Origin of the sequence: Kribbella sp. NPDC050124, from assembly GCF_044460355.1 — a bacterium.
Taxonomy (GTDB): Bacteria; Actinomycetota; Actinomycetes; order Propionibacteriales; family Kribbellaceae; genus Kribbella.
Window position 1 is genome coordinate 895021 of the sequence record NZ_JBITJU010000001.1, and the last position, 54508, is coordinate 949528.

Below are 54508 nucleotides of genomic sequence, written 5' to 3' on the forward strand. Positions count from 1 at the left end.
GTTCCTGGACCGCGACGAGATCATCGAGCAAACGCCGGACTACTTGGCACGAGTCAACATCTTCGTCCCTGCTCGCGACTTGGTGACCGCATGAGCGACCCCCGCAACGAATTCACGGCCGCCGAAATCATCGATCTCCTCTCAGAGCTCGACAAACGACTGAGAACACGTGGCATTTCTGCATCGGTCTTCGTCGTCGGAGGCGCTGCGATTGCAGTGACCTCGGGCGACAACCCTCGCCGTACCGAGGACATTGATGCCATCACGCGCGATGAGGCGGTGGTCGAGGAAGCTCGCGCGATGGCAAGCCAACGCAAGCTCCCCGAAGACTGGCTGAACACCCGCGCAAGCCCGTGGATGCCGCCACTTCCGGAAGGTGCGTTGCAACGCAGCGATACGCCCGGTCTGCACATCACGTACGCCACCGACGAGTTCCTGTTGGCCACCAAGTTGATCGCCCAACGTCGCAAGGACGCCGGCGACATCGTCGCCCTCTCCAGAGGTCTCGGAATGGAGAATGCATCGGCTGAGGACCTCGGGAGGCTGATCTACCGCTACTACACCGATGCGGATTCACTCGAGTTCATTGTCGACGGCAAGGATGTCGATCGCGAGATACACCTGCCGGCAACAAGGGCCGAGCGGCTCTTGGCGAATCATCGGTCTGACTTGCGACGCGCGACACCAACTGATGGTGGCCGGACTTCGGCCGTTGTCGTGACGACCGCCAAACCTCCCGCGAGCGCAGCTAACCGGAACAACCAGCGCACGGAGTCCGTCGATGTAGTACGCCAGCGGCCACCCAGCTCGGGTTCAGCATGTTGGCCCGGTCCGCAGCGGTTGACCGGGCGCGCTATCTCACGTGCGAGAACTCGACCGACACCGGCCGGCGAGTCCGTTAAGGACTCAGCTCGACGAGGCGACCGGGGCGCGCTGGCCGAGCCACTGTTCGGCGTTCCAGGCTTCGAATCGCTCGACTTCTGTGAACCCCAGTTTCGCTGCGAGGCGCATTGAGCTGAGGTTGGCGGTTTGGGTCGTGAGGACTACCGGCTCGCCGGGGAAGACGCCGTCGAACCAGGCGAGTGCAGCCGTGCAGGCCTCGGCGGCGTACCCGAATCCCCATGCTTGCGGCAGGAACAAGTAGCCGAGATCGGCCTTCCCCACGGCAGCCGGGCGATGGTCCGCCGTTGCTCTCCTGAGCAGGATCTGGCCGATCATCGTCCCGTCGAGCTCAACGACGAAACTCCCGGGCCACCGCTGCGGGACGTCTGGCATCTCGCGCTCGAGCTCGTCGCGCGTGCGGGGACCGCCGACGTAGGCGTTCACGTCTGGCGAGGCGAGCAGCTCGATGAACGCCGTACGGTCCCGCGCCTCGGACTCACGGAGCACGAGCCGCTCGGTCTTGATCGGCTCGGGCGGCCACGCCACGGGCCCCAGATCTTCCATCCGCGCACGCTAACAGAGCACTCGTAGGCACCGCTGATCAGTCCCGGCGACCTTTCAGCCGGCGGTTGACGGCACGCTCGACCTCACGGTTTGCCTCGCGTTCGGCGAGGGTGTGCCGCTTGTCCCAGGTCTTCTTGCCGCGGGCCAGGGCGATCTCCACCTTCGCGCGGCCGTCCTTGAAGTACAGGGTCAACGGGACGATCGACAGGCCGCTCTCGTTGACCTTGCGCTCGATCTTGTCGATCTGGGCACGATGCAGCAGCAGCTTCCGCTTGCGGCGTGAGCCGTCGTTGAACCAGCGGGCCTGGGAGTACTGCGGGATGTGCACGCCATGCAGCCAGATCTCCCGATCCTCGACCATCGCAAAACCGCCGACCAGCGACGCCCGCCCAGCACGGAGCGCCTTCACCTCCGGCCCCTGCAACACGATCCCCGCCTCCCACGACTCGCCCAGCTGGTAGTCATGCGCAGCCTTCCGGTTACGCGCAACCACGGGATCGACATTGGGCTTCTTCATACGATGATTCTGCCCCGACCATCCGCCCGACGAGCCAACCGATTCCCGAGTTGGCTCACTGTGACCCCAACCCGCACGCCGGCACCGCTGGGAACTGACGAACGCGAGGCAGCCGGGGGCTGCCAGGAGGGCGACCGATCCTGCGCCCGGCTCGCCAGCGCGGCGACCCTGGCCAGATGGCGCGCCGTGCCACCTCGGCCTGTGATTGGACGTCGATCGGATCGGCGTGCGGAACCAGGCGCAACACAAGACGAGTCGGTGCACACCGACCAGCGCTCCCGCGTGCTAGTTCGGTAGCAGGCCCGCTCACCGCCTGGCCGCGAGCTTGAAACTGATGCCGGCCAGCTGACCCCATCTACACCGGCTGATCCCTTCTGATCGCGTGCGCAGCACGCGCTGGCCGCGATCGGGCACAATGCCCCGGGTGAGCCGTCCCGCATTGACCTCACTGACGTTTGCCAGCACGGACGCATTGACGAGTGTTGCTGACCTGCTAGGTCGCACCCTGGGGCTGGTATTCGAGCCGCGCAGCAGCGACTGGCGCGGAGGCGACTATTTCCTCGCCGGCGACTGGCGTACCGCCTACGCCGAATTGGTCTACGTCCAGCGCAACGATGACCTCGGGGAGCCCGCGGAACCGGAGTATGCGGCCTATCCGACGCTCGTGTACGTCGAGTGCACGCGCCGCGCGGACCACCTGGAACAGGCAGTCGCGATCACCGATCTCGTCTTCGTGCGCCGGGAGGATTGGGACGATCCGCGCGACTCCGCCGCCACGTCTGCCCAGTCCCCATAATGACATCCGAACGGTCGCTGGCGCGGGAGTGGATCCTTGACACGTTTCGGGTCTGAGAGGCCTCTGGCAAGAGCGGGACCCTGGCCTGTGGCGGCCGTTCACCAAGCCACTATCACCCGCGCCTCCGGTCGCTCGACTCGATCGCCCATCGTCGGGTGAAGAATAACCGCCTCGCCGCGGCCGGGTTCGTCTGGGCCTTCGTCACCACCCCAGACCTGGGCCGGCCAAGGATCTGTTCAACGCGCGCCGGGCCGGCGGTGATCGCCACGCCGGCGCCCTGCGCGTCGTGTTGAGTCGGCTCCTCGGCCAACTCTGGCTCTGCCTCCATACCATCAGCCGTACGACGAAACCCGCGTCTTCCCCAACCCACGCCGAGCCGTCCGAGACCGCCGCTTGCGCCTCACCTGACCGGAGGTCTTAGCGACATCTGAACTAGCGCCGTGACCCTGGCGAATCCCCAGAATGCCGCATGGCCGGCAACGAGGATGTACGGATCAAAGACCACATCGACGACCAGCAGCTTGACGACCTGATGGAGCTGTTCGGGTCTGCCTGGTGGATGGCGAACCGAACAGTCGAGGAAACCCAGCGGATCCTTCGCGAGTCCGACGTTGTCTTGGCCTTGGTCGATTCGTCGCACGACCGGATCGTCGGCTTCTGTCGCGCCCTCACCGACTACGTCCACCTCGCGTTGGTGCTCGACGTCGTCATCGCGCCAGAGCACCGTGGCTCAGGCTACGGCGCGGTGCTGATGGACGCCATCGTGCACAACCCCCAGCTTGCACAGGTGCGGAGCATCGAACTGGTCTGCCAGCCAGAGCTCGTCCCCTTCTATCGTCGCTGGGGATTCACCGACCAGGTCGGCAACTCGCTCCTGATGCGCCGATCGACAGATCCGTTGTTGATTCGCTGACCTCGCCAGCCGTGACCGCAGGTGTCAGCAAATGCCGGCGCTATGCGCAGAACGTTCAAGTATTCGGTGGCGCGACCGGCGATCCTGACAGGTGGCGATCAGCCAATCGCCGTTGCGCGAATTGCCGGGTTTAGATGATCTGCTCATTGCGTGCGGACCGGAGCTCTTCAACCGGCTTTGTCGAGGCGTGTCCTCGGGCGGGCTCACTGAGCACGAGTCGGCGGGACCACGGGCTGGTCGAGTGAAGCGCAATAGCGCGTGCAGCCGGGTGGGTGGGAGCGGCTGGCGAGCGGGCGACGTAGGAGCTCGCGTAGCGGTCGCGTGGGTCGACCGCAGGTGGTGAGAGGTGGCGCGCTCGGAGGGATTCGAACCCCCAACCTTCTGATCCGTAGTCAGATGCTCTATCCGTTGAGCTACGAGCGCTGGACAACGTCGAGTAACGATACATGGCGGGGGGCGGTGTAGGCCAATCGGCTCTGGAGGGGGTGTTCGTCGGGTGGGTTGCGGGCGGTGCGGCGGGCGGGTGGGGAGGGTTTTGCGGTCCTACGATCCGGGGCATGGGAATCGAGGACTTGCTGGGTGGGCGCGATCTGGGGGACGTGCAGAAGGCGGTCGGGTTCGTGATGGAGAACTCGGACGACATCGAGAAGGTGCTGAAGCTGGTGCGGGGGCTGCCGGACGATGCGGTGGAGTTCCTCGGGAAGTTGCCGGAGTTGCTGAAGACGATCGGGTCGGGGCTGGCCGAGGCGGGGGAGCAGGCGGCGAAGGCGGCTGGGGCGCTGGTCGGGGACGACGGTGAAGGTGGGGCGCGGAAGGCGCTGGCCGGGAGCGCGACCACGATGACCGCGGCCAAGGACAAGCTGAAGGACGCGGCCGGGATGCTGTCGGGGCTGGCCGGTGAGCTGGACAAGATCCCGGGGATCGGGGACGCGGCGGCGAAGAAGCTGAACGACGGGAGCGGGCAGATCGGCGGGGTCGCGACCGAGATCGAGAGCCTGGCCGGGAACCTGCAGGACCTGTCCGGGATCCTCGCGACCGTTGGCGACGCGCTCAACGGCCTCGGGACGAAGCTGGCCGAGTCGGGCGGCTCGGTGAAGACCCTGCTGGACTGACCGGTTGTGTCACCGCTGGCCTGCTGCAACCCGCCAGAGGTGACATGAACCGCCAGCGGCGAAACCAGAGGAACCGGTTGCAGTCTGCACCCGTCTAACGACGCGTCGTTGATGGGTAAGGGAGGACCTCTGCGTGGCTAAGGTCGCGGGCATGGCGAGTCGACTGGTGCGGGGTACGGCGATCGCGTGCGGAGTCGCTGTGGTCGCGGGGGCGGGGATCGGGTTCGCGCTCGGCGACCCGGTGCAGCCGGAGGACATCCTGCCGGCCCGCACGCTGGCGACCGACGTGTGCGAACGCATCGGCGACGTGTCCGCGATGTTGCCTCAGGCATCCAAGGCCGAAGTCTCGCTGACCCAGGCGGGAACCTCGGTGATCACCTGCGCCGCGCAAGCCGACCCCCGCTCGCAGCGCACCTACGCCGCTGCCCAGGTGAAGCTGACCATCACGCCGTACGGCGGACGCGACTTCGGCGCCGGCCGGCCGCCGCTCGACCCGGCGCAGAACGCCAAGTGGACGTGGGACCGGAGCCCCCTGGACGCCGTCCCCGAGCGGCCGTACCCGACCAAGCTGAGCGCGACCGCGAAAGGCATCGCGGGCCAGTCGTGGTCGGTCCGTGCGGTCGTGCAGCGCGGAGATGTCGTCGTCAACGTGGAGTACACGGCCTACCCGGTCGAGCAGAAGAGCGCAGAGCAGGCGGCGCTGGTGCTGGCGGACCGCGCGATCTGGGAGTCGAAGTGAACAGCACGCCGCAGATCCCCGGCTACGAGTTCGACCAGCAGTTGCTGGCGCATCCGCTGGCGGAGTTGTGGCGCGGCCGCAGCTTCACCGGGATGGAGGTCGTCGCGCTGTTGCTGAGCGAGGTCGGCGCACGTGACGAGGTCGTGCGCGACCGCCTCGTGCAGGCCGGTCGTGGCGCCGCACTCGAGCCCGGGCAGCTGCAAACACCGCTGTGGGCCGCGAACTTCAGCGCCGACCGCCCGTACGCGATCACGCAGCTGGTCCCCGGCCAATCCGGCGCCGAGCGGCTGATCGACCCGCTCGACGGTGTCCTCGGCAACGACGAGGAGTCCCTGCAGGCGGTCCGCTCCCAGCTGAGCGGGTACGGCGCCATCCCGCCGGACGGCCCGCCTCAGCAGGACCAGCCCAAAGAGCCAGAGCACAAAGAGCAGACCCTGCAAAGCGCAATGGAAGCAGCGCTGCAGTCCGCGAAACCACAGCAGTCCAAGGTCGAACTCGCCCGCGAGTACCGGCACAAGATCGGCAGCTGGGTCTACGTCGTTGCCGTCGTCATCGTCCTGCTCGTCTTCACCGTCACGTACTCGGTCGGCTCCACGATCGGCAGTGCGGTCAAGGAAGAGCCGATCGAGGCCGTGCCGGCCGCGGTCACCCCGAGCCCACTCCCGCCGTCGGTCCTGCTCCCCGGCGTGCCGCGGATCACGACCGCGAAGTACAAGCCCGCGACCGGTGCCCCGGGCGTCCTCGGCGCGACGTACCCGGCCGGCGCGGACGTGCAGCCGGTCCTGACTGCCGGCCTCCCGTTCGCCTTCGGCTGGCCGCGTCCGCCGCAGGTCACCTCGCTCGGCGAGTCCGGTACGGCGATCTACCGCCGCGTCCAGACCGCCGCGATGAGGGACCGGCCACGCGGGACGCTCGACGCACGGGTCGCGCTGCACCCGTGCACTGACTTGGCCGCCTGCCTGGCCGACCGGCCCGCGTTCGACAAGGCGTGGACGGCCGCCTTCACGGCGCCCGCGCCGGAGACCGCGAAGGACGCGCGAACCTGGTTCACCGAGCAAGGTGACTCGCAGAAGACGAAGGTGTACGCGCTGACGATGACGCACGCGTTCATCAGCGGCGGTCAGTGGTGGTTGGTCGGTGTGATGGCCACCGGTGTCGCCGGAGAGGAAACGGACGTCCAGCGCATCGTGAACGACATCTGGCGGCAGACCAGCTGATCCGCCGAAAATTCTTCACCGACGGCCCGCGCGATGAGCGCGGGCCGTTCTCATTTTCACAAGGTTCACCGGAAAGCGATTGTCGCGAAAACTTTGTGAGCGGGCTCACATGCTCGTGGTTCTCAGCACGCGTTCGAGTCGCGTACCGTTAGTACCACTTGCACACTGGTATACGTCCACTGGACGCACTGGTATGCGACAGATCACACCGCCAGCCAGCTGGATCGCACCGCCGGAGACCCCGGCGGCCGGAGCCGTACCTCCCCTCAGCGTCGAGGGGCAGGTCGGCCGCCGGGTCCGACAGCCGAGAGGGAATGAGCCGCCGATGACGACCACCGCCAGCCCGACCCATACCGAAGCCGACGCCCCCGCCGACACGGAGCCCCTCAAAGCCGAGGCCTACGACCTGAGTGCTGCCCCGACGACGCACGCCGGACTGCTGGCCTGGGTCGCGGAGGTGGCCGCCCTGACGCAGCCGGACCGGATCCACTGGATGGACGGCTCCGACGAGGAGTACGCGAAGCTCACCGACGAGCTGATCGCGGCCGGCACCATGGTCCGGCTGAACGACGAGAAGAAGCCGAACTCGTTCTGGGCCCGCACCGACCCGTCGGACGTCGCCCGGGTCGAGCAGCGCACGTTCATCTGCTCGGTCAACGAGGATGACGCCGGTCCGACCAACAACTGGATGGACCCGGGCGAGATGAAGGCCCTGATGACCGGGCTGTACCGCGGCTCGATGCGCGGCCGGACGATGTACGTCGTCCCGTTCTGCATGGGCCCGTTGACCGCCGAGAAGCCGATGTTCGGGGTCGAGATCACCGACTCGGCGTACGTGGTCGCGTCGATGCGGATCATGGCCCGCACCGGTTCCGCCGTACTCGAGAAGATGGGCACCGACGCGCCGTACGTGCCCTGCCTGCACTCGGTCGGGGCGCCGCTGGAGCCGGGGCAGCAGGACGTGCCGTGGCCGTGCAACGACGAGAAGTACATCGTGCAGTTCCCCGAGGAGCGGGCGATCTGGTCCTACGGGTCCGGGTACGGCGGCAACTCGCTGCTGGGCAAGAAGTGCTACTCGCTGCGGATCGCGTCCGCGATGGCTCGGGACGAGGGCTGGCTCGCCGAGCACATGCTGATCCTGAAGCTGATCTCGCCGGAGAAGAAAGTCCACTACATCGCGGCCGCGTTCCCGAGCGCCTGCGGCAAGACCAACCTGGCGATGCTCGACCCGACCCTGGAGGGCTGGGAGGTCGAGACGCTCGGCGATGACATCGCCTGGATGCGGTTCGGGGCGGACGGCCGGCTGTACGCGGTGAACCCGGAGTTCGGCCTGTTCGGCGTGGCCCCGGGGACCGGCTGGAAGACGAACCCGAACGCGATGCGGACGATCGAGAAGGGCAACTCGGTCTTCACGAACGTGGCGCTCACCGACGACGGTGACGTCTGGTGGGAGGGCTACTCGCCGACCCCGCCGAACCACCTGACCGACTGGAAGGGCCGGGAGTGGACGCCGGAGTCGGGTGAGCTGTCCAGCCACCCGAACAGCCGGTTCTGCACCCCGATCAAGCAGTGCCCGATCATCGCTGACGAGTACGAGGACCCGAACGGCGTGCCGATCTCGGCGATCATCTTCGGCGGCCGGCGGGCAACCACGGTGCCGCTGGTGACCGAGTCGCGGGACTGGGACCACGGTGTGTTCATGGGCGCGACGCTGTCCTCGGAGACCACCGCGGCGGCGGTCGGCGAGGTGGGCGTCGTACGGCGGGACCCGATGGCGATGCTGCCGTTCCTCGGGTACAACGCGGGCGACTACTTCGACCACTGGCTGACCGTCGGCAAGGAGCACGACGCCTCCAAGCTGCCGCGGATCTTCTACGTGAACTGGTTCCGCAAGGACGAGGCCGGCAAGTTCGTCTGGCCGGGCTTCAGCGAGAACAGCCGGGTGCTGAAGTGGGTGATCGAGCGGATCGAGGGCCAGGCCGACGCGGTCGAGACCCCGATCGGCCGGGTGCCGGCCGCCGGCGCGCTGGACGTGTCCGGTCTCGACCTGACCGACGAGGAGCTGGCGATCGCGCTGAAGGTCGACGCCGACGAGTGGCGCGCCGAGCTCCCGCTGATCGAGGAGTGGTTCGGCAAGCTCGGTGACAAGGTTCCGGCCACGCTGAAGCTCGAGCTCGACAACCTGCGAGCGCGGCTCGGCTGACCCAGACTCCGACCTGCCGATTCGGAAGCCGGCACGTCGGACGGAAAGCGCGGCGCCCTGGCCCACCGGCCGGGGCGCCGCGCTCTTCTGATCACCGGCACGGTCACAGGCGAGGCGCCAGGCGCGGTCACGGGCGCTCGGCGAGGATGCGCCGTACCTCCTCGTCCTCGACCGGCGAGAAGTCGCGGTAGGCCTGGCCGACCGCGGTGTAGTACACCGGCGTCCACGCGCACACCACCTCGTCTGCCACCATGGCCAGTTGCCGGCAGCCTTCCGTGCCACCGACCGGTACGGCGACGATCACGCGGGCCGGCTGCTGTCGCCGTACCGCTGCCACCGCCGCGCGCATGGTCGAGCCGGTCGCCAGGCCGTCGTCGACCAGGATCACCACTTTCCCGCGGACGTCGATCGCCGGGCGGTCGCCGCGGTACTCCAGCTCGCGTCGCCGCAGCTCGCGAGTCTCCTCCTCGAGTACGTCGGCCAGCGCGTGCTCACCGGCTTCGGCCAGGACCGGCTCGTTGCGGACCGTCTGGGTCTCGCCGCCGACGCCCGCGATCGCGCCCATCGCGAGCTCGGGTTGCTGCGGCAGGCCGAGCTTGCGGACGATCAGCACGTCCAGTTTCGCTCCCAGGGCGTCCGCGACCGGCGCCGCCACGGGTACACCACCGCGTGCCAGCCCCAGGACCAGGACTGATCCGGCGACCTCGCCGAGCTCGTCGGCCAGAGCCCGGCCCGCAGCCGCCCGATCCGGGTACGGCCTCATACCCAGCATGATCCCTCGCCAGGGGTGGTCAGGCGTACTTTTGGTGGCATGCGGATTCCTGAGCACGCGCGGACGGTCCTCGAGTCGGACGCCCTTGGGCATCTGGTGACGATCAATCCGGACGGCAGCCCGCAGGTCTCGGTGATCTGGGTGGGGCTCGACGGCGACGAGATCATCGCGGCGCATGTGCCGAACAACCGGAAAGTGAAGAACATCCGGCGCGACGGCCGGGTGGTCCTGTCGATCGAGACCGATCGAATGAACGAGATGGGTCTGACCGAGTACCTGGTGATCACCGGCACCGCCCGGATCACCGAAGGCGGCGCGGTCGAGGTGCTGCGGAAGCTGGCCAAGACCTACATCGGGCCGGACGCCGACTTCCTGCCCGGCGACGACCTGCCGCCTGGCTATGTCACCCACATCACGGTGGACCGACTCAGCGGCGTTGGGCCGTGGGTGGGCTGACCGCTACCCGTGCGCCGGGCTGCGCCGCGGATAGGTTGGCGGCATGAAGATCGGAGTGATGCTGCCTGTCGGCGGTGAGGACGGACCTGGTGGAGCGGTGCCGGGGTGGAAGGACGTCCGGGCGGTGGCCGAGGCCGCCGACCGGACCGGGATGGACTCCGTCTGGCTGGCCGACCATTTCTTCTACAAGGCGCCGGACGGGCAGTTGTTCGGGATGCACGAGGCGTGGACGCTGCTGAGCGCGGTCGCCGCTGTCACCACCCGGGTCGAGCTCGGGAACCTCGTGCTGTGCGCGTCGTTCCGGGATCCGGGGCTGACCGCGAAGATGGCGGCGACCCTCGACGAGGTGTCGGGCGGGCGGCTGGTGCTCGGGGTCGGGGCCGGCTGGCACGATCCGGAGTACGAGGCGTTCGGGCTGCCGACGGACCATCGGGTCGGGCGGTTCGAGGAGTGGCTGGAGATCGTGGCGCGGCTGGTCCGCGGTGAGACGGTCAGCTTCGACGGGACCTACCACCAGGTCCGCGAGGCGGTGCTCGAGCCGCCACCCGCTCGGCCGATCCCGATCCTGGTTGCCGGGCACCGCCCCCGAATGATGCGCCTGACCGCCGAATGGGCCGACGCGTGGAACACGGCGTGGTACGGCGCCCCGACCGAGCAACTCGAAGACCGCCTGACCACCCTGAACAACGCGGCCCACAAGACCGGCCGCACAGTGGCGAAGACGGTCGGCATCATCGTCCGCGACCCCGACCAACCGCCAGTCCCGGACCCGGAGACCCGCGCCTTCGAAGGCACTGTCCAGGAGCTGGGCGAAGCCCTCACGGCATACCAGAACCTAGCCGTAGACCACCTGATCGTCTCCCTCGAGCCAATGACCCCCCGCTCGGTCGAACGCTTGGCCGAAGCCAGGCAGTTGATGAGCAAATAAGTAGAGGGCCGCCAGGTGGCGGCCCTCTCAATTGCTGCGGAGGCGGCGGGATTTGAACCCGCGAAAGGGGGTTACCCTCAACCCGCTTAGCAGGCGGGCGCCATCGACCGGACTAGGCGACGCCTCCTCCGACGGTTCCCGCAGGGGAACTCGACGACGGCCAAGACTATCCGCTCGACCGGGTCCGCAGCAAAGCGGGGCTGCTGCCACTCTGCGTGCCGGAGGTGCCACGTTGGGAGACTAGCCCGGTGCACCTGTAATCTGGCTCGCGTCGACGGGGGTCGCCAGCATCACGTCAACCGAGTGGGTGCCGTGGGCGTCTGAAGTACCGTGGGCCGCTGCACGCGGCCGACGGAGGGCCGCCACGTCGTCGATCAGGGAACGGAGCCATGTCGCGGAGTACTCGCGCTGCCGGACGGAGGTCCGCGCCTCGAGCCAACCGGTCCCGGCACCGCACGCCGCGGGCCCGTACGGCGTCGAAGGCGATCGGACTCACCCTGCTGAGCGCGCTGGTCCCCGGCTCCGGGCTGGTGATGGGCGGCCGCAAGAAGCTGGGCGCGTTCGTGCTGACGATCAGCATCGGCCTGCTGCTGCTCGCGGCGTACGTCGGCCTGACCCGGCGGGACTCGGTCCTCGCGTTCGCGGTCTCGCCCCGCCAACTGCTGATCGCGACGGCAGCCGTGGTCGGTCTCGGCGCCTGCTGGATCTGGATCGTGGTCGCCTCGCACAAGCTGCTCCGCCCGGTGAGCATGACCTACACCGGCCGGCTCGCGGGCTCGATGTTCGTCGGGTTGCTCTGCTTCGCGATCGCCGTACCGACGACTGTTGCGGCGCAGACCGTGATGGCGCAGCGCGACCTGGTCGGCAGCGTGTTCCAATCCGAGGGCGACTCCAAGAGCGCGACCCGGCCGAAGGTGGACAAGAAGGACCCGTGGGCGAAGACCCCCCGGCTGAACCTGCTGCTGCTCGGCGCCGACGACGGCGTCGGCCGGGAAGGAACCCGGACCGACACGGTGATCGTGGCCAGTATCGACACCAAGACCGGTGACACCTCGCTGATCTCGCTCAGCCGGAACTGGATGCGGATGCCGTTCCCGGCGGACTCGCCGCTGCACAAGGTGTACCCGGACGGTTTCTGGGACCCGAACATGGGCAACGTCGAGCAGCCCGAGTACTACCTGGACGCGATGTACGAGAACATCCCGAGGCAGCACCCTGGGATCCTCGGCCAGACCGACAACGAGGGCGCGGACGCGGTGAAGCTGGCCGCCGGCGCCGCGCTCGGCCTGGACATCGACTACTACATGCAGGTCAACCTGGCCGGCTTCCGGCAGATCATCGACGCGGTCGGCGGGATCACCGTCAACGTCAACTACCGGGTGCCGATCGGCGGCGACTACGGCGCCGGACCGGGCTCGAACAGCGAGAGGAAGCCGTCCGGCTACATCGAGCCGGGCCCGGACCAGAAGCTCGACGGCTACCACGCGCTGTGGTTCGCCCGCGGCCGCTACGGTCTGAGCGACCCGTCCCGGCAGGAGCGGCAGCGCTGCACCATCCACGCGCTCGTGAACAGCGTGCAGCCGGCCACCCTGGTGACGAAGTACCAGCAGATCGCGTCGGCCGGCAAGCAGTTGCTCCGCACCGACATCCCGCAGGAGATCCTGCCGGCGTTCATCGAGCTCGGTCTGAAGGTCAAGGGCGCGAACGTCACCAACGTCGACCTGGACAAGAGCAAGAACTTCCCGACCGGCAAGAACCCGGACTACGAGGCGATGCAGGCGCTCGTGCAGAAGGCGATCAACCCGAAGAGCAAGCCGGTTGCCTCCACCCCGTCGACCACCGCGACGAAGAAGCCCTCCAGTGGTACGACGACCACCAAGAAGCCGAAGTCGCCGAAGCCGACCGTCACCCCGGGCGCCACCGAGAACCTGAACGACGCCTGCGCCTACAACCCGAACGAGACCGGCGGCAACTGACAGCAACCGGACATCCGGCCCGCACCGTGGAGTTCGCCGGGAAGCATTGACCGCACGGAACGAGTCACTGGGGGTGACTGTGCGGCGGTGGACGGCAACGGCGATCGGGATCACACTTTTGGCGGCTGCGGCATGCAGCACCGAGCCGGAAGCCGGTGACGCCCCGGCACTACAGAGCAGTACGACGACCATGTCGAGCACCCCCGCCACCGAAACCGACTTCAAGTCCGGGACCGGCTGGGACGCCGCCAACCGGCGGTTCACCGAGGACTGCCAGTACAAGCGGTACGACGCCCGCTTCGACGGATCCTTCGACTGGTCGATCAGCCTGGCCCGCACCCCCTTCGGCAACGCCTCCACCTCGGAGACCGACGCGTTCTAGGTAATGAGAAACTGGCCCGATGCGTACGACGTACCGGATGCGGGCGGGCCGCTTTGTCGGCATCCCGGCCGCTGGGCTGATCCTCCTCGGGGTGGCCGCGATCCTGTGGGCGATCGGGTTGCCGGACGCGGTGGTCGTGGTCTTCCTGGTGCTGGGTGGGATGGTCCTGCTCGGCGGGCTGTCCGTGCTCGCCCGGCCGCCCGTCGTACTGAAGCTGCGGGACGACGGCATCGAGGTGCGCGGTCTACGCACGGCCTGGACCGATGTCACCGCGGTCGGACGCGTAGAGACGACGCACGGTGAGGCGATCGTGCTGCGGACCCAGGAGAAGGAGCACTCGGTCCTGGTCCCGATCGGCTGGCTCGCGCCCGGGCAGACCGAGTCGCTGGAGAACGCGTTGCGGGACCGGCTGAACAAGGCCCACGGGTACACGATCTGGGACGGCACCGCGCCGGACGACGCCGATCCCGCAGAATGAGTCACCCCGATCGTTTGGAGTTCCCGTGCTTTCGTTCGAGATGTCGTCCGAGGAACTGACCGGCTACCAGGGCACCAACCCGCGGCCGGCCGACTTCGACCAGTACTGGGACAAGGCGCTGCTCGAGCTCGACGCGGTCGACCCGGAGACCGAGTTCGTGGACGCGGCGGACTTCCCGCTGACCACGGCGACCGCCCAGCACCTCTACTTCACCGGCACCGGCGGCTACCGCGTGCACGCGAAGGTCGTCCGGCCCGCCGAGCCGACGGGTCCCGCGGTGCTGCTCTTCCACGGGTACGGCGGTGAGCAGCCGAAGTGGGTCGAGTTGCTGCCGTACGCCGCCCGCGGGTTCACCGTGGCCGCGCTGGATGTCCGTGAGCAGGTCGGGTTCCGGACCGAGTCGCAGGCGGCGAACAGCTTCTCCCTGCACAACCACCTGGTGCACGGTCTCGACGACGGGCCGGAGGGGCTGCTGTACCGGCACGTGTTCCTGGACACGCGGCGGCTCGCGCAGATCATCGGCGGGCTGCCCGACGTGGACGAGGCGCGGATCGCGACCACCGGCTGGAGCCAGGGTGGCGGGCTGTCGCTGGTGGCTGCCGCGCTGACGCCGTCGGTCAAGTACACGGCGAGCGTCTACCCGTTCCTCGTCGACTACCAGCGGGCCTGGGAGCTCAATCTCGAGAAGGCGCCGTACGACGAGATCGTCACCTGGTTCAAGAAGCGGGACCCGCGGCACCTGCGGCAGGACGAGGTGTTCACCACCCTCGGCTACATCGACGTCCAGCATCTGGCGTCGCGGATCCGGGGTGAGGTGACGCTGTTCGTCGGTCTCGAGGACCAGATCTGCCCGCCGTCGACGCAGTACGCCGCCTACAACAAGATCACCGCGCCGAAGTCGGTGCGGGTGTACCCGGACTTCGGGCACGACGACCTGCCGGGTGCGCACGACGACATCTACCAGTTGATCGGCGCGAAGCTCTGACCACGCTCACGGTCCTCGGCAACGCCGCGCCGTACCCGCAGCCGGATCGCCCGTGCTCGGGGTATCTGCTCCGGGCAGGCGGCGCTTCGGTGTGGGTAGATGCGGGCCCGGGGTCGCTGGCGGAACTGCTCCGGCATGCCGAGTTGGCCGAGTTGGATGCGGTGTGGTTGTCGCACTTGCACCTCGACCACATCGGGGACTTGCTGAATGCCTACTACGCCTTGGCGTACGGCGAATTGCCGGCTCGGGCTCCACTTCCGGTGTACGCGCCGGCCGGGTTGGCGGATCGGCTGGCCGGGTTCTTCGCCCAACCGGATGCCGGTTTCGTGGCCGACGTACTGGAGTTGCATGCGTTGTCCGACGGGCATCATGTGCAGCTGAAGGAGCTGACGTTGCTCAGCCGATCCGTGGATCACGGTGGCCCTGAGGCCTACGGGTTGCGCGCGACGGCGGACGGTCGGGTGCTGGCGTACTCCGGTGACTGCACGCCTTGCGCGGCGTTGGATGAGCTGGCGGCCGACGCCGACTTGTTGCTGTGCGAGGCCAATGACCCGGTCCCGAACGCGTTCCACCACACGCCCGCGCAGGCAGGCTCGTTGGCCGGGCGGTGCGGGGTCGGGGAGTTGGTGGTGACCCATGTCGGACCGTCGCTGACCCCAGAAGCGGCGAGTGCAGAAGCCGGTGCCGTCCATGCGGAGATAGGTGCCACCTACACCTTCTAAGGTGCGGTCATGCAGTTCTTCGTGTGGGGACGGGATCGGCCGGGCGGCTTCGAGATCAAGGTGCGTTTGAACGAAGTGCACTGGTCGTTCATGGACGGGTACGCCGACCAGCTGATCGCCCGCGGTCCGACGCTGACCGGCCACGACGACGATGCCGAGACGACCGGGAGCCTGCACATCGTCGATCTCCCCGACGAGGCCGCCGTACGGGCGTTCGCCTTCGACGAGCCGTACTACCTCGCCGGTGCCTTCGAACGCATCGACTTGTACCGCTTCCACAACCACACCGGCGCCACCATGTGGGACTTCACCAACGCAGTCCCCGACTACCACCGCTACCTGGTCGTCACCACCGACACGGCCCCGGCCGAGCCGACCGAACACTTCATCCTCCACGGCGAACTCCTCACTCTTGACGAGACGCCGGCTGGCCGGGCGGCGCTGGTAGAAGCCCCAACCCCAGAGGCTGCCGCCAGCGTCCTCTCCGGCGGCGAAGCGCACCCCTGGGAATTCGGCGGCCGCCGCTAGCCGACCTTGTAGCGCAGGTGGGTCGCGTCGCGGCCTTCGAGTGAGCGGACGAGTTGCAGTTCGGCCGGGTTGCCGTCGAAGAGGCGGCGGCCTGCGCCCAGGAGGACCGGGACGAGATGGATCTCCAGCTCGTCGAGCTCGCCCGCGGCGAGCAGCGACTGGGCCGCGCCGGCCCCGTGCACGAGGATGGCGCGATCGCCCGCACCGGCCCGGGCTTCGGCCACGCAGGTCGCGACGTCGGTGTGAAACTTCGCGGTGCCGGGCGGCACGTCGTCCTCGTCGACGTGGTGGGTGAGGATGTGGATCGGCACCCCGTCGTGGTGGTCGCCGTTCCACCGCCCGGCCAGCTCGAACGTACGGCGCCCCGCGATCACCGCCCCGGTCGCCAGCGCCTCCGCGTAGATCTCCCCGTTGATCCCCGGCTCGTTCCGATCGTCCAACCAGTTGAACAACCGCCCCCCACCCCGCCCCAACTCCTGTCCTGCCCGGTCATCCGGCCCAGCGATGAACCCGTCCAGCGACATCGACATGTACAACCGCGTCGGTCCACTCATGCCGTCCACCTCATCGCATCGGCCTTTCAAACCGCTTTCACGTCGGGATCCAGGCGGGCCACCAGGGTGGGACGTTGCCGGGGCAGATGCCGGGGGAGTCGGAGGGGGTGCCTTGCCAGGAGTAGAGGGCGAGGTCGGCGATGGCGATCGCGATCGAGGCGGCGACCAGGGAGAACAGGAAGGTCTTGCCGGCGTAGCGGAAGACGACGTTGAACAGGACCAGGTTCACGATCAGCGCGAGCGGCAGGCCGAGGAACAGCAGGGTCAGGCCGTTGGGGACGCTGCCCGCGACGTCGACCTGACAGGCCTTCCAGGATCGCGAGGTGATCACCACCAGCCCGAACGCCGCCCCACCGCCGACGACCACCGCCAGGAACGCCTCGCCTTTGCTCCCCTTCGCAGCCAATGCCATGAGGATTACCGTAAGTGATACTAGTAGCGCCACCGCAAGGCGCGCACGCGGTCTTCCAAGGACAGCCCACCGAGCGACTCGGCGTCATGCCGCCGTACGGCGAGGAACGGGTCGACGATCGCCTCGCCGAGCGCCTCCCGCAGGACCGCCGACCGCTCGAGCGCGCCGAGGGCATCCTCCAGCGTGAGCGGCAAGCGCCGTACGCCCATCCTCGACAGCTCGGCGTCCGAGTACGTCGCCGGGTCGTGGTCCAGTCCGGCCGGCAGCCTCGCCTTCCGCTCGAGCCCGGTCAACGCGCTCGCGAGTACGGCGGCGGCTGACAGATAAGCGTTGCCCGATGGATCGCCGATCTTGATCTCGCAGTTGGCCGAGTCCGGGCGGCTGGTGATGCTGCCGGGCACGTAGCGCAGCGCGGCCTCGCGGTTCTCCGGGCCCCAGCACGCGTACGCGCCCGCCCAGTTGCCCGGCACCCGGCGATCGGCGCTCACCACACTCGGCGCAAGCACCCCGGTGAGCCCGTCCAACTCGTTCAGCACGCCCGCGATCAGGTGTCGCGCGTGCTCCGACGGACCGCCGTCGTCCCCGAACGGCACGCCGTTCAACGCCGCCGAGAAGTGGATGTGCGCGCCGTTGCCGACGAACCCGGCCACCGTGATCGGCGCGAACGACACGAGCAGGTCGTGCTTGCGCGCCACCCGATGTACGACGAGACGCGCAAGCTGCGACTGGTCGGCCGCCTTCAACGGCGACGCCGGTGGCAACGCCACCTCGACCTGACCCTGCGCGTACTCCGGATGCAGCTGCTCCGCCGGCACCCCGGCCGCGTCGAGTGCTTCGAGGACGTCGACCGCGAAATCCTCCAGCTTGAGCGTCGCGAGGACGCCGTACGCCGGACCGAGCGTGCCGACCTTGGGATCGTCGGGATCGCCGCTGAACACCGTGAACTCCAGCTCGAACCCGAGCTTCACGTCGAGCCCGGCTGCGATCGCCCGCTCCTCCTGCCGGCGCAGGGCCGCACGCTGGCAGATGTCGACCGGCTGGTGGTCCTGCGACAGCTGGTCGGCCGGTGCCCAGTACACGGTTTTGTCCGGACCGAGCGGCGCGGCGGCGGCCAGGTCGGGCATCAGCCGGTTGTCGCCGACCGGTCCGTTCACCAGCGGCGACGAGGTGATCCCGTCGTCGGTGCACATGAGGGCGAACACCGGGGACAGGCCGATCCCGTCGCGGGCCGCCGTACGCAGCCGATGGGCCGGCACCGACTTGGCGCGGGTGAGACCGGCGTTGTCGACGATCGAGGTGATGAGCATCCGCAGACCGCTGTCGAGCAGCGCGTTGACGTGGTCCGCGGGCGGCAGGCTGTCGGTGATGGACACGCTCACCTTGGTACCACGTCAGCGGACGAGCAGACCGTTGGCGACGATCTCGGTGGCCGTGGTGAGCATGGCCCGAAGCTCGCTCGCATCCCGGCGGAGGCTGTCCGGGCGCCAGCCGAGGCTGATCACGCCGTTCCAGGCGGCCCACAGGATCGTCGCGACCTCCTCCGGGTCCACCGAGCGGATCACTCCGGACGCCATCCCCTGCCGGAGCGCCTCGACCAGGCGCCGGTTCTGCTCGTCGACAGCGCGGACCAGGCGCTCCGACAGCTCGTGGCCGGCCTGGTACTGGCCCGGCTGACCCGGGAAGGCGAGCATCCGGAAGTAGTCCGGGTGGTCGAGGTAGAAGTCGAGGTACTGCTCCGCCGCCGCGTACAGCTGCTCGACCGGCGACCGGTCTGCGGTGTACGCGCGATCCATGTAGTGCCGGTCGGCCTCCAGCGCGTGCTCGACCACCGCGGCCTGTAGCCCGGCCTTCGAGCCGAAGTGGTTGTAGATCGACCCGACCGCGACACCGGCCCGCTCGGCGATCTCCTCGACCGTCACGTCGTCAACGGACCGCTCGCTGAAGATCTCCTGGCCGGCCCGGACCAGTGCGTCCATCGTCCGTTGCTTCCGGGGATCCACGGACCCATGCTACGGTCTTGCAATCATTACAAGAACTCCCCGGAGGCTGTGATGCGCGATCCGAGACTGGGTACGACGCACGAGGTCGAGCTGTCCGAGGCGCAGAAGTACGCCGACCAGTTGGGCGCCACGCTGCACACGGTGCCTGATTCATACACGTACGTGTCCGAGGATCAGCCGGAGCTCACGGCCAAGGCGCTGCTCAGCTAGGACGGCCGAGGAGGCGTTCCAGCAGGCTCGGGTCGGTCGGCCACGCGTCGAGCAGAGTGTCGCGCGGGATCGATCGGGCGGCGTATCTCAGCAGCAGGACCACGGCGACGACGTCGTCGAGCGGCCCGATGACCGGGAGGAATTCGGGCAGCAGGTCGATCGGCGACAGCACCCAGAGGACGGCGACGAGCAGGGCGATCTTGGCCCGGCGGGGGACGTCGGGATGCTTGCGGAGCGTCCGGGCGGCGGTCACGCAGGACGGGAGGAACTCGGCGACCTGCCGGAGCAGGCCGTTCGGGAGCCGGTGGGCGAACAGGACCATCAGCAGGCAGCTGAGCGCCCACAGGCCGGCCACGATTCCGGCGATCACCAGCACCTTGACCACGGGTCAACCATAATCGGGCCTATGGACCGCTGGCCGGACGGCAAGTACCGAGTGGGGATCTCGGGCTGGCGGTACGCGCCCTGGCGGAAGGTGTACTACCCCGACGGCCTGCCGCAGCGGGCCGAGCTCGAGTACGCGTCCCGCCGGCTGAACTCGATCGAGCTGAACGGCTCGTTCTACTCGCTCCAGCGCCCGTCCTCCTACCAGCGCTGGTACGACGAGACGCCGGAAGGGTTCGTGTTCTCGGTCAAGGGTCCGCGCTTCGTCACGCACCTGAAGAAGCTGGTCGACGTGGACGCGCCGATGGCGAACTTCTTCGCCTCCGGTGTACTTGCGCTCGGCAACAAACTCGGCCCGGTGCTCTGGCAGCTGCCACCGAACCTCGGGTACCACGCCGACCGGTGCGGACCGTTCTTCGAGTCGCTGCCACGCACTACGGCGGCCGCCGCCGAGGTGGCGAAGGGCCATGACGAGCGGATGGAGGGGCGGGCGTTGCTGGAGTGCTCGGTCGACATCCCGCTCCGGCATGCGATCGAGGTGCGGCACGCCAGCTTTGAGAACAAGGAGTTCGTCGAGCTGTGCCGCGCGTACGACGTCGCGCTGGTCTGCGCGGACACCGCCGGCAAGTGGCCGATGTTCGGTGACGTCACCTCCGACTTCGCCTACGTCCGCCTGCACGGCGCGGAGGAACTCTACGTCAGCGGCTACGACGCCAAGTCCCTCGACCACTGGGCCCGCAAGATCAAAGCCTGGAAACGCGACACCTTCGTCTACTTCGACAACGACGTAAAAGTCCGCGCCCCCTTCGACGCAGAATCCCTCGCCAAGCGGCTGAAGATCACTTCGGGCTAGGCCGAAGCATCACGCGCTTAGCGTGAGCCGCATGACTGAGAACCCCGGAGCTTTGGTGGAGCAGGCGGTCGAGCGCTCGCTCCTGCTGATCGAGTCATGGCTCGCCTGGGACGGGCAGCCGCTGACGTCCGACGACGGCCGGATCTTCACGCCACACAAGGCAGTGCGTCGGATTGCCGACCACATCGTCGACCACCTCGCTGAGGTCGAGGCGTTGCTGGCGGGTGTGCCGACGCAGCCGGACGAGTGGCTCGCGTCGGCGCTCACCAACCAGGCTGATCTGGCGACGTTCACCGCTGAGGACGTGCAGGAAGCCCAGCAGCGGTTGCGGAGGCTCGGCCGGACCTTCGCGCTGCGGTACGCCGCGCTCGATCCGGCCGAGTGGGACAAGGACCGCAGCCCCAACTGGACGCTGCGCCAGATCGCCGAGCACCTGACCGAGTCTGAGTGGTACGCCGAGCAAGTGGGCGACCTCAGAAGAGCCGGGTAGCGACCGGCTCCTCGAGGTCCAGGAGGAACTGCTTCCGCTTGAGTCCTCCGGCGTACCCCGTCAGGGAGCCGTTCTTGCCGAGGACGCGGTGGCAGGGGATGACGATTGAGAGTGGGTTTTGGCCGACTGCCTTGCCTACTGCCTGGGCGGTCTCGCCGAGTCTTGCCGCGATCTCGCCGTACGTCGTGGTCTCGCCGTACTCGAGTTCCGTGAGGGCCGCCCAGACGCGCCGCTGGAAGGCGTCGCCGCGCAGGACGATCGGGAGGTCGAAGCCGGTCCGCTCACCGGCCAGGTACTCGTCGAGCTGACGGGCGGCCTCGGTGATGACCGGGCCGGTCGGCTCGACCTGCTCGCCGAGAGTCGACGGCGCCGGCTTCACCCAGTGGTGCGGGAAGTAGACGCCGGCCAGTGCGTTGCCTGCGGCGACCAGGGTGAGGTCACCGATCCGGGTGCTGACGATCGCGTGCCTGTTCATGCTGATGGAACGCGTCAGCACCCGGATGTGTGAGCCTCAGGAGCCGACGCGCTCCCGGGTCCGGCGGCGGAACTCCCGGCCGACCTGAGTCACGTCGGCATGGTGCAGATCGGTCAGCACCAGCGCTGGCGAACCATCGGCGGGAGCCTGGGCCACCCACTCGCCCCGCGGGTCGATCACGCCCGCCTCGAGCCCGCCGTCCGGGTTGGCCGACACGGCGAAGCTGATCCAGCAGGTGTTGTTGACCGCGCACCCGCGAGCCTGCACCGCCACGTGCTCGTGGTGCGCGACCCCGTTCGTCGCGTACGACACCAGTACGCCGTCAGCGCCGAGCTGGTCGTACTCCGTGAACAGCTCCGGGAACAGCACGTCCAGCCCGAGCGCGAGCCCGAAGCGGAAGCCGTCGACGTCGAAGGTCACCGGCTGCTTGCCGGGGCTGTACATCCAGGTGAGCTTCGTGGTCGACAGCGTGCGTTCGTCGTACCGGGCGGCCACTTTGCCCTGGTCGGAGACGACGTACATGCTGTTGTGCGGACGATCGGGTGCGGGCAGCTGGTGCACCGACGGGATGACGGCCCAGATCCCGAGCTCACCCGCGAGTACGGCGATCCGGTCGAGCTCCTCCTGCAGCACGGTCCAGTCGGCCTTGCTCCAGTCGGACGGGCCGACTTCGTCCGGGCCGAGCTCGGACATCACGTGCTTGCTCGGGAAGCAGATCGCGCCCTCGGTGAAGTGCACGAGGCGGGCGCCGGCCGCCGCTGCCTGCTTCAGGAAGGTGCGGATCTCGGCGCCGCTCTCTCCCGGAGCAGTGCGGCGTTCGTCGGGTCGTCGCGCATCGTCGACTGGACGACGGCGAGACGGAGGGTGTGGTTTTCCGGCATGTCTGGTTCTCCTGTGGGAGTCGGACGGAAGTGCCGGAGGGCAGCCGTGTAGGACTCACCCGTCTTGGCGGCGCGGGCTCGAACCCGGCGCTTGAGGTTCCTGTGCGCTGTCATCTGGCCTTCCACGCACTCGTCCGCGACCCCCCAGCGATCCCGTCCGAGGCGGCTGACCAGGACGTACAGCCCGAGACAGGAAGTCCCTTTGCCTTCTCAGCGAGACCAGGCTGGGGCCGGTCGACGAAGGTGAGGCGCGGGCCGCGCCGGACCCACATGGTTCCGCAGTGGCCGGGCCGTCGTCAAACGTCCACGCCGTACTGCGGACGTCGTACCCCGGCGGCATAAAGTCGGAGGCGGATGAGGTTGTCCTTGGGAGCAGGTCCAGACGACGTTGGGAGCAGAGGGTGAGCATTCGAGTCGGGTACAAGGCGTCGGCGGAGCAGTTCGGGCCGCGGGAGCTGGTGGAGTACTCGGTCCGGGCCGAGGAGCTCGGGCTCGACAGTGTGACCGTCTCGGACCACTTCCTGCCGTGGCGGCACGAGGGCGGCCACGCGCCGTTCGCGCTGGCCTGGCTGGCAGCGGTCGGCGAGCGGACGAACCGGGTGCTGCTGGGGACGTCGGTGCTGACGCCGACGTTCCGGTACAACCCGGCGGTGATCGCGCAGGCGTTCGCCACGATGGGCGAGCTGTACCCGGGCCGGGTGATGCTGGGTGTCGGCACCGGTGAGGCGCTGAACGAGATCGCGGTGTCGGGGATGGAGTGGCCGGAGTTCAAGGAGCGGTTCGCGCGGCTGCGGGAGGCGGTGCAGCTGATCCGCGACCTGTGGACGAAGGACGGCGTCAGCTCCGAGGGTCCGTACTACAAGACCGTCGACGCGTTCATCTACGACCGTCCGGAGACTCCCCTGAAGGTGTACGTCGCCGCCGGTGGACCGCTCGTGGCCAAGTACGCCGGTCGCGCGGGCGACGGGTTCATCGCGACCTCGGGCAAGGGCATGGAGCTTTACACCGAGAAGCTGATCCCTGCCGTCAAGGAAGGCGCGGAGAAGGCCGGGAAGAAGTTCGAGGACCTGGACCGGATGCTCGAGGTCAAGGTCTCCTACGACCGCGACCCCGCTGCCGCGCTGGAGAACACCCGGTTCTGGGCGCCGCTGTCGCTGACGCCGGAGCAGAAGCACAGCGTGACGAGCGCGACCGAGATGGAGCGGCTGGCCGACGAGTTGCCGATCGAGCAGGTCGCGCAGCGCTGGATCGTCGCCTCCGATCCCGAAGAGGTCGTCAAGCAGTTCCAGCCCTACCTCGACGCCGGCTTCAACCACTTCGTCGTCCACGGTCCCGGCAACGACCAGGAACGCTTCCTCACCCAGTTCACGTCAGACGTCCTCCCGCTGCTGCGGAAGCTCGGCTAACGCAGATCCTCCGAGAAGGCCTTGCCGGCTTGGGTGAGCAGGGGGACGGCTCGTTCGACGAGCTCCTCCGTCATCCGGCCGGCGGGCCCGGAGATCGAGATCGCGAGCCGGGACGGCGCATCCGGTACGGCGACCGCGACGCAGCGCACGCCTAGCTCCTGCTCACCTTCGTCGGTGGCGTAGCCCACCTTCTCGGCCTTGTGGAGCTGGGCGGTGAACGCCTCGGGGTCGGTAATGGTGTTGTCGGTGTGCTTCGGCATACCCGTGCGATGCAGTAGCTCGCGGACCTCGGCCTCGGGCAGCTTCGCGAGGATCGCCTTGCCGACGGCCGTGCAGTGCGGCAGCACCCGTCGCCCCACCTCGGTGAACATCCGCATCGAGTGCCGCGACTGGACCTGCGCGAGGTACACGATCTGGTCGCCGTCGAGCATCGCCATGTTCGCCGACTCGCCGAGCTCGTCGACCAGGCGGCTCAGATGCGGGCGGGCCCAGACGCTCAGCATGTTCGACGAGCTCTCGCCGAGCCGGATCAGGCGGGGGCCGAGCACGTACTGCCGGGACGGCTCCTGGCGCAGGTAGCCGAGGTCGACCAGCGTGCGGACCAGCCGGTGGATCGTCGGCAGCGGCAGACCGGACGCCGTTGCCAGCTGGGACAGGCCCATCATCCCGCCCGCGTCGGCCATCGTCTCGAGCAGCCCGAAGGCCCGCTCGATCGACTGCACACTCCCCGACCGGCCCTTGCCCTCGCTCTTCTCCGCCACCACGCACTCCCTTTCCGGATCATGGAAGTTTAGGTCGGGTCTGGTGACCCCGCGCCTACTGCGCGGCACTCGGCACGGCACCTCGCCGCACTGGAGCAAAGACCACGATGAACCACATCGAGGCCTTCACTCCAGCACGCCGATGCACCGCACCGAGCACCTGCTCGCTACGGCGCGGGATCACCAGACCCGACCTAGCGACAGATACCGGACATTGCGGCTTCCGCAAAGTAGATATTAGTATCCGCGATACGGAAACCGTCGTCAAGGTGAACGAGGTGTGCTGTCATGACTCACGTGGACGATCTCGCTGGGGAGTTGGATCGGCTGCTGGCCGCGGCCGACGCGAAGCTGGCCGCGCGGTACCCGGGTGATCGAGGGGTCCGGCAGCCCGTGCACACCGTCTACGTGCCGGCCGATCGGTACGACGCGGGCACCGTCGGTGACTGGGGTTCGCAGGCTCGGGCGGCACTCGGTGACGCGCCAGCCGGTTTGACCGAGGCGCTGGATCTGTCGGCGGACTTGGGGGCCGAGCTGTACGAGCGGGTGCGCGCCAAGCTGGAGCGCGAGCCGATCGAGGATCTGCGGATCGACTTCGAGGACGGCTACGGGACCAGGCCCGACGAGCAGGAAGACGCCGCCGCGGTCGACGCTGCCCGTGCCCTGGCGAAGACCGTGAAAGCCGGGTCGGCGACGCCGTACCACGGGCTGCGGATCAAGTCACTGGAGGCGCCGAGCCGGCGGCGTGGGCTGCGCACTCTGGATCTCTTCGTTCGCGAGCTGGCCGACGCCGACGCGATCACGGACGGCTTTGTGATCACGCAGCCGAAGGTGACGTCGGTCGAGCAGGTCGAGGCGATGGTCGTCGTATTGTCGACAATCGAACGAGCCTACGATCTGACCGCCGGTTCGTTGCCGTTCGAGATCCAGGTCGAGACCCCGCAGGCGATCCTCGGTCCCGACGGCACTGCGCTCATCGCCAGGATGATCAGCGCGGGAGCCGGTCGCGTCACCGGGCTGCACTACGGCACCTACGACTATTCGGCTTCGCTCGGTGTGGCAGCGGCGTACCAGAGCATGGATCACCCGGTCGCCGACCACGCCAAGGACGTGATGCAGCTGGCCGCGGCGGGCACTGGCGTCTTCGTGTCCGACGGGTCGACGAACGTTCTGCCGGTCGGCGATCGCGACGCCGTGCATGCCGCCTGGCGACTGCATTTCGGCCTGATCCGGCGATCGCTTGCCCGCGGCATCTATCAGGGCTGGGACATGCACCCGGCCCAGCTCCCGACTCGGTACGCGGCGACGTACCTCTTCTACCGTGAGGGTCTGGACACGGCCGGCGCTCGCCTGCGCGCGTACGTGACCGGCGGCAACTCCGGCTACCTCGACGAACCCGCGACCGCTGCGGCTCTGGCCGGCTACGTACTGCGTGGACTCGAGTGCGGCGCAGTGGATCCGGCAGAGGTCGACAAGCTGATCGGTGTGGACACCGCGGGCCTGGCGAAGCTCGCCCGGCGACCGGTGCGGTCGTGACCACTCCGGGCTAGCCTCGCGACATGCGACTGGTAGCGGAGTTCACCACCGAGCCCTTCGATGTCGAGGGCCAGCCGCCCGCCCACGCGACCAAGGCACTCGAGGCTGCCCGCGAGGCAGGTCTGGAGTGCGACTTCGGGCCCTTGGGTACGTCGGTCCGCGGCGAAGAGGAACTGTTGCTGCCGGCTGTGAGCCGGGTCCTGGAAGCCGCGTTCGCGAACGGCGCGAGCCAGGTGAGCCTGCAGGTGCGTCAGGACGGTGCCGTCCGGACGCCGCGCGAGGGCAGCGGTGTGAACGCGCTGCTCGCGGAGGTTGCGGCCGAGCTCGGTGGGTCGTTGAGTGGGTTGTCCCGGGGCGACAAGCAGCGGGCCGTGCTGCTGCTCGAGGCCAAGGGAGCATTCGAGTACCGCAAGTCGGCGGAGACCGTGGCCGAGGCTCTCGGCGTCACCCGCTTCACCGTCTACAACTACCTGAACCGGGCCCGCGACTGAGAAATTCAACAAACTGTTGACGCAGCCTCCGATCGCGTGCCACTCTCGTCATACGGAAATTCAGTTTCGTGATTCGAGAAGGTGTGACCTGTGGATCTGCCGGAGTTCAACGCCACGCCGACCGACCGGCTGCGCCCGTTGCTGGCGGCCTGTTGCGACGTCCCGCGCTGGGTCGACGCCGTCCTGGCCGGCCGCCCGTACGGCGACGTCGAGGCGCTGACCGGGACCGCTGACAAGGCCTTGCGTGAGCTCGACGCCGGTGATGTCGACCGGGCTCTCGCCGCGCACCCGCGGATTGGTGACCGCGCCGAGGGCGCCGGCACCGAGGCGGCCTGGTCACGCAACGAGCAGTCCGGGGTCGGCGACGACCCTGATGTCCGCGCTGCGCTGGCGGCGGGCAACCGGGAGTACGAGAAGCGGTTCGGCCGCGTGTTCCTGATCTGCGCGACCGGCCTGTCGGCGCAGCAGATGCTCACCAGCCTGCGCGAGCGGCTGACGCACGACGAGGTCGCCGAGGCTGCCGTCGTCCACGAGGAACTCCGGAAGATCGCACTCCTCCGACTGGCGAAGGTCGTCTCATGAACGAGCGAAGCGAGTTCATCATCAAGCACAGTGCGGTTCGTGCCTCATCCGCGCCCGGAGCGAAGCGAGGACGTGGATGAGCTCTGTCAGCACGCACGTTCTGGACACCGGACTTGGGCTGCCCGCCGAAGGGGTGCCGGTCCGGCTGACCCGGATCGCCGACGGCCAGGTCGCCGTACTCGGAGAAGGGTCGACGAACGCCGACGGGCGGTTCACTGACTTCGAGGCGGGGCTCGAGCCCGGCACGTACCAGCTGTGGTTCGACGTCGACGCCTACGCGGCGAAGTCCGGCCAGGCCATCTTCTTTCCCGAGGTCACCGTGACCTTCACGATCACCGACGAGCGGCACCACCACGTCCCGCTGCTGCTCAGTCCGTTCGCCTATTCCACCTATCGAGGGAGCTGACCCATGGCCATCCACCTGGGCGCCAACCAGTACGGCAAGGCCGAGAGCCGGGTCGTCCGCATCTACCGGGACACGCCGCGGCACCAGATCCGCGACCTGAACGTCTCGTCCGCGCTGCGCGGCACCTTCGAGGACGCGCACACCACCGGCGACCAGCGCGACGTGCTGCCGACGGACACGCAGAAGAACACCGCGTTCGCGTTCGCCAGGGAGAAGGGGATCGGCGCGATCGAGGACTACGCGCTCACCCTCGGCGCGCACTTCATCGACTCCGCCCCGGCCGCCGAGGGCGCCCGGGTCGAGGTCGAGGAGTACACCTGGGAGCGGATCCAGGTCGACGGCCAGGAGCACGACCACTCGTTCGTCCGGGCCGGCAGCGGCGTACGGACGACGGTCGTCAACGTCGACGGTCGCGGCGACCAGCGCAAGTCGTACGTCGTCTCCGGAATCAAGGATCTGGTCGTGCTGAAGTCCACCGGGTCGGAGTTTCACGGCTTCCTGAAGGACAAGTACACAACGCTGCAGGAGACCGACGACCGTATCCTCGCGACGTCGCTGGTCGCCCGCTGGCGCTACGACCACACCGAGGTCGACTGGGACAAGTCGTACGACGAGATCAAGGCGCTGCTGCTGGAGCAGTTCGCGAAGATCCACAGCCTGGCCCTGCAGCAGACGCTGTACGGAATGGGTGAAGCGGTGCTCGAGCGGCACCCGGAGGTCGCGGAGATCAAGTTCTCGGCGCCGAACAAGCACCACTTCGTGGTCGACCTGAGCCCGTTCGGCCTGGAGAACCCGAACGAGGTGTTCATCGCGGCGGACCGCCCGTACGGCCTGATCGAGGCGACCGTGGTCCGGGACGACGCGACCGACGCCGGCTCCGCGTGGCACGCCGTACCGGGCTTCGTGTAGGAACCTCCAACCGCGCGCCGCCGGCCGCGCCGAAGTTCGTGGTCCCTGCCGGTGACGCGCGATCGGGCTGATGGGTTGACTGGGCCGCATGAGCACAACGCGGATCGTCATCGACGGGGCGACGGTGGTCACTCTCGACCGCAGCCGCCGGGAATTCACCGGACATGTGGTTGCTGAGGGCAATCGAATGGTCGCCGTCGGGCCCGGGCCGGCGCCGGCGTACGACGAGGCCCGCGTGGTCGACGGGCGGGGCTGCCTGGTGACTCCGGGGTTCGTCAACACGCACCAGCACCTGTATCAGTGGGTGACTCGTGGCCTGGCTGCTGATGCGACGCTGTTTGGCTGGCTGACCAGGTTGTACCCGGTGTGGGCCGGCATCGACGACGAATCCGTCCACGTCGCCGCCCAGGCAGCGTTGGCCCGGCTTGCGCGGACCGGTTGTACGACTGCGTCCGACCATCACTACGTCTTCCCGCGCGACGGGAAGGACCTGCTCGAGGCGGAGATCCTTGCCGCTTCGCAGGTCGGGATGCGGTTCCACCCGTCGCGGGGATCGATGGACCTCAGTCAGAAGGACGGCGGGCTGCCGCCGGACTCGGTGCTCGAGGACCGCGACGAGATCCTGTCCGCGACCGAGGCCGCGATCAACCGCTGGCACGACCCGAGCCCGGACTCGATGCTGCAGGTTGTCGTCGCGCCTTGCTCGCCGTTCAGCGCCACTGGGGAGCTCATGCGGGAGGCCGCCGTACTCGCGCGTCGTCAGGGTGTGCGGATGCACACTCACCTGGCGGAGACCACCGACGAGTCCGCCTACTGCCGGGAGCACTTCGGGTCCACTCCGTTGGAGTACGCCGCTGAGCTCGGCTGGACCGGGTCGGACGTGTGGTTTGCCCACGGCATCCATTTCTCCGACACCGAGATCGCTTCCTTGGGGGCCTCCGGCACCGGTGTCGCGCACTGCCCGAGCTCCAACGCCCGGCTGGGTGCAGGCATCGCTCGGGCTGCCGATCTCCGCGCTGCGGGCAGTCCGGTCGGCCTAGGAGTAGATGGTGCCGCGAGCAACGAAGCCGGAAGCCTGATCGAAGAGCTGCGTCACGCCTTGCTGTTCGCCCGCGCCCGCGGCGGACCCGAGGCCCTCGACGTCCGCTCCGCGCTGGAAATGGCAACCCTCGACGGCGCCCGCATCCTCGGCCGCGAAAACGAGATCGGCTCCCTAGAGGTAGGCAAACTCGCCGACCTGGCCCTGTGGCGCCTCGACACCCTCGAACACGCCGGCATCGCCGACCCAGTAGCCGCCCTGGTCCTAGGCACCCCACCACCCCTGACCCTCCTCCTGATCAACGGCAAACCCGTCGTCGAACACGACAGAGTCACCACCGTGGACGAGGCAGATCTCGCCATACAGGTAGCAAAGGTCCAGAAACACCTACTCGCCAAGGCCGGCTGAAACCCCTCCAAGCCAGCAACGAGCTTGGTACGGGTGAAGTACGGGCAGCGTGGTGTTCCTGCTGATTCCTATTGTGCTGCGGGAAGGTCCCACAGTGGGCCGGTCCTAGGAGGATTGGAACTAGATGAGGAACATCCTGCGTCGACCTCGCACCGTCGTCGTCGCCACGGCGCTGGCAGGCAGTCTGGTGTTCGGCATTGCCGCAGCAGCTCACGCGGATTTCAACAGCTCCACTGAGCCGACGCCCGCGCCCTCCGTCGCGTCCGCTCCCGCCGCGACGGCAGCGACAGCCGCGGTGGACGCGGAGACCGCGGCGGCCGCGACCTGCTTCAGCACCTATCTGAGCTACGGCAGCCGTGGCACCTGCGTGCGGCTGCTCCAGAAGAATCTGGGCGGGCTCAGCGTGGACGGCGTGTACGGCGCGGGGACGCGGAGCCGCGTCCGGTCATTCCAGGACGATGCCGGTCTGACTGTCGACGGCAAGGTCGGGCCCCAGACCTGGCGGAAGCTGCGGACCTACGGCAAGGCGTTGGCCTGGGTGTCCGGAGTCACCCTGTACATGTGCAAGGCGAGCTCGGAGCGGTTCCGTGTCTCCGTGTGGAACAACTCAGGCAGTTGGGCCGACTGGGCGTACTACATGTGGGACCACGGTTACCCGATCGACGGTGAGGTCATCAGCGACGACCGGATCACCACCCAGTTCAACATCTACGCCGGTTCGTACGACGGCAAGCAGTTCACAGCCTGGGTCGGGAACTACGGCAACGCCCGCCACACCAAGAGCGTCCGCGACATCTCCCGCAACACCCTCCCCGCCTGCGCCTAGCCAGATACCCTCCGACCCGGACGCGGTGAAGTCGGCTGACCGCCTTCGGTCAGCCGACTGGAAGCCCTCGCAGTCAGTTACGCGAACTCCTTCATCTCCCGCTCGCCCCGCTGCTGCCCCACCCACCCCTTTTGCGCGGCTTGTCGCCGCTGGCTGCGGGCTGCCGCCCGCACTCGACTGCCCCTTGTGGCGCCACCCTGCAGGAGGTGCGACGACCGTGGTCACGGGGTAGCAGCTGCTCCGATCGGCCAGCGTTGGGCTGTCCACTGAGCTGGCTACGTGCGTCGCGTCCTCGCCCGGCTGACGCACGCACCCTCTGCGGCTTGTCGCCGCCGGCTTGCGGGCTGTCGCCCGCCTGCGAGCAACCCCGCTCCTGGCGCTGTCTCGTCTGGACACTCACTCAACCGACTGGTCTGTCACCTTGAAGTCGTCTCTGGTCAATGGCCGCATGAGACCCAGAACGGGCGGCGTCACCCTGATCTTCGTCGCCGCACTGTAGATAGCTTCGCGCAGGAATGGATACGCCGTCATCACGCCCAAGCGCGCAATGAACTCGCCTAGCACGTCATCTGGTATTTCGAGGTCTTCCGGGACCTCGTATGTCACGCCAACCGCTGCGACGAGTTTTGCGTCCCAAGTTTCCACAGGCATCTTCAGTCGAAGAAGCAGTTTGCCGTCTCGGCGAGACGCGGTGGCGTTCATCTCCGACGAATGGTGGACCCGTTTACCGCGAGGTTTCGGGTCGGGTGGAACTTTGCGCTCGGCGTGTATCTCGAACGGCAGAACGTCCGTCAATTCTGCAACGGCGATCAGGTCTTCAACGGTGCTGATGCTCGTTTCACTCATACAGTAACTCGGAAGCGCTTGCTCAGGGGAGCTTGGACTTCCTCTGCCTGAAGATCCTCGGCTGGTACAGCTTCCACCCAGGTCACAGTCGCCGAGGCTGTTCTAGTCCGCTGATCGTGCTCAGAATCAAGTCGCAGCCAGTCGAGCAAATCTGCATTGATGCAGATGATGTCTGCTCTGCTCGGGAACTCCCAGTCGTCGGAGTCTTTCCCGTTGTCGCGAAGCCACGAGTTGACCTCGCTCCACAGATACACGCCGCCCGCGACAGGATTGTAGGGAGCCGGGAAAGTGGCGCCCACAGCGCGGTCGCCGCGAATCCAATAGCCGACGGCTTGCGGAGTAACGCCTGCGCGTTCGGCGATGTCTTTCCGTGTCACGAGATCCTCGCGAAGGCGATGCACGGTGACTTCGAGCGAATGCAGGCTAGCAATCAACGAACGAGCGGCCTCGACCGCTGAGTCCGCCTCAATCGTTGCAGTGACGAATTCCGTGCCGTCATGGCTCACCCCAACCATGACATCGAAGTCCGCCGACAATGCCTCATCGACGGTTTCGTCCACGCCGCTGACCTCAAAGGTGAGTTCGAACTCGTTGCTCTGTGTAGCCATCACTGCCCCCTGCCTGTGAGCGATGTTCCGAGCATCATCGAATCAACTCTCGTGAGAAGTATTAGACGGTGGACCTAACGCTGTTGTCAACTTGAAACAGCTAGTTCTTGCGGACTGTTCCGGGGTGGTTGGGGCAGACGGCGAAGTAGCGGAGAAGCTGCCTCGCAGACCGCTCCGGTCTCGGCAGGGTTCCCCCGACCGACGTCCAGCCAAGGCATCCCTCGCCATAGCAGTAGACGTTGAACTTGTGTCCGGCGCGTCGGATCCGCGCGCCCTGCTTCTCAAGAGTCACGAGGGCGTCATAGACGGCGTCCGGGACCTCCCGCCGAACATCACTCGCCGATACCCAGTCTCCTTGGGCCATGCTCCCCCTCGTCCGTGCCAACCGATCACGCATTTCCGTCCAGCCCCCCGACGGCCTGCAGGGGCATGGTGTCACAGGTGGTACTCGCAGTGACGAGTGGCTACGACAAGTGATCGGATCGAGGTCTCAGGCGGTCGGGTATGCAGGTGTCGTCCCCCGCGACCACGGTCCTCTCAACCGGCCGCGAGACGGCGTGACCACGCGGCAGTCGCGTGCGGGCGGTCGCTCGCAGAGTGAGCGGCGGTGAGCTGCGCGAGAGAGTGGGTGGGGCAGGCCGGGCGAGCTCGCGACGTAGGAGCGGGCATAGCCGGCTGCGAGGGTGACGCGGCTGACCGGATGGGCTGTCAGCCGCGTGCAAGTGTTAGTGGTGGAGGAGGTTGCCGTCTATCCAGACTGCGTGGACGTCGGCGGGGGTGCCTAGGGTGAAGAGGCGAGCTAGGGCTTCTTCGGCGTCGTCGGCGTGGGCTACGCCTACTGCTAGGGGAGAGCCGTCGGCGGGGCGGAGGAGTTGGGCGTCGAAGCGTTTGCCGACGCTGAGGTGGCCTACCTCGTCCAGGCCGAGGGCGTCCGCGCCGGCCGCGGTTGCCAGGTGGAGGAGGTGTGCGGCGTTCAGCGGGTGGCCGTGGTCGCCGATCAGCTGCTGGCAGAAGTACGCCTGCAGTCCTTCCTTCAGCAGCGAGAAGCCGGTGCCGGCGCCGACGTCGGAGCCCAGGGCGACGCGGACGCCGTACTGGAGGTGGCGGGACAGTGGGAAGAGTCCGCTGCCGAGCGCGGCGTTGCTGGTTGGGCAGTGCGCGACCGCCGCGCCGCCTTCACCGAGGGTCTTCAACTCGACGTCCGTCGGGTGGACGTTGTGCGCGAGCACGCTCCGCCGATTGACCAGCCCGTGCTTGTCGTACGTGCTGACGTAGTCGCTGCCGCCGAACAGTTCGGCAACGGTCGCGATCTCCGCTTCGTTCTCGTTGACGTGCGAGGTGAACAGCGAGCCGGGGACCTCGTCCAGCACCCGGCGACAGGCGGCGAGGAGCTCGTCCGTGCACGAGAGCGAGAAGCGTGGTGTCACGGCGTACCGGTTGCGGCCGACGCCGTGCCAGCGTTCGGCCAGGGCCAGCGACTCGGCGTAGGCCCGCTCGGGTGTGGTGAGCAGGTCCTCCCGGAGGAGCCGGTCGCTGACGACGAGGCCGCTGGTGATCCGCAGTCCGACCTTGGAAGCGGAGGAGAACAGTACGTCGACAGCGTCCGCGTAATGTGCTCCGAAAACCAACGCGCTCGTGGTCCCGGCCGCCGCAAGCCCGCGGACGAACTCGGCCGCGACCCCCGCCGCGTAGCCGGTGTCGGCCATGCGAGCCTCCTCGGGCAACGCGTAGCGGTCGAGCCACTCCAGCAGCGGCAGGCCGAGACCGCCGACGGCCCGGATCTGCGGGAAGTGCACGTGGGTGTCGACGAACCCGGGCAGCACCAGGCCGCCGCTCAGGTCGACGATGTCCTCGGCCGGGTGCGCCCGCCGTACGTCGCTGAAGGCGCCTCGGGCAACGATCACACCGTCCGTCACCAGCAGCGCGGCGTCTGCGTCGACCCGCAGGCGGCCGCCGGTGAACGGGTTCTCCGGAGTGTCGAGGAACGTGCCTCGGTAGATGGTCATGCTTTCGCCTCACGGGGTGCAGGGTTGCGTTCGGCAACGAACAGGTGGAGCAGCCAGGCCGCGACGCTGACCGCGATGGTGGCCGGTTCCTTGCCGGCCAGATCGGGCCGGCCGATCGGGGTGGTGATCCGGTCGATCGCCGCGGCGGAGTTGCCGTCCTCGGCGAGTTTGCGGCGGAACCGCGCCCACTTCGCGCTGGATCCGATCAGCCCGATCGTGGCCAGGTCGTCCCGGCGGATCGCGGCGTCGCACAGGGCGGCGTCCTCCGCGTGGTCGTGGGTCATGATCAGGACGTGGGTGCCGGCCGGCAGCTCGCCGACGACGAGCTCGGGCAGCACCGGCACGTGGTGGACGTGCAGGTTGGCCACCGCGTCGTCGAGGACGACCATCCGCTCCGTCACCAGCTGGTCGGGCCGCGAGTCGATCAGGTGCAGCTCGATGTCGTGCCGGGCCAGGATCCGCGCCAGTTCGAGACCAACATGCCCGACGCCGAAGATCGCCACCGCCGGGACGACCGGCAGTGGCTCGAGCAGCAGCTTCACCTCACCGCCACAGCACTGAACACCATGCTGGTACGGCGCTTTGTCGGACAACGCGACCTCGATCACCTCAGGCTCCCCGACGCCCGCCGCGATCATCGCCCGGGAACGCTCGACCGCCAGCGCCTCCAGGTTGCCGCCGCCGACGGTCGCCCAGGTCCCGTCCGCGGCGACCACCATCTTGGCGCCCGCCTCGCGCGGGGAATGCCCACGCACGGAGATCAGGGTCACCAGGACGCCGGGCAACCGCTGCTCGCGGAGCCGTTCGACCGCCTTCATCCATTCCATCTCGGCCGTCACACCCCACTCGCAGCGAGCGAGTCGGCCGCGGACCGAGCGCGGTCCAGGGCCCAGTAGACGGCCTCCGGTGTCGCCGGCGAGGCCAGATCGACGCTCACACCAGAAGGCCCGAACGCCGCCGCGGCCTCCCGCAACGCCTCGCGTATCGCGAAGGCCAGCATCAGCGGCGGCTCGCCGACGGCCTTCGAGCCGTAGACCGCGCCTTCCTCATGAGCCTTCTCCAGCAGCTGCACGTTGAACACCTCGGGCATCTCCGAGAAGCTCGGCAGCTTGTAGGTGCTCGCAGCCTGTGTCGCCAGCCGGCCTCGCTGCGGCCCGTCGCTCTCGTCCCAGCGCAGGTCCTCGAGCGTCAGCCATCCAGTGCCCTGGACGAAGCCTCCCTCGATCTGGCCGACGTCGATCAACGGGCTGAGGCTGTCGCCGACGTCGTGGACGATGTCGACCCGGCGCAGCGTGTAGGCGCCGCTGAACCCGTCCACCTCGACCTCGGCCGCGGCAACGCCGTACGCGAAGTACTTGAACGGCTCGCCGCGCATGGCGTTGGCGTCCCAGTGCAGGCCCTCGGTGCGGTAGAAGCCGGCTGCCCAGAGCTGGACGCGCTCGTAGTACGCGCTGCGGACGATCTCCTCCCACGGAACGCTGTCGCCGGTCAGGCTGCTGACCTGACCGTCGATGAAGCGCACGTCATGCGGGCTGATCCCGAGCCGCCCGCCGGCGACCTGCGCGAGGCGGTCGCGGATCTGCTCGCACGCGTTCTTAATCGCCGCGCCGTTGAGGTCCGCGCCGGAGCTGGCCGCGGTGGCCGACGTGTTCGGCACCTTGTCGGTGCGGGTCGGGGCCAACCGGACGCGAGCCAGCGGGAGACCGAGGGTGGTGGCGGCGACCTGCAGCATCTTCGTGTGCAGGCCCTGCCCCATCTCCGTGCCGCCGTGGTTGATCAGCACCGAGCCGTCCTTGTAGACGTGCACGAGTGCGCCGGCCTGGTTGAACGCGGTCAGGTTGAACGAGATGCCGAACTTCACCGGCGTCATCGCCAGCGCTCGCTTCCGATGCGGGTGCTCGGCGTTGAACGCTGCGATCTCCGCCTGCCGCCGTACGACGTCGCCGTTGGACGCGACCTGGCTCCAGCATGACTCCAGTCGGTCGGCGTGCCGCACCGGCTGCCCGTACGGCGTGGTGTCGTTCACCCGGTAGAGATTGCGGCGACGTAGTTCGGTGCCGTCGTACCCGAGCAGCGGCGCGCACCGGCCGAGGATGTTCTCGACGACGATCATGCCCTGCGGGCCGCCGAACCCGCGGAACGCGGTCTGCGACGTCTTGTTCGTCTTGGCGATCCGGCCGTCCACCCGGACGTTCGGGATCCAGTAGGCGTTGTCGACGTGGCACATCGCCCGGGCGAGCACCGGCTCGGACAGGTCCAGGCTCCAGCCGCCGTCCGCGGTCAGGGTCGCGTCGAGAGCGACCAGGTGGCCGTCGTCGTCGAAACCGGCCCGCCACTCGCTGTGGAACCCGTGCCGCTTGCCGGACATCGTCAGGTCCTGCGTGCGGTTGAGGCGCAGCCGCACGGGCCGTCCGGTCAGCGTCGCCCCCAGTGCGGCGATCGCAGCCAACCCGTGCGGCTGCATCTCCTTGCCTCCGAAACCCCCTCCCATCCGGAGACACTGCACGGTCACCTCGTGGCTCGGGACGCCGAGAACGTGGGCGACGATCTCCTGCGTCTCGGACGGGTGCTGCGTGCTGCTCTGAACGAAGATCTGACCGCCTTCGTCGACGTGCGCCAGCGAGCAGTGGGTCTCGAGGTAGAAGTGCTCCTGCCCGGCGAACTCGAACTCGCCGTGGAACACGTGGGCCGCCGCCGCGAGCGCGCCCTCGACGTCACCCCGGGCCAGGTGCCGCCCGGTGCCCTGGAAGCTGCCCGCGGCGATGGCCTCCCGAACGGTCACCAGCGACTCGAGCGGCTCGTAGTCGACCTCGATCGCAGCCGCGCCGAGTCGCGCGGCCTCCAACGTGTCGGCCAGCACCCAGCAGATCGCGTGCCCGTGGAACATCGCCTCGGTCGGGAACAACGGCTCGTCGTGCTTCACGCCGGCGTCGTTCACGCCCGGTACGTCGTCACCCGTGAGCACACGGACCACGCCGGGGACGTCGTACGCCGGTTTCACTCGTAGATCCGTGATCCGGGCATGGGTGTGCGGCGACTGGACCGGCCAGGCGTGCAGGACATCACGGGTCCGCTGCACCAGGTCGTCGGTGTAGAGCGCCTTGCCGGTGACATGCAGCGCGGCGCTCTCGTGCGGTAGCGGCAGACCCACTACGGCCTGCTGCGGACGCTCAGATAGCGAGCTCATGCGCTCACTCCTTCCGCGTAGAACCGGAGCAGCGACTGGCCGAGCATCGCCGAGCGGTACGACGAGCTCGCCCGGTGGTCGTCCATCGGCGTACCCTCGGCCGCCATCACCGCGGCCGCCTCCCGGACGGTCCGCTCGGTCCACGGCTTGCCGATCAACGCCTGCTCGGTCGCCAGCGCCCGCAGCGGGGTCGCGGCGACCCCACCGAGTCCGATCCGGGCCCGCCGTACGACGCCGTCCTCGACGTCGACGGCGTACCCGACGGCGACGCTGGAGATGTCGTCGAAGCGCCGTTTGGCGATCTTGTGGAAAGCAGTCAGCGGCTCAATCGGCAGCGGAATGACGATCGTCCGGATCAGCTCGTCGGCCGCCTTCACGGTCTGCCGGTAGCCGGTGAAGTAGTCCGCGAGCGGTACGACGCGCTCACCCCGACGGGACGACAGCACGAGCGAGGCGTCCAGGGCCAACAGCGCCGGCGGGGTGTCACCGATCGGCGAGCCCGTGCCCAGGTTGCCGCCAATGGTGGCGCCATTGCGGATCAGCCGGGACGCGAACTGCGGGAACATCTGGGCCAGCAGCGGCACGCGGCCGGCCAGCAGCCGCTCGATCTCGCTGAGCGTCAGCGCAGCGCCGAGCCGGATCTCGTCCGGACCGTACGAGAACTCGCGCAGCTCGGTCAGCCGGTCGATCGCGACGACCAGCGGCTTCCGGACACCGCGGATGTTCACCTCCACCCCGACATCGGTCGACCCGGCGAGGATCTGCGCTTTGGGGCTCTCGGCAAGCACTTCGAGCACCTCGGCCAGGTCGGCCGGTCGCAGGAACTCCGCGCCCTCGACCGCGATCGCGGTGGCCACCGGCGGTGGCGGCGGTGCGGACCGGCGGGCTGCCAGCGCGTCGTCCACGGCCGGCTCGCCCAGCGCGTACGCGGCGTCCTTGATCGGGCGGTACCCGGTGCACCGGCACAGGTTGCCGCTCAGCGAGTGCAGGTCGAAACCGTTCGGGCCGTGCTCGTGGTCGCAGTGCCCGTTGGACGTCGTACGCGTGGACCGGTAGAACTCGGCGGCCATGCTGCACACGAAGCCCGGCGTGCAGTAGCCACACTGTGATCCACCACGTACGGCGAGCTCCTGCTGGACCGGATGCAGTTCCTCCGGGGAGCCCAGGCCCTCGGAGGTGATCAGCTCCTGGCCGTCGAGGGCCGCGATCGGCAGCAAGCACGCGTTGATCGCGGTCCACTCGGTCGGGGCGTCGGTGCCGGGCCGGGCGACGAGCACGGAACACGCTCCGCACTCGCCCTCGGCACAGCCCTCCTTCGCCCCGGTCAGGCCCTGGTCACGCAGCCAGTCCAGCACCGAGGTGTGCACGGCGACGTCACCGATTGCGGTCGATTCGCCATTGACCGTGATCGAAGGTGTTTGCGTGGTGGTCGTACTCATCGGCTACTGCTCCAGCGTGTTCTTGCACTATGAATCGGATTGGCGTCCGAGAGGAAGTCGTCGAACCGGTACCCGGCGATCTTGGCGATTTCCAGTAGCGCGGCGGCGTGTTCCTGGTTCTCGCAGTTGCCCAGCCGCTCCCGGCCCTGCTCGAGGATCCGGTCGAACGAGTCCGCGTCCCGGACCGAGATCACCAGCGGGAAGCCGAACCGCTCTCGGTACGCCTCGGTGATCGCGGCCAGTTCGTCCCGCTCCGGCTCGGCCAGGAAGGTCAGGCCGCGGGCGGACTGGTCCCGCAGCGACGCCTCACCGTTCATGCCGTCGGCGACGAACTGCGAACCGAGCTGCGGGTAGGACTCGATCAGCTGGCGCTGCTCCTCGGGCGACCCGGAGAACAGGGCCTCCTGGAACGACCGGCGCAGCGCGTGGGTGTCGGTGAACGGCCGCATCTCCCAGGCCCGCTCGACCATCCAGTGCGGGCCCTGGAACAGGCCGGCGAAGGTCTCGACGAACTCGGAGCGGCTCATCTTGTTGACCTGGTCCAGCCGGACCGAGTCACCCGGCAGCCCGGCCACCGCGGGGCCGAAGTCCTTGCCGATGTGGTGGAAGACGATGTTCAGCAGGATCGCGGTCAGGCTGCCCAGCGTGATGCCGCTGCCGAAGATGATCTCGGCCCAGCCGGGGACCGCCTGGGCGACCTGCGGCTGCGCGGTGACGTACATCGCCAGGCCGACGCTGGTGGCCACGATGACCACGTTGCGGTGGTCGTGGAAGTCGACCTTGGCCAGGGTCTGGAAGCCGACCACGGCCACGGTGGCGAACATCGCCAGGGCGGCGCCGCCCAGCACCGGGTGCGGGATGCCGGCCACGATCGCACCGGCCTTGGGGATCAGGCCGAGCAGGATCATGATCGCGCCGGCTGCCGCGACCACCCAGCGGCTCTTCACCCGGGTCAGCCGGACCAGGCCGACGTTCTCGGCGAAACACGTGTAGGGGAAGGAGTTGAAGACGCCGCCGATCGTGGTGGCCAGGCCGTCCGCGCGCAGCGCGCGGGCGACGTCCTCGCGGCCGATCCGCTTCTCGACGATCTCACCGGTCGCGAAGACGTCACCAGTCGTCTCCACCGCGGTGATCAGCATCACCACGACCATCGAGATGATCGCCGCGATCGAGAACTGCGGCCAGCCGAAGTAGAACGGCGTGGTCACGCCGACCCAGCCGGAGTCGCTGACCGCGCTGAAGTGCGCGTCCCCGAACGCCCAGGCGACCAGCGTTCCCGCGACCAGGCCGACCAGAACGGCGATCGTCGCCATGAAGCCCTTGAAGACCCGCTGGATCAGCACGATCAGGGCCAGCGTGCCGAGCGCGTAGGCCAGGTTCTTGCCGCTGGTCGGGTCCGACGTCGGGCCGGCGCCGCCGGTCGCGTCGCCGGCTGCCACCGGCAGCAGCGCCAGGCCGATGATCGTGATCACCGAGCCGGTCACCACCGGCGGGAAGAACCGGATCAGCCGGCTGAAGAACGGCGCCAGGAAGAACGTCACCAGGCCGGCCACGATCACCGCGCCGTAGATCACCAGCAAGCCTTCGGTCCCGCCGCCCGCGGCCAGGCCGATCGCGATCATCGGCGACACCGCCGTGAACGTCACGCCCTGCAGCAGCGGCAGCCGGACGCCGACCTTCCAGAACCCGACCGACTGGATGATCGAGGCGATACCGCAGGTGAACAGGTCGGCGTTGATCAGGTGGACGAGTTGCTCGGTGCTGAGCCCGATGGAGTTCGCCAGCAGGATCGGTACGATCACGGCGCCGGCGTAGAACGCCAGGACGTGCTGGAAGCCGTAGACGGCGAGCTTGCCGGGCGGCAGCACCTCGTCGACGGGGTGACGGCTGGCGCGGCGGCCGGGTCGCAGGATTGCCTTCATCGGGCACCTTCCTCGAAAGCGGGCTCGGGGGCGCGGCGGCGTTTTGGTGATCTGCACGACAGCATCCGCGCGAGCCCACCCGGTTTGCACCCGGTGAACCTCCGAAGATCACCCGCTCGGGTGGCCCCCGTTTTGTGCGATCACCCAAACCCAGCGGTTCAGAGCGACTTGAGAGCGAGGAACACGTCGACGCGGTCCTCGAGCCGGGACAGATCGCGTCCGGTCAGTTGCTCAACGCGTTCGATCCGGTACCGAACCGTGTTGACATGCAGGTGTAAAGCCTCGGCCGCTCGCGACCACGAGCCGTCGCAGGCGAGGAACTCCTGCAGCGTGGCGAGCAGGTCCGCGTTGGTACGGCGATCGTGCTCCAGCACCGGCCCGAGGACGCGATGGGTGTAGGTACGGCGTACGTCGTCGGGCAACGTGGCGAGCAGCAGGACGTGCGAGGCGACTTCCTCCGACGTGACCACCGATACCGGCGTACTGCCCGATCGAGCGGCCCGATGCGCGAACCTGGCCTCCTCGAGCGCGCCGACCAGCGCGTCGACGCCGGTCTCGCCACTGACCCCGACCGCGAGCCGCACACGCACGAGCCCAGACGAGAGCCGGCCGAACGCCCGGCGCAGCTGATCCGGCAGCCCCGGAACGAACGGCAGCAACGCGACCAGCGCCCCATCACGTCCCGGCGCCACGACCGCCGGACCGACCGTAAGCGCGACATCCTCGAGCAGCGTGATCGCGACCTCGCTCGGCCCGTCGCCCCGGAGGTCCGCCACCGCGACCACCATCGGCAGATCCGAATGCGCACCGGCTTGCCGCAGCCGATTGGCGACCTCGGCATGCGGAGCGCCCGACTCGACCAACGCCAGCGCATCAGCGACCAGCGGCCGCAATGCAAGCCGCCCTTCGTCGCGCCGAGCCCTGTCCAGCGCGGCGATCGCGCACAACTCCTGCACTGCCTCGACATGGTCCCGGGACCACTCCGTGTGGTCGCCCTCGATCACCAAGACCCAAGCGGTCAGCCGATTGCCCAGGCCCGACCCGACCGGGAACAGGCTGTACGACGTACCGAAGGCATTGGCGACTGCAGGAGTCCGGTCCGCAGTGAGGAACCGCCGCGAGAGGACGTCGAGTACTTCCTCGTCCAGGTGACCAGGCCCTGGTACGACGTGCCGGCCGGTCGGCGTGATCACCCGGCAGTCATGCCCGATCTCGGCGGAGATGCGGTCCGCGAGCTCGTCGAGACTCCGACCGGCCGCGATCGACGACAACAGCTGACGTTGCCGGACCAGGCTTGCCGACAACCGTGCACCCGTCTCGAGGGAGCCCGCGGCGGCGACGTACTCGGTGACATCGGCGAACGCGACCTCGGTGGGGACTTCCACGAGGGTCACCTGATGGCGTTGGCAGGCCTCGAGCAGGTCCTCGGGAACTGCCCCGAGCTGCGCCTTCCCAGCCAGGATCGTGGTGGCTCCGCGGCCCGCCATCGAGGAGACGAACGTCTCGCTGTCCACCTCACTCCGGCGCCAGACCAGGCCGGTGAGAACCAGCTCGCCACCGCTCAGGTAGCGGCCGGGTTCGAGCAGGTCGGTGGTGACCAGTCGGCCGACCGGACGGTGGAGTGCGTCGGCGGCCAAGTGCAGCAGGCGAAGCCCGAGCTCGGGCGCGTCGAGCAGCTCGGACAGCAGCACGGCGCACCTCCTCCGCCTTGTGTGGTTCTCAGAGGAACGTACAACGTCCGGCCGCCCGCCCGGAAACCTTTCCCTTGACGCCGGCGCGCTGGCCCACCTATGGTCATTTCGCAGAACAGAAATCAACTTCCGCAATACGGAAAGTCGAGAATCCCATGACCAACCCGCTGCGCTACACGGTGAACTGCTCGCTGCTGTTCACCGAGCTTCCGCTGCTGGAGCGCCCGGCGGCCGCCCGGCGGGCCGGCTTCGGCGCCGTCGAGTTCTGGTGGCCGTTCGTCGAGGCGGTGCCGACGGACCGGCACGTCGACGCGTTCGTGACCGCGATCCAGGACGCCGGCGTCCAGCTGACCGGCCTGAACTTCTTCGCCGGCGACATGCCCGGCGGCGACCGCGGCCTGGTGTCGTGGCCGAAGCGGTCCGGCGAGTTCCGGGACAACATCGACGTCACCGTCGGCATCGGCGAGCGGCTCGGCTGCCAGGCCTTCAACGCCCTGTACGGCAACCGCGAGGACGGCCACTCCGCGAGCGAGCAGGACGATCTCGCGGTCGAGAACCTCGCGCTCGCGGCACAGGCGGCGGCTCGGATCGACGGCGTCGTACTGGTCGAGCCGGTCAGCGGCGCGGACCGGTACCCGCTGCTGACCGCCGCCGACGCGCTGGCCGTGATCGACCGGGTGCAGGCGCCGAACGTCGGGCTGCTCGCGGACCTCTACCACCTCGCGGTCAACGGCGACGACGTCGACCGCGTGATCGCGGAGCACACCGACCGGATCGCGCACGTGCAGATCGCCGACGCCCCCGGCCGCAACGAGCCCGGCACCGGCACGCTCTCGCTCGACCGGCAGCTCAACGCGCTCGCCGGCAACGGCTACTCGGGCTGGATCGGCCTGGAGTACAAGCCCTCCACCACCACCGTCGACAGCTTCGGCTGGCTGCCGCGCGCCGCCCGCTGACACCTCTTGGGAGATCTCCGACATGACGAACATCGCCTTCATCGGCCTCGGCATCATGGGCAGCCCGATGGCTGTACACCTGGCCGACGCCGGTCACAACGTCGCCGGCCTCGACCGCACCCCCGAGCGCGGCGCTCCGCTGGTCGAGGCCGGCGGCCGGTACGCGACCTCGGTCGCCGACGCGATCAAGGGCGCCGACGTGATCTGCGTGATGGTGCCCGACTCGCCCGACGTCGAGGACGTCCTGGCCGGCGAGGACGGCGTCTTCCAGCACGCCGAGACCGGCTCGCTGATCATCGACTTCTCCAGCATCCGGCCGGACGTCACCCAGCAACTGGCCGAGCAGGCCCGGGCGCTGGGCTTCCGGATCCTGGACGCGCCCGTCTCCGGCGGTGAGGCCGGCGCCAAGAACGCCGCGCTCTCGATCATGGTCGGGGGTGACGCGGACGACTTCGAGGCCGCCAAGCCGCTGTTCGACGTGGTCGGCAAGACCGTCGTCCACGTCGGCCCGAGCGGGTCCGGCCAGACCGTCAAGGCGGCCAACCAGCTGATCGTCGCCGCGAACATCCAGGCGCTGTCCGAGGCCGTCATCTTCCTGGAGGCGTTCGGCGTCGACACCAAGGCGGCCCTGGACGTCCTCGGCGGCGGCCTGGCCGGCTCGTCGGTGCTGAACCAGAAGAAGGAGAACATGCTGGGGCGCTCGTTCCAGCCGGGCTTCCGGATCGACCTGCACCACAAGGACATGGGCATCGTCACCGCGGCCGCTCGCGAGGCGGGTGTCGCCGTACCGCTCGGCTCGCTCGTCGCCCAACTGGTGGCGTCCGCCCGGGCCAACGGCGACGGCGGCCTCGACCACTCCGCGCTGCTGCGTGGCGTGGAGCGCCTGTCCGGAAAGGCTTCGGGCTGATGGCGCGCATGCGCGCGGTCGACGCCGCGGTCCTGATCCTGGAGAAGGAAGGCTCCACCCAGACGTTCGGTCTGCCCGGTGCCGCGATCAATCCCTTCTACAGCGCGATGAAGAAGCACGGCGGGATCAAGCACGTGCTGGCCCGCCACGTCGAGGGCGCCTCGCACATGGCCGAGGGCTACACCCGGGCGCAAGCCGGGAACATCGGAGTGTGCATCGGTACGTCGGGACCCGCCGGCACCGACATGATCACCGGGCTGTACTCGGCCTCCGCCGACTCGATCCCGATCCTGTGCATCACCGGCCAGGCGCCGGTCGCCAAGCTGCACAAGGAAGACTTCCAGGCGGTCGACATCGCCTCGATCGCCAAGCCGGTCGCCAAGTGGGCGGTCACGGTGATGGAGCCGGCTCAGGTGCCGGGCACGTTCCAGAAGGCTTTCCAGCTGATGCGCGAAGGCCGTCCGGGTCCGGTGCTGATCGACCTACCGCTGGATGTCCAGCTGGCCGAGATCGACTTCGACATCGACACCTACGAGCCGCTGCCGGTGGCCAAGCCGGCCGCGACGCGGGCGCAGGCCGAGAAGGCTCTCGCGTTGCTGAACGCCGCGGAGCGGCCGCTGCTCGTGGCCGGTGGCGGGATCATCAACGCGGACGCGTCCGACCTGCTGGTCGAGTTCGCCGAGCTGGTCGGCGTTCCGGTCGTGCCGACGCTGATGGGCTGGGGTTCGATCCCGGACGACCACCGGCTGATGGCCGGGATGGTCGGCCTGCAGACCTCGCACCGGTACGGGAACGCGACGCTGCTCGCCTCGGACCTGGTGTTCGGCATCGGCAACCGGTGGGCCAACCGGCACACCGGGTCGGTCGGGACCTACACCGAGGGCCGGAAGTTCATCCACGTCGACATCGAGCCGACGCAGATCGGCCGGGTGTTCTCGCCGGACTACGGCATCGTCTCGGACGCGCGCGCCGCGCTCGAGGTGTTCGTCGAGGTGGCGCGGGAGTGGGCTGCCGCGGGTCGCCTGGCCGACCGGACCGCGTGGGTTGCGGAGTGTCAGGAACGCCGTACGACGCTGCACCGCAAGACACACTTCGACGTCGTGCCGATCAAGCCGCAGCGGGTCTACGAGGAGATGAACCGGGCCTTCGGGCCGGACACCCGGTACGTGTCGACCATCGGGTTGTCGCAGATCCAGGCCGCCCAGATGCTGCACGTCTACCGGCCGCGGCACTGGATCAACGCCGGCCAGGCGGGACCGCTGGGGTGGACCGTTCCGGCGACGCTGGGGGTCGCGGTCGCGGATCCGGACAGCACTGTGGTCGCGCTGTCGGGTGACTACGACTTCCAGTTCCTGATCGAGGAGCTGGCGGTGGGCGCGCAGTTCAACATCCCGTACGTCCACGTCGTCGTGAACAACTCCTACCTGGGGCTGATCCGGCAGGCGCAGCGCGGGTTCGACATGGACTTCTGCGTGCAACTGTCGTTCGAGAACATCAACAGCCCCGAGGTCAACGGCTACGGCGTCGACCACGTCAAGGTCGCCGAAGGCCTGGGCTGCAAGGCGCTCCGCGTCACCGAGCCCGACGAGATCCTGCCTGCCCTCGAGAAGGCCAAGAAGCTCATGGCCGAGTACCAGGTCCCGGTCGTCGTCGAGGTCATCCTCGAACGCGTCACCAACGTCTCGATGGGCCTGGAGATCGACAACGTCAACGAGTTCGAGGACCTCGCCGAGACCCCCGCGGACGCACCGACCGCCATCGCAGTCCGATGACCCGCGTGGTGGTTGCCTCCGACAAGTTCAAAGGCAGCCTCACCAGCAACCAGGTCGCCACCGCGGTCGGGGAAGGCGTACGCCGTGTCGTCCCCGACGTGACCGTGGACGCGATCCCGGTGGCCGACGGCGGCGACGGCACCCTCGCCGCCGCCGTCGCCGCCGGCTTCGAGTTCGTCCCGGCGACCGCCTCCGGCCCCACCGGCGAGGCCGTCCGCACCGGTTACGTCCGCCGCGGCGAGGTGGCCGTCGTCGAACTCGCCGACGTATCAGGCCTGGTCCGCCTCCCCGGCGGCTCCCCGGCCCCGATCACGGCGACCTCGCGCGGCACCGGTGAGCTGATCGCGGCCGCCATCGACAACGGGTGCACCCGCATCATCCTCGGCATCGGCGGCAGCGCCTCCACAGACGGCGGCACCGGCCTGGTCCGCGCCCTCGGCGCCACCATCAGCGAGGATTCCCTGGATCTGACCGCGCTGCGTCAGCGTATGGCGGGTATCGAGGTCGTCGTCGCCTGCGATGTCGACAATCCGTTGACCGGGCCGACGGGTGCAGCAGCTGTTTACGGGCCGCAGAAGGGGGCCGACTCCGCGCAAATTGCCGAGCTGGACGCGGGGCTGAGCCGATGGGCTGATCTCGTGGCTCGAGAGACCGGGCGGGACCTCCGGGACACCCCGGGTGCGGGGGCTGCCGGGGGTGTCGGCTTCGCGGCCGTTGCCCTGCTTGGCGCGGAGTTGCGGCCCGGGATCGAGCTCATGCTCGACCTGGCCGGCTTCCAGGAGCGACTCGCCGGGGCGGACCTCGTGGTGACCGGGGAAGGGGCGCTCGACGAGCAGACGTTGCATGGGAAGGCGGTTGCGGGGGTGGCCGCGGCAGCTCGCGCGGCGGCGATCCCGGTGGTCGCCGTGTGTGGCACCAATAGGCTCGACCGCCGCAGGCTTGCCGACGCGGGGATCGCGGCGGCTTATTCGCTGACCGACCTCGAGCCCGACGTCCGGCGTTGTATCGCCGAACCGATCCCGTTGCTCCGGCAACTCGGAGAAAGGATCGCGGGCGACCACCTGCAGAGTTCTACGATGACAGCAACCGAGAGGGGCATCGCATGACCTCGCTTGACCTCGTCATCAGGGCTCGCCGCGTGATCACGGCCGCGGGCGAGGCGTCGCATGCGGTCGGTGTGCACGACGGCCGGATCGCCGCGATCGCGCCGTACGACGCCCAACTCGACGCCACGCAGGAGCTGATCCTGGCCGACGACGAGGTGCTGATGCCCGGCCTGGTCGACTCGCACGTGCACGTGAACGACCCGGGTCGCACCGAGTGGGAAGGCTTCACCTCCGCGACCCGAGCGGCCGCCGCCGGCGGGGTCACGACGATCGTCGACATGCCGCTCAACAGCATCCCGCCGACCTGCGACGTACCGGCGCTGGAGCTGAAGCGGAAGACCGCGGCGAGCCAGGCGTACGTCGACGTCGGCTTCTGGGGCGGCGCGATCCCGGGCAACCTCGCCCAGCTGCGTCCCCTGCACGAGGCCGGTGTCTTCGGCTTCAAGTGCTTCCTCCTGCACAGCGGCGTCGACGAGTTCCCGCCACTGAGCCAGGACGAGCTCAGGTCGGCCATGCGCGAAATCGCATCGTTCGGCGGTTTGCTGATCGTGCATGCCGAGGACGCCCACCGGATCGACGACGCCCCGCCACCGGACGGCGCGAGCTACGCCGCCTTTCTCCGGTCCCGCCCGCGCAAGGCGGAGTACGCCGCCGTCGCACAAGTCATCGAGCTTGCTCGCCGTACCGACTGCCGGGTGCACATCCTGCACGTGTCGAGCGCGGACGTCCTGCCGATGATCGCCCGGGCACGGAGCACCGGTGTCCGGATCACCGCCGAGACCTGCCCGCACTACCTGACCTTCAGCGCGGAGGAGATCCCCGACGGCGCCACGCAGTACAAGTGCTGCCCGCCGATCCGGGAAGCCGCGAACCGCGAGTTGCTCTGGGACGGCCTGCGGGACGGCGTGATCGACCTCGTCGTCTCCGACCATTCGCCGTCCACGATCGAGCTCAAACGCCTCGACACCGGGGATTTCGGTGCGGCGTGGGGCGGGATCGCCTCACTCCAGCTCGGACTTTCCGCCGTCTGGACCGGCGCCCGCGGACGCGGCTTCACGCTGGCCGACGTCGCACGCTGGATGTGTCAGGCGCCCGCCGTACCGGACAAAGGCCGGATCGAGACCGGGTACGACGCCGACTTCTGCGTCTTCGCCCCCGACGAGACCTTCGTGGTGGACGCGCGCACCCTGCAGCACAAGAACGCCATCACCCCGTACGACGGACGCCGGCTCGACGGCGTGGTCCGCAGCACTTGGCTGCGCGGCGCCCAAGTCGACATCGACGCCGGCCCCCGCGGCCGGCTGCTCACCCGAGGAGGCCAAGCATGACGCGCTACTACTCCCCGAGCGGCGGGCTGCCTGCGCAGACCAACCTGACCACCGACCGCGCCGTCTTCACCGAGGCGTACGCCGTGCTGCCCCGCGGGACCATGCGCGACATCGTCACCAGCCGGCTGCCGTTCTGGGACGACACGCGGCTGTGGGTGATCGCACGGCCGTTGTCCGGGTTCGCCGAGACGTTCTCGCAGTACATCGTGGAGGTCGCTCCGGGCGGCGGCAGTGACAAACCGGAGACCGACCCGTCCGCCGAGGCGGTCGTGTTCGTTGTCGAAGGCAACGTGACGCTGACGGTCTCCGGTGCGAAGCACGACCTCGGACCGGGCGGGTACGCGTTCCTGCCGCCGGCGGCCGACTGGACGCTGCACAACACCAGCGAGCAGGTCGCGCGGTTCCACCTGGTCCGGAAGGCGTACGAGCGGGTCGACGGGATCGACGTACCCGAGCCGTTCGTCACCAGCGAGGTCGACGTCGAGGGTGTGGAGATGCCGGACACCGAGGGCCGGTGGAAGACGCAGCGGTTCGTCGACCCGGACGACGTACGGCACGACATGCACGTCAACATCGTCAGCTTCGAGCCGGGCGGCGTGATCCCGTTCCCGGAGACGCACGTGATGGAGCACGGCCTGTACGTGCTCGAAGGCAAGGCGGTCTACCTGCTGAACAAGGACTGGGTCGAAGTGCAGGAGGGCGACTTCATGTGGTTGCGCGCCTTCTGCCCACAGGCCTGCTACGCCGGTGGACCCGGGCGCTTCCGCTACCTGCTCTACAAGGACGTCAACCGGCACCCGAAGCTGACGCTCTAGAGACTGATCGTCACCGGGCGCTGCGGCGGGTTGAGGGGGTCGGTGGCGAGGCGGGCATGGCGTTCGACGTCGTACCGGGTGCCGTCGTAGGCGAGGCGCTGGCGCTCGAGACCTTCGTACAGGAAGCCGGCGCCGGCGGCGACGCTGCAGGACGCCGGGTTGTTGGTGCGGTGGCCGAGCTCGAGCCGGTAGAGGCCGGCTTCCTGGTGGGCCCAGTTGGCGAGGGCGCGCAGCGCGTCGCGGGCGATGCCCTGGCCGCGGACCTCGGCGAGCGTCCAGTACCAGGTCCAGCCGACCTGGTGCCGGTCGATGTTGGTCACCGCCACACACCCGATCGGGTGATCCTCGGCGTCCGCCACGGCGTACACGTGCCCGTTGTCCAGATCGGCCACCCGCCCGATCCAGTCCACCGCGGACGCGGTGTCCACGATCCCGCCCTGGTTCACCATCTCGGGATCCTGGTGCGCCGCCGACAACCGCAGCGCGTCCGCCGTTCGCCACCGCCGAAGATCCAGCTGCCCCAGCGCATATCCCATCCAACGAATCTACCGCCGACGCCGTGTATGCAAACCCTTTCCCGGCGCGGCACCCGTCCGCGCGCGGGCCGGACCCGGCCGGGGCAGGATAGGGCGCATGGCATATCTGGATTTCAGGGATCAGGTCGTCGTGGTCACCGGCGCGAGCAGCGGGATCGGCGCCGCGGCGGCGGTCGGGTTCGCCGAAACCGGGGCGACGGTCGCGCTGCACTACCACCGCAACTCCGAGGGCGCGAAGCACACGCTGGGCGCCGTCCAGACAGCCGGCGGTACGGCGACCGTCCACCAGGCGGACCTGGCCGACCCGGTGTCGGCGGGCAAGCTGATTGACGACGTGCTCGCCGAGCACGGCCGGATCGACGTGCTGGTGAACAATGCCGGTGACCTGATCAACCGCTCGCCGGTCAGCGAGGTGCCGGACGAGGAGTTCCACCGGATCCTGGACGTGAACCTGACTTCGGTGTTCGCGCTGTCCCGCCGGATCGTTCCGGTGTTCCGGACCCAGGGCGGCGGAAACATCGTCAACGTCACCTCGATCGCGGGCCGGCACGGCGGTGGCGGCGGGTCGGTCGTTTACGCGACCAGCAAGGGCGCGGTCAGCACCTTCACCCGCGGGCTGGCCAAGGAACTGGCCCCCGAAGGGATCCGGGTCAACGCGATCTCACCCGGCGTGATCAAGACCCCGTTCCACGACCGGCACACCGGCGAGGAGCAGCTGAACGGCATGATCGCCACTATTCCGATGGGCCGCACCGGCACCCCGCACGAGTGCGTCGGCACCATCCTCTTCCTCGCCTCGGACGCGATGAGCTCTTACGTCACCGGCCAGATCATCGAGGTCAACGGCGGCCAACTGATGCCCTAGGCAACCGGCCGCAACAGGGCGTTGTGGTCCAGCACCCCCCGGTGGCCTGCGCCACAGCAGCTGGGTCACCTCTGGGTGGTACCCCGATCGAGCCGCGGACTACCGCGAGTGGTCGGGGTGATGGATTACGGTGTGCGTCCAGCGGCGAGGTTCAGGAGGTCCACGGGGTGGCGGATGTGTTCGCCGGGCGGTTCGAGCTGATCGACCCGATCGGGGTCGGTGGAGCCGGGACGGTGTGGCGGGCCTGGGACCGGCGGCAGGAGCGGTTGTGCGCTGCCAAGATCCTGCGGCAGCGCGACGCCGGTGCGTTGCTGCGCTTCGTCCGTGAGCAGTGCCGCCGGCTGGAGCACCCGAACGTGCTCACGCCGTACGGCTCGGCGTCCGACGACGATTTGGCGTTGCTGGCGATGGATCTCGTCGGTGGTGGGTCGGTGGACAACCTGGTCGCGGACTTCGGGCCGTTGCCGCCGCGGCTGGCTGCCGAGCTGTTGAGTCAGTTGCTCGGGGCGCTCGACAAGATCCACACCGCTGGGGTTCTGCACCGCGACGTGAAGCCCGCGAACCTGCTGCTCGAGACCACGGGCACCGAACGGCCGATGCTTCGGCTGACCGACTTCGGCATCGCGATCGCCCTCGGCGAGCCGAGGCTGACCGTCCACGGCACGGTCGTCGGTACGCCGGGGTACCTGGCACCCGAGGCGCTGGCCGGAGCCGCGCCGTCGCCGAGCCAGGACCTGTACGCCGCCGGCATCACCGCCTGGCAACTACTGACCGGCGCCGAACCTCCCGAACGCGGCACCCTCCCCGCTCGTCCGGCAAACACCTCTGACCCGATCTGGGACGTGGTAGCCGCCCTGACCGACCCCGATCCCAGCAACCGCCCAGCCTCCGCAGCAGAAGCCCTGACCGAGCTCGCCCCGGCTCTGTCCGAGCCCCTCGCCATCCCAGCCCACACCGCCGACGGCGAAACCATCGAGGTCTTCGACCACCTGCCTCCACTCCCGGAAACCTCACCCCGCCCTCGCCCGACTCGCACCCTCCCGGACCCAGCCCCCGAAGATGTGGAGGGCACATCGAACTCCTCCACAAACCCCTCGCGGGCGGGGCGGCGTATCGCTGTTGTTGCCGCGGTGCTGGCGATGGTGGGGGTTGTCGTTGGTGGGGGTGCTGCGTTGGTGGCGGTGTTCGATCCGTTCGGGGATCCGCCGCCGTCGGGTACGTCGCCGCCGCCGGGGGACGGCGCGTCGGAGAGTGCGACGTCCGTCAGCGGGCCGATCACCGGTCCGGACACGATCGGGGTGACACCGGCGGCGCCGGCGAGCCGGTCGGCGGATCCGCAGATCCGGGCCGGGCAACCGTGCGGCTGGCAGGTTGCGGGCTCGGTCGAAACGGCAGCCGACGGCACCCGAGTCGAGTGCCGTCAGCAAGGAACCTCATACCGCTGGGTGAAGATCGGCTAGACCCGCCGGGGGCGGGTGGGGCGGGGTGAGCTGGGTGAAGATCGGCTAGGCCGGCTTAGTTGGGCCAGGTCGGTCCCATTGGGCCGGTCGGGGCCGACGGTCGGCGGTTGCGGAGGATCAGGGCGATCGCCACACCAGCCACCGCGAGCAGCGCCGCGCCGCCGCCGATGGCCCAGGGGAGGAGCGTGCTCGAGTCGGACTCGGTGGTCTTGCCGTCGATCGGGCCGTTGGCAGTGCCTGACGGGCCCTCCGACGACGACGGGGACGTGGTCGGCGTCTCGCTGGACGACGGTTCGGCTGTCGCGCTCGGGGTCGACTCGGGGCTGGTGCTGTACTCGGGACCGCTCACCTTCGTCCCCGCGACGGCGAGGTCGATGGTGATCGGAACGCCGCCCGCGCCGTCGGCCGCGCCGAGCTTGACCATGATGTAGTACCACCCGTCGACGGCCATCTTCCGGATGTCCGCGGCGCCGCCGTCGCGGTTCAGGTACATCACCCGCGTCGTCGCGATCGGCTTCCCGTCGAACGGCAGTGTCTTCGTTTCCCCGGTGTATGCCGTGGTGTCGCTGTCGATCTCGTCGCGGACCGGGTTGTACAGCGAGGTCGCGATGTTCACGGTCTCCCCGTCCGGCACCCCGCCGTACGTGATCCGGTACGCCAGCCCCTGACCCCAGTCCAGCTTGACCCGGTAGAACAGCTGCTCGCCGTAGTACACCGTCTCGCCGTACCGCCCCGGCCCGGCCAGCGTGGTGGCCTCGTTGAACGAGCCGCCCCCGCGCACCCCCTGACCGGCCCCGGCCGGCTGTCCGGCGAACTCGACGAGCGCGGCCTGGGCCGGCTCACCCTTCCCGCCGGTGACCGGCGGCTCCACCCGCACCAGCAGCTCGACCGGGACCCGGTCATTGCCCTTGTTGTCTCGCGTGAGCCGCAGCGTGTACCGGCCGGCTTCGTCGCATGTCCTGCTCTGGCTGGTCCCGTCCGCGAGCTCGTCCCAGCGCAGCACCGTGCTCACGCTGCCGCCGTCCTGCTTGGCCCGGGTGTGCAGTTGCCGCTCGCGCTGGTAGCAGTCGGCCCCACCCGGCCCAGTGATGCGAATGTCCAGTGCCTCGACATCGCGCACGTTGCCGCGCGGGAAGATCGCCGTACCGGCGAAATACAGCGTCTCGCCCTCCCTCAGGTCGACCGCGTAGAAGCGCTCCTCCTGCGAGTCGAGCGTGTCGACGTACTGCCCGGGAGCGACCACCGGCGCCGTGGTCGGGTCGTTGGTCCCCGTGATCGGCTTGCCGATCGGCTCGTAGTGCCGCAGCGCCCGCTCGGTGACCCGGCCGAGTACGCCGGTGAGCGTGCTGGCGTCGTCCGCGTCGTGATACGTACCGCCGGTGGTCTGCGCGATACACGCGAGCTGCGCGCGAGCCGCGGCGCCGACTCGGAAGCCGATGGTGTGCACATGCAGGTCGATGCCCTGCCGGTGCAGCTCCTTCGCCACTTCGCACGGCTGCGGCGGGGCGCAGGTGTCCTCGCCGTCGGAGACCAGCACGATCGAGCGCTGCCCTTCCTTGGGGAGGGCCGCCGCGGCGGTCCGCAGCGACTGGCCGATCGGGGTGTATCCGCGAGCCTGCGCCCGGTTCACCGCGGCCTTCAGCGCGGGCTTGTTCGCCGTACCGACCGGGTGGACCACCTGGACGTCGCGGCAGCCGGCCGCCTTCTCGGATCCGGCCGATCCGGTGCCGGTGCCGTAGACGGTGAGCCCGACCTGAGCCTCGGCCGGCAGCCCGTCGACCATCGTGGAGACAGCACGCTTGGCGGCGTCCATCCGGGTGCCGGTGCCGCCGGCGTCCCGGGCCTTCATCGACCCGGACGAGTCCAGCACGACCATCACCGGCGAGTACGGGTCGGCGGCGGGGGTCGCGGATACATTTGCAGATGGAAATGCGATGGCGAGCCCAACGACGACCAGCAGTGCAGCACGGCGTATCATTGCTACTCCCAGTGTTTGCAGATCGGAACAACGATGACCCTAGTGTTTGCATTTGTGATTTGCAACCGCAAACCTCGGAGGGCAGCATGACCGACTCGCAGACCCGCAACGTGGAGCGGCAGATCGAGTGGTACGGCGAGCCGCTCGGCGACCGGTTCGGCCGGCTGCTCGCGCGGTTGGGCCTGTCCCAGGCGCAACTGGCCGGTGTGCTGGGGCTCTCGGCGCCGATGCTGTCGCAGCTGATGACCGGCCACCGGTCGAAGATCAGCAGCCCCGCGGTGCTCTCCCGGCTG

General features: G+C 68.7%; 58 protein-coding genes and 2 tRNA genes (2 of these 60 running past the window's edge). 36 read left to right on the forward strand and 24 right to left on the reverse strand.

What is annotated here, in order from left to right:
- Nucleotides 1-94: the end of a helix-turn-helix domain-containing protein gene (locus ACIBL3_RS04480; RefSeq protein ID WP_396351756.1), read on the forward strand. Its footprint begins 488 nt before the window's first position; only the last 94 of its 582 coding nucleotides appear in the window; its start codon lies off the left edge, out of view; it ends in the stop codon at nucleotides 92-94.
- Nucleotides 91-1014: a DUF6036 family nucleotidyltransferase gene (locus ACIBL3_RS04485; RefSeq protein ID WP_396351757.1), complete on the forward strand. Its 924-nt coding sequence runs from the start codon at nucleotides 91-93 to the stop codon at nucleotides 1012-1014. The genes ACIBL3_RS04480 and ACIBL3_RS04485 overlap by 4 nt, the downstream gene beginning before the upstream one ends.
- On the opposite strand, the gene ACIBL3_RS04490 is transcribed toward ACIBL3_RS04485, so the two are convergent.
- Together ACIBL3_RS04490 and smpB are read right to left on the reverse strand one after the other, a co-directional pair.
- Nucleotides 907-1446: a GNAT family N-acetyltransferase gene (locus ACIBL3_RS04490; protein WP_396351758.1), complete on the reverse strand. Its 540-nt coding sequence runs from the start codon at nucleotides 1444-1446 to the stop codon at nucleotides 907-909. The two genes, ACIBL3_RS04485 and ACIBL3_RS04490, sit on opposite strands and share 108 nt — an antisense overlap.
- 37 nt (nucleotides 1447-1483) lie before the next feature.
- On the reverse strand, nucleotides 1484-1963 hold the full coding sequence (smpB, locus tag ACIBL3_RS04495) for an SsrA-binding protein SmpB (RefSeq protein WP_396351759.1): 480 nt from the start codon (nucleotides 1961-1963) through the stop codon (nucleotides 1484-1486).
- Nucleotides 1964-2387: 424 nt separating this feature from the next.
- On the opposite strand from smpB, the gene ACIBL3_RS04500 reads away from it, so the two are divergent.
- Nucleotides 2388-2759: a hypothetical protein gene (locus ACIBL3_RS04500; RefSeq protein WP_396351760.1), complete on the forward strand. Its 372-nt coding sequence runs from the start codon at nucleotides 2388-2390 to the stop codon at nucleotides 2757-2759.
- A 469-nt stretch (nucleotides 2760-3228) separates the two neighbouring features.
- Nucleotides 3229-3672 carry a GNAT family N-acetyltransferase gene (locus tag ACIBL3_RS04505; protein ID WP_396351761.1) on the forward strand — a complete coding sequence of 148 codons (444 nt, stop codon included), beginning with the start codon at nucleotides 3229-3231 and terminating at the stop codon, nucleotides 3670-3672.
- A 347-nt stretch (nucleotides 3673-4019) separates the two neighbouring features.
- Here ACIBL3_RS04505 and ACIBL3_RS04510 read toward each other — a convergent pair.
- Nucleotides 4020-4095 (reverse strand) — tRNA-Arg (locus tag ACIBL3_RS04510).
- A 134-nt stretch (nucleotides 4096-4229) separates the two neighbouring features.
- Between ACIBL3_RS04510 and ACIBL3_RS04515 the strand changes: the two genes are divergently transcribed.
- The 4 genes from ACIBL3_RS04515 (at nucleotide 4230) to ACIBL3_RS04530 (ending at nucleotide 8943) form a co-directional block, all read left to right on the forward strand.
- Nucleotides 4230-4784, forward strand: coding sequence for a hypothetical protein (locus ACIBL3_RS04515; protein ID WP_396351762.1), 555 nt, complete (start codon nucleotides 4230-4232; stop codon nucleotides 4782-4784).
- Between the two features lie 151 nt (nucleotides 4785-4935).
- Nucleotides 4936-5523, forward strand: coding sequence for a hypothetical protein (locus ACIBL3_RS04520; RefSeq protein WP_396351763.1), 588 nt, complete (start codon nucleotides 4936-4938; stop codon nucleotides 5521-5523).
- Nucleotides 5520-6740 (forward strand): hypothetical protein, encoded by a 1221-nt coding sequence (locus ACIBL3_RS04525; RefSeq protein WP_396351764.1) that lies wholly within the window; start codon nucleotides 5520-5522, stop codon nucleotides 6738-6740. The genes ACIBL3_RS04520 and ACIBL3_RS04525 overlap by 4 nt, the downstream gene beginning before the upstream one ends.
- Nucleotides 6741-7065: 325 nt before the next feature.
- Nucleotides 7066-8943, forward strand: coding sequence for a phosphoenolpyruvate carboxykinase (GTP) (locus tag ACIBL3_RS04530; RefSeq protein WP_396351765.1), 1878 nt, complete (start codon nucleotides 7066-7068; stop codon nucleotides 8941-8943).
- A gap of 127 nt (nucleotides 8944-9070) precedes the next feature.
- Here ACIBL3_RS04530 and ACIBL3_RS04535 read toward each other — a convergent pair whose 3' ends face one another.
- Nucleotides 9071-9706, reverse strand: coding sequence for a phosphoribosyltransferase (locus ACIBL3_RS04535; protein ID WP_396351766.1), 636 nt, complete (start codon nucleotides 9704-9706; stop codon nucleotides 9071-9073).
- A gap of 48 nt (nucleotides 9707-9754) precedes the next feature.
- On the opposite strand from ACIBL3_RS04535, the gene ACIBL3_RS04540 reads away from it, so the two are divergent.
- Both ACIBL3_RS04540 and ACIBL3_RS04545 read left to right on the forward strand, forming a co-directional pair.
- On the forward strand, nucleotides 9755-10171 hold the full coding sequence (locus ACIBL3_RS04540) for a TIGR03618 family F420-dependent PPOX class oxidoreductase (protein ID WP_396351767.1): 417 nt from the start codon (nucleotides 9755-9757) through the stop codon (nucleotides 10169-10171).
- 43 nt (nucleotides 10172-10214) lie between these two features.
- Nucleotides 10215-11099, forward strand: coding sequence for an LLM class flavin-dependent oxidoreductase (locus ACIBL3_RS04545; RefSeq protein ID WP_396351768.1), 885 nt, complete (start codon nucleotides 10215-10217; stop codon nucleotides 11097-11099).
- Nucleotides 11100-11136: 37 nt separating this feature from the next.
- Here the strand turns inward: ACIBL3_RS04545 and ACIBL3_RS04550 are convergent.
- Nucleotides 11137-11226, reverse strand: a tRNA-Ser gene (locus tag ACIBL3_RS04550).
- 262 nt (nucleotides 11227-11488) lie between these two features.
- Between ACIBL3_RS04550 and ACIBL3_RS04555 the strand changes: the two genes are divergently transcribed.
- From ACIBL3_RS04555 to ACIBL3_RS04580, 6 genes are all read left to right on the forward strand, one after another.
- Nucleotides 11489-13075 (forward strand): LCP family protein, encoded by a 1587-nt coding sequence (locus ACIBL3_RS04555; RefSeq protein WP_396351769.1) that lies wholly within the window; start codon nucleotides 11489-11491, stop codon nucleotides 13073-13075.
- A 73-nt stretch (nucleotides 13076-13148) separates the two neighbouring features.
- Nucleotides 13149-13457, forward strand: a complete 309-nt coding sequence (locus tag ACIBL3_RS04560) for a hypothetical protein (protein ID WP_396351770.1) — start codon at nucleotides 13149-13151, stop codon at nucleotides 13455-13457.
- Between the two features lie 19 nt (nucleotides 13458-13476).
- Complete coding sequence (locus ACIBL3_RS04565; protein ID WP_396351771.1) at nucleotides 13477-13935, forward strand: hypothetical protein; 459 nt, start codon at nucleotides 13477-13479, stop codon at nucleotides 13933-13935.
- A gap of 25 nt (nucleotides 13936-13960) precedes the next feature.
- Entirely contained in the window at nucleotides 13961-14920 is a 960-nt protein-coding gene (locus ACIBL3_RS04570) for an acetylxylan esterase (protein ID WP_396351772.1), read from the forward strand.
- The gene (locus ACIBL3_RS04575) at nucleotides 14917-15642 is read left to right on the forward strand and encodes an MBL fold metallo-hydrolase (RefSeq protein WP_396352303.1); all 726 of its coding nucleotides are present in this window, start codon (nucleotides 14917-14919) and stop codon (nucleotides 15640-15642) included. The genes ACIBL3_RS04570 and ACIBL3_RS04575 overlap by 4 nt, the downstream gene beginning before the upstream one ends.
- A gap of 9 nt (nucleotides 15643-15651) precedes the next feature.
- A complete protein-coding gene (locus ACIBL3_RS04580) occupies nucleotides 15652-16170 on the forward strand; it encodes a YciI family protein (protein WP_396351773.1) in 519 nt (172 codons plus the stop codon).
- Here ACIBL3_RS04580 and ACIBL3_RS04585 read toward each other — a convergent pair.
- The 4 genes from ACIBL3_RS04585 to ACIBL3_RS04600 are packed head-to-tail and all read right to left on the reverse strand — an operon-like array spanning nucleotide 16167 to nucleotide 19136.
- Nucleotides 16167-16724, reverse strand: a complete 558-nt coding sequence (locus ACIBL3_RS04585) for a dihydrofolate reductase family protein (RefSeq protein ID WP_396351774.1) — start codon at nucleotides 16722-16724, stop codon at nucleotides 16167-16169. The genes ACIBL3_RS04580 and ACIBL3_RS04585 overlap by 4 nt on opposite strands.
- A gap of 37 nt (nucleotides 16725-16761) precedes the next feature.
- Nucleotides 16762-17136, reverse strand: a complete 375-nt coding sequence (locus tag ACIBL3_RS04590) for a hypothetical protein (protein WP_396351775.1) — start codon at nucleotides 17134-17136, stop codon at nucleotides 16762-16764.
- A 20-nt stretch (nucleotides 17137-17156) separates the two neighbouring features.
- Complete coding sequence (locus ACIBL3_RS04595; protein WP_396351776.1) at nucleotides 17157-18509, reverse strand: glutamine synthetase; 1353 nt, start codon at nucleotides 18507-18509, stop codon at nucleotides 17157-17159.
- Nucleotides 18510-18527: 18 nt separating this feature from the next.
- Nucleotides 18528-19136, reverse strand: coding sequence for a TetR/AcrR family transcriptional regulator (locus tag ACIBL3_RS04600; RefSeq protein WP_396351777.1), 609 nt, complete (start codon nucleotides 19134-19136; stop codon nucleotides 18528-18530).
- A gap of 51 nt (nucleotides 19137-19187) precedes the next feature.
- On the opposite strand from ACIBL3_RS04600, the gene ACIBL3_RS04605 reads away from it, so the two are divergent.
- Nucleotides 19188-19346, forward strand: a complete 159-nt coding sequence (locus ACIBL3_RS04605) for a hypothetical protein (protein WP_396351778.1) — start codon at nucleotides 19188-19190, stop codon at nucleotides 19344-19346.
- Here ACIBL3_RS04605 and ACIBL3_RS04610 read toward each other — a convergent pair.
- On the reverse strand, nucleotides 19339-19731 hold the full coding sequence (locus tag ACIBL3_RS04610; RefSeq protein WP_396351779.1) for a YkvA family protein: 393 nt from the start codon (nucleotides 19729-19731) through the stop codon (nucleotides 19339-19341). The two genes, ACIBL3_RS04605 and ACIBL3_RS04610, sit on opposite strands and share 8 nt — an antisense overlap.
- 21 nt (nucleotides 19732-19752) lie before the next feature.
- Here ACIBL3_RS04610 and ACIBL3_RS04615 point away from each other — a divergent pair, with 21 nt between their 5' ends.
- Together ACIBL3_RS04615 and ACIBL3_RS04620 are read left to right on the forward strand one after the other, a co-directional pair.
- Nucleotides 19753-20583, forward strand: a complete 831-nt coding sequence (locus tag ACIBL3_RS04615; protein ID WP_396351780.1) for a DUF72 domain-containing protein — start codon at nucleotides 19753-19755, stop codon at nucleotides 20581-20583.
- Between the two features lie 31 nt (nucleotides 20584-20614).
- Nucleotides 20615-21073 (forward strand): hypothetical protein, encoded by a 459-nt coding sequence (locus ACIBL3_RS04620; RefSeq protein WP_396351781.1) that lies wholly within the window; start codon nucleotides 20615-20617, stop codon nucleotides 21071-21073.
- Here ACIBL3_RS04620 and ACIBL3_RS04625 read toward each other — a convergent pair.
- From ACIBL3_RS04625 to ACIBL3_RS04635, 3 genes are read right to left on the reverse strand one after another with little or no spacing between them, the layout of a single operon-like run.
- Nucleotides 21057-21548, reverse strand: coding sequence for a methylated-DNA--[protein]-cysteine S-methyltransferase (locus tag ACIBL3_RS04625; protein WP_396351782.1), 492 nt, complete (start codon nucleotides 21546-21548; stop codon nucleotides 21057-21059). The two genes, ACIBL3_RS04620 and ACIBL3_RS04625, sit on opposite strands and share 17 nt — an antisense overlap.
- 36 nt (nucleotides 21549-21584) lie before the next feature.
- The gene (locus ACIBL3_RS04630; protein WP_396351783.1) at nucleotides 21585-22286 is read right to left on the reverse strand and encodes a carbon-nitrogen hydrolase family protein; all 702 of its coding nucleotides are present in this window, start codon (nucleotides 22284-22286) and stop codon (nucleotides 21585-21587) included.
- A 29-nt stretch (nucleotides 22287-22315) separates the two neighbouring features.
- Complete coding sequence (locus tag ACIBL3_RS04635) at nucleotides 22316-22543, reverse strand: hypothetical protein (RefSeq protein WP_396351784.1); 228 nt, start codon at nucleotides 22541-22543, stop codon at nucleotides 22316-22318.
- A gap of 287 nt (nucleotides 22544-22830) precedes the next feature.
- On the opposite strand from ACIBL3_RS04635, the gene fgd reads away from it, so the two are divergent.
- Nucleotides 22831-23835: a glucose-6-phosphate dehydrogenase (coenzyme-F420) gene (gene fgd / locus ACIBL3_RS04640; RefSeq protein ID WP_396351785.1), complete on the forward strand. Its 1005-nt coding sequence runs from the start codon at nucleotides 22831-22833 to the stop codon at nucleotides 23833-23835.
- Here the strand turns inward: fgd and ACIBL3_RS04645 are convergent.
- The gene (locus ACIBL3_RS04645; RefSeq protein WP_396351786.1) at nucleotides 23832-24596 is read right to left on the reverse strand and encodes an IclR family transcriptional regulator; all 765 of its coding nucleotides are present in this window, start codon (nucleotides 24594-24596) and stop codon (nucleotides 23832-23834) included. The two genes, fgd and ACIBL3_RS04645, sit on opposite strands and share 4 nt — an antisense overlap.
- A gap of 288 nt (nucleotides 24597-24884) precedes the next feature.
- Between ACIBL3_RS04645 and ACIBL3_RS04650 the strand changes: the two genes are divergently transcribed.
- The 7 genes from ACIBL3_RS04650 (at nucleotide 24885) to ACIBL3_RS04680 (ending at nucleotide 30793) form a co-directional block, all read left to right on the forward strand.
- Nucleotides 24885-26132 (forward strand): DUF6986 family protein, encoded by a 1248-nt coding sequence (locus tag ACIBL3_RS04650; protein WP_396351787.1) that lies wholly within the window; start codon nucleotides 24885-24887, stop codon nucleotides 26130-26132.
- A 23-nt stretch (nucleotides 26133-26155) separates the two neighbouring features.
- Nucleotides 26156-26623 carry a helix-turn-helix domain-containing protein gene (locus ACIBL3_RS04655; RefSeq protein WP_396351788.1) on the forward strand — a complete coding sequence of 156 codons (468 nt, stop codon included), beginning with the start codon at nucleotides 26156-26158 and terminating at the stop codon, nucleotides 26621-26623.
- A 90-nt stretch (nucleotides 26624-26713) separates the two neighbouring features.
- Nucleotides 26714-27205, forward strand: coding sequence for a 2-oxo-4-hydroxy-4-carboxy-5-ureidoimidazoline decarboxylase (gene uraD / locus ACIBL3_RS04660; protein ID WP_396351789.1), 492 nt, complete (start codon nucleotides 26714-26716; stop codon nucleotides 27203-27205).
- Nucleotides 27206-27281: 76 nt separating this feature from the next.
- Complete coding sequence (gene uraH / locus ACIBL3_RS04665; RefSeq protein WP_396351790.1) at nucleotides 27282-27611, forward strand: hydroxyisourate hydrolase; 330 nt, start codon at nucleotides 27282-27284, stop codon at nucleotides 27609-27611.
- 3 nt (nucleotides 27612-27614) lie between these two features.
- Nucleotides 27615-28520 carry a factor-independent urate hydroxylase gene (pucL, locus tag ACIBL3_RS04670; protein ID WP_396351791.1) on the forward strand — a complete coding sequence of 302 codons (906 nt, stop codon included), beginning with the start codon at nucleotides 27615-27617 and terminating at the stop codon, nucleotides 28518-28520.
- Nucleotides 28521-28608: 88 nt separating this feature from the next.
- Nucleotides 28609-29967: an 8-oxoguanine deaminase gene (locus ACIBL3_RS04675; RefSeq protein ID WP_396351792.1), complete on the forward strand. Its 1359-nt coding sequence runs from the start codon at nucleotides 28609-28611 to the stop codon at nucleotides 29965-29967.
- A gap of 124 nt (nucleotides 29968-30091) precedes the next feature.
- On the forward strand, nucleotides 30092-30793 hold the full coding sequence (locus ACIBL3_RS04680; protein WP_396351793.1) for a peptidoglycan-binding protein: 702 nt from the start codon (nucleotides 30092-30094) through the stop codon (nucleotides 30791-30793).
- Nucleotides 30794-31189: 396 nt separating this feature from the next.
- Here the strand turns inward: ACIBL3_RS04680 and ACIBL3_RS04685 are convergent, their stop codons facing one another.
- The 8 genes from ACIBL3_RS04685 to ACIBL3_RS04720 all read right to left on the reverse strand — a co-directional run bounded on the left by ACIBL3_RS04685 (nucleotide 31190) and on the right by ACIBL3_RS04720 (nucleotide 42492).
- Entirely contained in the window at nucleotides 31190-31639 is a 450-nt protein-coding gene (locus tag ACIBL3_RS04685; RefSeq protein ID WP_396351794.1) for a hypothetical protein, read from the reverse strand.
- Entirely contained in the window at nucleotides 31636-32247 is a 612-nt protein-coding gene (locus ACIBL3_RS04690; protein ID WP_396351795.1) for a helix-turn-helix domain-containing protein, read from the reverse strand. Before ACIBL3_RS04690 ends, ACIBL3_RS04685 begins: the two co-directional genes overlap by 4 nt.
- A 725-nt stretch (nucleotides 32248-32972) precedes the next feature.
- Nucleotides 32973-34253, reverse strand: coding sequence for a guanine deaminase (guaD, locus tag ACIBL3_RS04695; protein WP_396351796.1), 1281 nt, complete (start codon nucleotides 34251-34253; stop codon nucleotides 32973-32975).
- Entirely contained in the window at nucleotides 34250-35071 is an 822-nt protein-coding gene (gene xdhC / locus ACIBL3_RS04700; protein WP_396351797.1) for a xanthine dehydrogenase accessory protein XdhC, read from the reverse strand. Before xdhC ends, guaD begins: the two co-directional genes overlap by 4 nt.
- A 17-nt stretch (nucleotides 35072-35088) precedes the next feature.
- Nucleotides 35089-37440, reverse strand: a complete 2352-nt coding sequence (gene xdhB / locus ACIBL3_RS04705; RefSeq protein ID WP_396351798.1) for a xanthine dehydrogenase molybdopterin binding subunit — start codon at nucleotides 37438-37440, stop codon at nucleotides 35089-35091.
- Complete coding sequence (locus tag ACIBL3_RS04710) at nucleotides 37437-38879, reverse strand: xanthine dehydrogenase small subunit (RefSeq protein WP_396351799.1); 1443 nt, start codon at nucleotides 38877-38879, stop codon at nucleotides 37437-37439. The genes xdhB and ACIBL3_RS04710 overlap by 4 nt, the downstream gene beginning before the upstream one ends.
- The gene (gene uraD / locus ACIBL3_RS04715; RefSeq protein WP_396351800.1) at nucleotides 38876-40801 is read right to left on the reverse strand and encodes a 2-oxo-4-hydroxy-4-carboxy-5-ureidoimidazoline decarboxylase; all 1926 of its coding nucleotides are present in this window, start codon (nucleotides 40799-40801) and stop codon (nucleotides 38876-38878) included. The genes ACIBL3_RS04710 and uraD (ACIBL3_RS04715) overlap by 4 nt, the downstream gene beginning before the upstream one ends.
- A gap of 158 nt (nucleotides 40802-40959) precedes the next feature.
- The gene (locus ACIBL3_RS04720) at nucleotides 40960-42492 is read right to left on the reverse strand and encodes a PucR family transcriptional regulator (RefSeq protein ID WP_396351801.1); all 1533 of its coding nucleotides are present in this window, start codon (nucleotides 42490-42492) and stop codon (nucleotides 40960-40962) included.
- Between the two features lie 155 nt (nucleotides 42493-42647).
- On the opposite strand from ACIBL3_RS04720, the gene ACIBL3_RS04725 reads away from it, so the two are divergent.
- Genes ACIBL3_RS04725 through ACIBL3_RS04750 form a run of 6 tightly spaced genes read left to right on the forward strand, consistent with a single transcriptional unit; the run spans nucleotide 42648 to nucleotide 49376 of the window.
- On the forward strand, nucleotides 42648-43448 hold the full coding sequence (locus ACIBL3_RS04725) for a hydroxypyruvate isomerase family protein (protein WP_396351802.1): 801 nt from the start codon (nucleotides 42648-42650) through the stop codon (nucleotides 43446-43448).
- A gap of 22 nt (nucleotides 43449-43470) precedes the next feature.
- Nucleotides 43471-44355: a 2-hydroxy-3-oxopropionate reductase gene (locus ACIBL3_RS04730; RefSeq protein WP_396351803.1), complete on the forward strand. Its 885-nt coding sequence runs from the start codon at nucleotides 43471-43473 to the stop codon at nucleotides 44353-44355.
- Nucleotides 44355-46127, forward strand: a complete 1773-nt coding sequence (gene gcl, locus ACIBL3_RS04735; protein ID WP_396351804.1) for a glyoxylate carboligase — start codon at nucleotides 44355-44357, stop codon at nucleotides 46125-46127. Before ACIBL3_RS04730 ends, gcl begins: the two co-directional genes overlap by 1 nt.
- Nucleotides 46124-47233 (forward strand): glycerate kinase, encoded by a 1110-nt coding sequence (locus ACIBL3_RS04740; RefSeq protein ID WP_396351805.1) that lies wholly within the window; start codon nucleotides 46124-46126, stop codon nucleotides 47231-47233. Before gcl ends, ACIBL3_RS04740 begins: the two co-directional genes overlap by 4 nt.
- Nucleotides 47230-48561, forward strand: coding sequence for an allantoinase AllB (gene allB / locus ACIBL3_RS04745; RefSeq protein ID WP_396351806.1), 1332 nt, complete (start codon nucleotides 47230-47232; stop codon nucleotides 48559-48561). Before ACIBL3_RS04740 ends, allB begins: the two co-directional genes overlap by 4 nt.
- Entirely contained in the window at nucleotides 48558-49376 is an 819-nt protein-coding gene (locus ACIBL3_RS04750; protein ID WP_396351807.1) for a bifunctional allantoicase/(S)-ureidoglycine aminohydrolase, read from the forward strand. Before allB ends, ACIBL3_RS04750 begins: the two co-directional genes overlap by 4 nt.
- Here ACIBL3_RS04750 and ACIBL3_RS04755 read toward each other — a convergent pair.
- Nucleotides 49373-49912, reverse strand: coding sequence for a GNAT family N-acetyltransferase (locus tag ACIBL3_RS04755; protein WP_396351808.1), 540 nt, complete (start codon nucleotides 49910-49912; stop codon nucleotides 49373-49375). The genes ACIBL3_RS04750 and ACIBL3_RS04755 overlap by 4 nt on opposite strands.
- A gap of 97 nt (nucleotides 49913-50009) precedes the next feature.
- Between ACIBL3_RS04755 and ACIBL3_RS04760 the strand changes: the two genes are divergently transcribed.
- The gene (locus ACIBL3_RS04760) at nucleotides 50010-50777 is read left to right on the forward strand and encodes an SDR family NAD(P)-dependent oxidoreductase (protein WP_396351809.1); all 768 of its coding nucleotides are present in this window, start codon (nucleotides 50010-50012) and stop codon (nucleotides 50775-50777) included.
- Between the two features lie 167 nt (nucleotides 50778-50944).
- Complete coding sequence (locus tag ACIBL3_RS04765) at nucleotides 50945-52237, forward strand: serine/threonine-protein kinase (RefSeq protein ID WP_396351810.1); 1293 nt, start codon at nucleotides 50945-50947, stop codon at nucleotides 52235-52237.
- A gap of 55 nt (nucleotides 52238-52292) precedes the next feature.
- Here ACIBL3_RS04765 and ACIBL3_RS04770 read toward each other — a convergent pair whose 3' ends face one another.
- The gene (locus ACIBL3_RS04770) at nucleotides 52293-54215 is read right to left on the reverse strand and encodes a VWA domain-containing protein (protein WP_396351811.1); all 1923 of its coding nucleotides are present in this window, start codon (nucleotides 54213-54215) and stop codon (nucleotides 52293-52295) included.
- Between the two features lie 86 nt (nucleotides 54216-54301).
- Between ACIBL3_RS04770 and ACIBL3_RS04775 the strand changes: the two genes are divergently transcribed.
- Nucleotides 54302-54508: the 5' portion of a helix-turn-helix domain-containing protein gene (locus ACIBL3_RS04775; protein WP_396351812.1), read on the forward strand. 354 nt of this gene lie beyond the right edge of the window; the window shows 207 of its 561 coding nt (coding positions 1-207); the start codon lies at nucleotides 54302-54304; its stop codon lies beyond the right edge, outside the window.

Bases quoted from the DNA above. Each gene is read 5' to 3' on its own strand.
- ACIBL3_RS04535 (WP_396351766.1), bottom strand. From the start codon at position 9,706: ATGAGGCCGTACCCGGATCGGGCGGCTGCGGGCCGGGCTCTGGCCGAC.
- ACIBL3_RS04650 (WP_396351787.1), top strand. From the start codon at position 24,885: ATGACTCACGTGGACGATCTCGCTGGGGAGTTGGATCGGCTGCTGGCC.
- ACIBL3_RS04730 (WP_396351803.1), top strand. From the start codon at position 43,471: ATGACGAACATCGCCTTCATCGGCCTCGGCATCATGGGCAGCCCGATG.
- uraH (WP_396351790.1), top strand. From the start codon at position 27,282: ATGAGCTCTGTCAGCACGCACGTTCTGGACACCGGACTTGGGCTGCCC.
- ACIBL3_RS04625 (WP_396351782.1), bottom strand. From the start codon at position 21,548: ATGAACAGGCACGCGATCGTCAGCACCCGGATCGGTGACCTCACCCTG.
- ACIBL3_RS04580 (WP_396351773.1), top strand. From the start codon at position 15,652: ATGCAGTTCTTCGTGTGGGGACGGGATCGGCCGGGCGGCTTCGAGATC.
- pucL (WP_396351791.1), top strand. From the start codon at position 27,615: ATGGCCATCCACCTGGGCGCCAACCAGTACGGCAAGGCCGAGAGCCGG.
- ACIBL3_RS04690 (WP_396351795.1), bottom strand. From the start codon at position 32,247: ATGGCTACACAGAGCAACGAGTTCGAACTCACCTTTGAGGTCAGCGGC.
- gcl (WP_396351804.1), top strand. From the start codon at position 44,355: ATGGCGCGCATGCGCGCGGTCGACGCCGCGGTCCTGATCCTGGAGAAG.
- ACIBL3_RS04590 (WP_396351775.1), bottom strand. From the start codon at position 17,136: ATGGCATTGGCTGCGAAGGGGAGCAAAGGCGAGGCGTTCCTGGCGGTG.
- ACIBL3_RS04485 (WP_396351757.1), top strand. From the start codon at position 91: ATGAGCGACCCCCGCAACGAATTCACGGCCGCCGAAATCATCGATCTC.
- ACIBL3_RS04710 (WP_396351799.1), bottom strand. From the start codon at position 38,879: ATGAGTACGACCACCACGCAAACACCTTCGATCACGGTCAATGGCGAA.
- uraD (WP_396351800.1), bottom strand. From the start codon at position 40,801: ATGAAGGCAATCCTGCGACCCGGCCGCCGCGCCAGCCGTCACCCCGTC.
- xdhB (WP_396351798.1), bottom strand. From the start codon at position 37,440: ATGAGCTCGCTATCTGAGCGTCCGCAGCAGGCCGTAGTGGGTCTGCCG.
- ACIBL3_RS04515 (WP_396351762.1), top strand. From the start codon at position 4,230: ATGGGAATCGAGGACTTGCTGGGTGGGCGCGATCTGGGGGACGTGCAG.
- ACIBL3_RS04760 (WP_396351809.1), top strand. From the start codon at position 50,010: ATGGCATATCTGGATTTCAGGGATCAGGTCGTCGTGGTCACCGGCGCG.
- xdhC (WP_396351797.1), bottom strand. From the start codon at position 35,071: ATGAAGGCGGTCGAACGGCTCCGCGAGCAGCGGTTGCCCGGCGTCCTG.
- ACIBL3_RS04770 (WP_396351811.1), bottom strand. From the start codon at position 54,215: ATGATACGCCGTGCTGCACTGCTGGTCGTCGTTGGGCTCGCCATCGCA.
- ACIBL3_RS04585 (WP_396351774.1), bottom strand. From the start codon at position 16,724: ATGAGTGGACCGACGCGGTTGTACATGTCGATGTCGCTGGACGGGTTC.
- ACIBL3_RS04605 (WP_396351778.1), top strand. From the start codon at position 19,188: ATGCGCGATCCGAGACTGGGTACGACGCACGAGGTCGAGCTGTCCGAG.
- ACIBL3_RS04635 (WP_396351784.1), bottom strand. From the start codon at position 22,543: ATGACAGCGCACAGGAACCTCAAGCGCCGGGTTCGAGCCCGCGCCGCC.
- ACIBL3_RS04725 (WP_396351802.1), top strand. From the start codon at position 42,648: ATGACCAACCCGCTGCGCTACACGGTGAACTGCTCGCTGCTGTTCACC.
- ACIBL3_RS04505 (WP_396351761.1), top strand. From the start codon at position 3,229: ATGGCCGGCAACGAGGATGTACGGATCAAAGACCACATCGACGACCAG.
- ACIBL3_RS04530 (WP_396351765.1), top strand. From the start codon at position 7,066: ATGACGACCACCGCCAGCCCGACCCATACCGAAGCCGACGCCCCCGCC.
- allB (WP_396351806.1), top strand. From the start codon at position 47,230: ATGACCTCGCTTGACCTCGTCATCAGGGCTCGCCGCGTGATCACGGCC.
- ACIBL3_RS04750 (WP_396351807.1), top strand. From the start codon at position 48,558: ATGACGCGCTACTACTCCCCGAGCGGCGGGCTGCCTGCGCAGACCAAC.
- ACIBL3_RS04740 (WP_396351805.1), top strand. From the start codon at position 46,124: ATGACCCGCGTGGTGGTTGCCTCCGACAAGTTCAAAGGCAGCCTCACC.
- ACIBL3_RS04685 (WP_396351794.1), bottom strand. From the start codon at position 31,639: ATGAGTGAAACGAGCATCAGCACCGTTGAAGACCTGATCGCCGTTGCA.
- ACIBL3_RS04680 (WP_396351793.1), top strand. From the start codon at position 30,092: ATGAGGAACATCCTGCGTCGACCTCGCACCGTCGTCGTCGCCACGGCG.
- ACIBL3_RS04540 (WP_396351767.1), top strand. From the start codon at position 9,755: ATGCGGATTCCTGAGCACGCGCGGACGGTCCTCGAGTCGGACGCCCTT.
- ACIBL3_RS04565 (WP_396351771.1), top strand. From the start codon at position 13,477: ATGCGTACGACGTACCGGATGCGGGCGGGCCGCTTTGTCGGCATCCCG.
- ACIBL3_RS04520 (WP_396351763.1), top strand. From the start codon at position 4,936: ATGGCGAGTCGACTGGTGCGGGGTACGGCGATCGCGTGCGGAGTCGCT.
- ACIBL3_RS04675 (WP_396351792.1), top strand. From the start codon at position 28,609: ATGAGCACAACGCGGATCGTCATCGACGGGGCGACGGTGGTCACTCTC.
- ACIBL3_RS04490 (WP_396351758.1), bottom strand. From the start codon at position 1,446: ATGGAAGATCTGGGGCCCGTGGCGTGGCCGCCCGAGCCGATCAAGACC.
- ACIBL3_RS04620 (WP_396351781.1), top strand. From the start codon at position 20,615: ATGACTGAGAACCCCGGAGCTTTGGTGGAGCAGGCGGTCGAGCGCTCG.
- ACIBL3_RS04655 (WP_396351788.1), top strand. From the start codon at position 26,156: ATGCGACTGGTAGCGGAGTTCACCACCGAGCCCTTCGATGTCGAGGGC.
- ACIBL3_RS04545 (WP_396351768.1), top strand. From the start codon at position 10,215: ATGAAGATCGGAGTGATGCTGCCTGTCGGCGGTGAGGACGGACCTGGT.
- ACIBL3_RS04615 (WP_396351780.1), top strand. From the start codon at position 19,753: ATGGACCGCTGGCCGGACGGCAAGTACCGAGTGGGGATCTCGGGCTGG.
- ACIBL3_RS04755 (WP_396351808.1), bottom strand. From the start codon at position 49,912: ATGGGATATGCGCTGGGGCAGCTGGATCTTCGGCGGTGGCGAACGGCG.
- smpB (WP_396351759.1), bottom strand. From the start codon at position 1,963: ATGAAGAAGCCCAATGTCGATCCCGTGGTTGCGCGTAACCGGAAGGCT.
- guaD (WP_396351796.1), bottom strand. From the start codon at position 34,253: ATGACCATCTACCGAGGCACGTTCCTCGACACTCCGGAGAACCCGTTC.
- ACIBL3_RS04555 (WP_396351769.1), top strand. From the start codon at position 11,489: ATGTCGCGGAGTACTCGCGCTGCCGGACGGAGGTCCGCGCCTCGAGCC.